This window comes from Marinitoga aeolica (assembly GCF_029910535.1).
Lineage (GTDB): Bacteria > Thermotogota > Thermotogae > Petrotogales > Petrotogaceae > Marinitoga > Marinitoga aeolica.
Map to the genome: position 1 here is coordinate 749,730 of NZ_CP069362.1, position 57,671 is coordinate 807,400.

Here is a 57,671-nt window from a genome sequence, read left to right on the forward strand (position 1 = left end):
GCGTCAAGTTCTTTTAATAGCTTATAGTTCTTTTTTATTGCCTTTTTCGCAGATTCAAAAGTAACATCTATATCCAATATATATTCTTCTCCAATACCGGCTTCTTTTAATGCTTTCCTATATCCCTCTGTTCTTTCTTTAAATTCATAATTAATACTAAGACCCGATAAAGTTAAAATTTTTCTATGTCCTTTTTCAATTAAATATTTAGTTGCTAAATACCCTCCTTTCTTCTGATTTGTTCTGACATAATTTATTTTTGAAGTATTCATAAAATTTTCTGGTATGTAATGTAAAAATATATATGGAAAATTTTTCTCTAAAATAAACTCAACATCTTCTTTTGAAATAAATGGATTCATCAACAATAAACCATCAACGCTTCTACTTTGTATCATTTTTCTAATATATTTTTTTTCTATTTCATATTCAATTCTTACATGATATCCTTCCATTTGAGCTTCTCTGATTAATTTTCCCAATAAATTTGCAAAAAATATTTCTCCCCTCATATCATCAAAAAATTGAGGAATTATTACACCAATAGTATTTGTTTTTTTTCTATTTAGATTTCTCGCTGCTTCATTAAATTCAAAACCCAAATCTTCAGCAATTTTTTTTATTTTTTCTTTAGTTTTTTTAGAAATGTTTGGATAATCATTTAAACTTCTAGAAACTGTTGATGGGCTAACTCCTGCTATTTTAGCAATATCCTTTATTGTAACCATGTTATCAACCACCTCTATACTTTTGCAAACGGTTTATTTATGATATAATTAATAATACTACAACTTTTATTTTTTGTCAATTTACAATAGTCGGAGGTGGGTATTTTGAAAAGGTTATTTGGAACTGATGGTATTAGAGGATTGGTAAATGAAGAATTAACTGTGGATCTTGTATACAAAATAGGCAATGCTTTGGGAAGAATGTACAGTGGAAAATATAACAAACTATTAATTGCAAGAGATACAAGAAATTCTGGAGAAATGATGGAAGCTGCTTTAGCTTCTGGAGCTTTATCTGCAGGATTAAATGTTGAATTCTGTGGAGTAATTACAACTCCCGCATTAGCTTATTTAACAAAAAGTGAAAAAACTTTAGGAGTTATGATTTCTGCTTCTCATAACCCTGCTAATTACAACGGAATAAAAGTCTTAGCTGAAGGGTTTAAAATATCTGATGATGATGAAATAGATATAGAAAATCTAATACTGGAAAAAGAACCAGAATATGTCCCATACGGAGAAATTGGAAAAATGGCATCTTCACATTTAAAAGATAAATATATTGGATATATTGTTTCCGAATATGAATTAAATAATATCCCTTATAAAATAGCTGTCGATGTTGGTCATGGCTCAACAGGAGCTTTAATAGACAAAATATTTGGCGCATTTAATTTAAATTATGATGTATATTTCAACGAACCCGATGGTTTAAACATCAATGAAAAATGTGGGTCAACTCATCCAGAAGTTTTAGCTAATATAATAAAAAATGATGGTTATGATTTAGGTATATTATTTGATGGAGATGGTGATAGATGTTTATTTATCGATAAAAATGGAAATTTAATTGATGGCGATAAATTAATGGCTATTAATGCATTAAAATTAAAAAAGAAAAACAGACTTAATAATAATCTTGTAATTGCTACTATTATGAGTAATCTTGGATTAGAAAAATATCTTGAAAAAAATGGAATTCGGTTATGTAGAACCGCTGTAGGTGATAAATATGTTTTAGAAAAAATGCTATCTTCTGATGCTAGACTAGGCGGCGAACAATCTGGACATATTATTTTTCTAGATAAAGCAACCACTGGTGATGGAATAATTACAGGATTGGAAACTTTGGAAACTTTATTATATTTCAAACAAGATATTAATAGTTTAACAAAGGAAATTCCTGAATATCCACAATTATTAAAAAATATTGCTGTAAAAAATAAAAAATCTGTTATGGAAAATAAAAAATTGAAAAAAACTATCGAAGAATATTCCGCGCTTCCAAATTTTAGATTAGTTGTAAGACCTTCGGGAACAGAACATAAAATTAGGGTTATGGCAGAAGGCGAAGATAAAAAATTAGTCTATAATGTGGTTAATGAATTGTATGAAATGATTGAAGAAATAGACAGATATTAATATTAAACACCAGTCGCTTTTAACGACTGGTTTTATCTTAAATACTTAATTTTATTAAGCCATTAAGTAATTTTACTTATTTAATACTTTAATTATTGATTTTATAACTTTTTCAGAATCAAATGGTTTAACAATATAGTATGAAGCGCCTTTTTCCACCGCTTCCAAAACACGCATTTTATGCCCAAGAGCTGTTACCATAATAATTTTAGCTGAGGAATCATATTTTAATATTTCTGTCAAAGCCTTTATTCCATCCATAATCGGCATAGAAATATCCATCGTTACTAAATCAGGATTTGTTTTTTTATACATTTCTATTGCTTCTTTTCCATCTGAAGCTTCATATATCTCAAAATCCAAAGGCTCTAATATCAACTTTAATTGATTTCTGATAAATGGTGCATCATCTACTATAAGAATTTTAGGCATTATATCACTTCCGGAATGATAATATGAAATTTAGTTCCTTTATTATATTCACTTGTCACTCTTATTATTCCTCCTAACTTTTCTACTTCTTTTTTGACAATACTCAATCCCATTCCTCTACCTGAAAGCTGTGTGGCTTCTTTAGATGTTGTTATATAATCTAAAAATATAATATTCAACAGATCTTCTTCAGAATTATACTCAATATTTTTTATTTTTGCAATCTGTTTTAATTTTTCCACATCAATCCCCTGTCCATCATCCTCAATCATTATATTTATTTTACTTTTTTCCTTGTATATTTCTACTCTAATATTTCCACCTTCATTTTTTTCATTTGCTATTCTTACTTCTGGAATCTCTATACCATGAACAATAATGTTTCTAAAAATATTAATCAGCGATTTTACAAAATCAAAATATTTTTCAGGATCAATTGATATTTCTTCTCTCGAAATAATTTTAGGATCATTTATTACCTTACCAAGTTTTTTGGCTAATTCTTTTGAATACGAAATATATGGATATAATAATTTTTTTAGGCTTTTATATCTTAATTTCTTTATTTCTTTTATTAGTTCACTATTTTCGTTCAATACCTGTTTCATTTTAAACTCTAATTCATATATTTTCGACTTCGGTATTCTTAATATATCTTCTTCTATTTCATGCCCTAATTCTTCTTTTAATTCATGTATCTCTTTTTCAAAAATATTATATAATCCAATAATATCGTCTTCATTTAAATTATTTACTAAAATCTTATTTTCTATGTTATGTAAAGCATTTGATATTTTATTTAAATGGAATTGAGAAAATATTCCTTTAAAATTATGAACATTTCTATATAGTTCATTTTCATCTTCATTTAATATATTTTTTAATTCATCAAGCATTTTTTTAAAGCTTTTTATATTGTAAACAAATGCTTCATAATTTCTTACTATAGTTACTATTTTCTCTAAATTCTCTTTTTCTTCATTAACTTTAATTCTCAATTCTTTTTCAGAGGTTATATCTTTTAAAATAACCATAACAACGTCTTCATGATCTATATATTTATAATCAACCTTATAATAACCATAATTTATTTTAATTTCAGAAGGTAAAAAAGAGATATAAACTTCTTTTTTTATTTTTTCTTTTTCATTAAATAAATCATTCAAAACTCTTTTTATAAAGTCCTTATCATAATTTAAAAACATTAAATCAAGAATATTTGTTCCTTCAATATTTTTTCCAAATATCTTATTACATTCTTTACTATATTCGTTTCCAACTATCAGATTTTTATCAAAGCTTAAAAATCCTTCTCCTGAATTATCCAATAAAACTCTTATATCTTTAGTTCGCTTTGAGACCTCTTTTTCAAGCTCTTTATTCCAATTTTCTAATATTTTATTTTTCACCGATAATTCCAAATTTAATTCTTTGATATTTCTCAAAATCAAGAAAATCATCGAATTAATCAAAATAAATATAGACCATTGTATTAATGGTCTTTCCCATTTTATTACTCTAAAATCTCCTAAAATTTCATATATTGCAAATGCTGATACTATTATTATTGCAACTGATAATATATAAGCTTTGTGATCTTTCAATTTAAATCCAATATATAAATTATATAGCATCACTACTATATCTATCAGTAAAGAAAAATATAGCCCTAACACATAAATTACATAATAATTATATTCATACCCATTCATTACTTGTATACCTGAAACAATAGCAAAATATATAATATGATATATTATCAACCATTTTATTACTTTTTTTGTTGAATAATCAAACACATTATAAAAAAACCCCATTATTCCAATAGGCGAAATATACTTACCCAAATCCATCACATATGACCAGAAAACATTATTCGGAAAAAAATATTTAAAAGTTTGAGTTTGACCTGATATAAATAAACCAATTCCCAAAGAAAAAATACTCAAAAACAAAAATGATTTCCTAACTTCCGAATTTCTTTGATGTAGTAAGAAAAATAAATATATAATTAAAGAGATTGTTAATACAAAAAAACTAAATATAACTAATAATATTTTATCCAGTTCCACTATTATCTGATGAGTTAATAATTCCATTTCATTTCCCAACAAAAACTCTCCAAAAAATCCAACGTCTTTTCTACTTGAAGAAACTCTAATAATTAAATATTTATTTTGAAAATCATTCGGTATTTTAAAAATACTTTTTGGACTAAAAAAACTTTTACCAAAAGTATTATATATTTCTATATCTCCTACATACATACTTGAATTATCAAATATCCCTGTTAAATACACAGCAGGGTTTTCTAATTTTATATCCGGAAGTTTGTGGCGTAAATATAACATTTCACCTTTATTTTCCAGAGGAATACCTGGCGTCTCATATTTATGCCACGTTGTTTCATCTTCCCATTTATATTCCCAACCATCATATAGTTTTATATAAGACAAAGCCATTATTGAAATAATAATATAAAATACAAAAAACATTATTTTTTTCATCATATCACCTCATCAAAATTATACCATATTTCTGTACTTTTTATGATTTATATGTTATAATTAAAATGAATACATAAATTAAATTATTATTAACTATTGAACAAAAATAATTTTACAAAAGTCATAATAATATCTTTTTAAAAATCACAGGGGGTGTAAAAATGGAGAATTTCAAAAAGTATTTTTCTTTATTCATGATTTTAATGATTTTTATTGTTTCGTTTGCTACGGTTAAAAATGTAACCATAAGAACTAAAAATATTGACACATGGGATTTTAATGTTTCTACTGATTATGCAATAATAACACCAGGTATTATATTAAACGGAGATTTATTTAGTGCTACAGTAAAAAACGATACCAATCCCGCTACTATTTTCGCAGATATCACGTTAAGTGTTTTAAGTGGTGAGTGGGAAGGAGATTATTTAATTGTCAGATTTGGACCTATTAATCTTAAATCAGGAGAAACATTTATTTTAAAGAATACTGAAGTCCTGGACTATCTTGATAAAGTATCTTTAAAAGAAAATAATATGACACATATTTCTGATTTAAAAGATACTTCTGATTTTCTTAATTTAGAACTTGCAGAAGGAAAATACTCATTAAATATCAAAATCATAGAATTAGAGAATAATGAAGAGGTTGAAAAAGGTTCTAAAACATCTAATATTGCAATAATAAAACCTGACCCAATTGAATTTATAAAATTACCTGAAGGAGATACTCTTTATCCAACTATTAAATGGAGCTTAAGTCGCGTCCCATGGTATTCAGAAACTAAAAGTATATTGGAAATTGAAGAAAATGGGAAAAAGATATTTTCTAGAACATTTAAACATAATAAACCTGATCAAAACGTTCTTGATTTAGATATAAAAGGTTATCCTACAGGGAATAACATTGAGGATGGTGTATTTACTTATAATATTACAGGAGAAGATAATGATCCAGTCTTTAAACGTGGTAAAACCTATACATTTAGAGTTATAATGAAAGATTCTGGAAACAATGAAATATCAAAAACACTTGATGAAAATGTTACCTTCAACATTTCATATCCAGATATGGTTTTTCCAGTTGGTGAAATAGATAATATTAAACCTATTTTCGAATGGTCCTTTGAATATGATTCAGAAGTTGCTTACTATCTATTAAAAATAGATGGTGTTGGAAATTATAAGGTATATGGTTCTCAAAGTTTTGAATTACCTAAAACTTTAGAATGGGGAAAAAGTTATAAATGGAAAGTTATTCCTTATTATGAAGATAATACGCCTTTCTTTGATGATTCTGAAATAGATTGGGTAGAATTTTCAACACCACAAAATAATCCTCCTGAAGTTTCTATATTAAGTCCGTCTGATGGTGACTATTTATTATATAATGAGGAATACACATTTGAAGGAGAGGCTATTGATAATGATCCTGAAGATGAAATAACAAAAACATGGTGGGAAATAGATGGCAAAACATATGAGGGTAATTCAATTACATTTATCCCTAAAAAAAGATATATGGATAATCCATTAAAAATTAAATTTTTTGCCAAAGATAAATATGATCACATTTCTCAAACAGAAATAAATGTTTTTGTTAAACAGCCGAAATTAAAAATTACCTCTCCTGCAAATAATTCCAAATTTGCTGCAGGAGAAAGTGTTGAGTTTAAAGCTATTTCACAGGATTTAGATGAAGATATTATATGGTATGATAATGGTAATGAAATTGGAAATGGTAATTCATTTGAATATGCTTTTGATGAAACAGGAGAACATTCAATAGAAGCTATTTCCGGCGATTATTCAGACTCTATTACGATTTTTATAGAAGCATTACCTGTATTAAAATCTGAAGAAACTGAATTCGAAACATATATAAATGAATCTATATCATTAACCGTTGATTATGAGAATTTAAACCCAGATGAAATCCAATGGGTTTTAAATGGAAGAACAATTGGTAATGGATCTGCTTTAGAATTTGCATCTGATCAACCTGGTGAATATACTGTTATTGCAAAATACAAAGATTTATCTGTAGAATTTCATATTAAAGTAAAGGCCATTCCTCAAGTACGTATTATAGCACCTTTAGAAAATGCAAAAATAAAAGCTGGTGAAGAAATTACTCTTAAATCGGAAGCTAAAAATATAGAAGAAGATATTATATGGTATTTAGATGACGTAGAAATTGGAAGAGGAAAAGAGATTAAATTTACATTTTCTAATGAACTTGAAGGAACACACATATTAAAGGTTGAATCAGGCATCGCTTCAAATGAAATAACAATTGAAATTTATGTGGAAAGATCTGTAACAATAACTGATCCAGAAAGCAGATTGCTTGTTATTGATATTAACAAAACATATTCATTTAAAGCTAAAAAGGAAAATATAGAAGAAGAAATTCAATGGTTTATAAATGATGAAGTTGTTGGAAGCGGAGATACATTCGAATATACATTCACAAATAGCGGTGAGTATATAGTTAAGGCTGTAGCTGGTGGATTTTCTGATGAAGTTACTGTAAAAGTTGTAGGAGAAAAATATTTAATTATAAAAAGTCCGCTTGATGGTGCAAAATTTGAAGTAGGTGAAAATATAAAATTTAGTGTAGACGCCAAAAATTTAATAGAAGATATTATATGGTATGCTAACGGGGAAGAAATAGGTAAAGGAAATACCATAGAATATGCTTTTAATGAATCTGGAAGTTATGAAATCACAGCTAAGAGTGGTGATTTAGAAAATTCTATAACTATAGAAATACTATTACCTGAAAATATCAAAATCGTTTCTCCTGATGATGGAGCAGAATTCTTTGTTGGAAAAGAAATTGAATTTAATGCTGAAGGCGAAAATTTAAGAAGTAACATTCAATGGTTTGTAAATGGTGTATTAATTGGAAGTGGTGAATCAATTACCTATACCTTTAACACTGCAGGAAATTATGAAATAAAGGCTAAAACAGAAACAGTGGAATCAATAATCAAAATAAAAATTCTGGAATCACAAACATTAAAAATCATTTCCCCTAAAAATGACGATATATACAAATTAGGTGAAACAATTAAATTAAGGGCTAATACTAAATATGAAACAACGATAGAATGGTATGCTAATGGGGAATATTTAGGCGAAGGTAATGAATTTAATTTTACTCCAGAAGAATCTGGAAAATATGAAATAAAAGCTATCGCCGATAATATTGAAAAAACAGTTGAAATATATGTATATAAACCTATAGGAAATCTAACAATTAATGGTCTTGAAAAAGATATCTTCTTTGATGATGAAACAATAGAATTAAATGCCGTATATGACTATGATGAAACAATTGGTATTAAAGAAAGAAAGTGGATCCTTGATGGAAAGAATATTTCTGATACAGATAATATAACTCTTTCAGAACTTAAACCAGGTTTACATGTTGTACAATTTAAAATTTGGGATAATATGAATAATCACGCAGAATCAAAAGTAACAATTAATGTTGTAGAAAGATTAGAAATTGAAATTCTTTCGCCTGAAGAGGATGCTCATTTTAATTTAAATGATTCAATAAGATTAAAAGTCGGATTGAAAAAGGGTAAATGGAATCAAATAAAAGAAATTAATTGGTATTTCAATGACAATAAAATTGCTAATGGAAGGGATGCTCTCGTTTCAAATGTTGGCGAAGGTGATATTATAATTAGAGTTGAAGTCATTGACATTCTTGATGAAGTATATACTAAAGAAATCAATATCAATATCTCTGATAAACCAGTACTTGAAATATTAGAACCAAAAAATAATTCAACATTTAAATACGGTGATGAAATAAAAGCTGTAGGTACTGTATATATTACAACATTAGAAGGAAGAAAAAAACTTGATACAAATGATATTACCTGGTATGTAGATGGTGATGAGATTGAAAATGGTGGTGTCGTATTTATTGAAAATTTAAAACCAGGTGAACACACAATTCAGGCAGAATATAAAGATTTAACATCCGAAATAAATATAAAAATTTTAGAGCCAGCTAAGGCAGAAATATTAGAGCCTGATGAGCTTGCTTTCAATCCCGGAGATAAGCTAACAATAAAGGGTAAAGGTGATGGAATTTTAACCTGGTATCTAAATGAAAACGAAATTGGAAATGGAAGTATTTTAAATTTAGATACTCAAAATATAACTTCAAAATCCAAATTAACTCTAAAAGCCATATTTAATGATATTGAAAGTGAATACTCCATAACATTATTACCAAATTCCAAACCTGTAATAAATTGGGAATCTCCAGATAACGAAGAAAAATTTGTTTCAAATGCAAATATTCCTATCAATGTAAAAGTAGAAGATAAAGAAGATGGATTATTATCATATGAATTATATATTGATGGAAAAAAACTTGGTGAAAATATTGATTCAATATTTGCCGGAACATTAAAAGCAGGTCCTCATACTTTAAAAATTATTTCAAAAGATAAACTTGGTGTTGAAGTTAGCGAAGCAAGAAAAATTATTATTAATCAAAAACCTAATCCAACTATAATTTCTCCACAAAATGGTCAGGAAATAACCGCCGGAATGACACTTACACTTGAAGCTATCGTACAAGATGATGATCAGATAAATGAAGATAAAATCATATGGATGATTGATGGCGAACAAATTGGTAGCGGCCTAAAAATAGGGTATACAAAAATATTATCAACAGGAGAACATTTTATAGATTTATATGTTGAAGATTCAATGGGAGAATACGTACAATTATCTTCAGATATAATAGTTGTTGAAAAACCTAATATACGAATTACTCAACCTATAGACGGCTCAGTAATAAACATTGGAAATACACTTGTATTACAAGCTGAAGCCTTCAAAGGCCCTAACCTCCCATATGAAGATGATAAAGTGACCTGGAAAATAGATGGAGTAATTACTGGAACAGGTAAAAGATTAGAAGTAAACACAAACTCTTTAATTTCAGGCGAACATGCAATTACAGCTATGGTAGAAAATGTTTCCGATACTGTTAGAATAATGATAAATACTCCTCCAAACATAGATATCACACAACCCTTGGACGGAAGCATATTAAGCACAAAAGATCTTATTATATTTAATTCCTCAATAAGTGATTTAGAAAATAATGTAAAACCAGAAAATATTAAATGGATTATTAACGGGGAAGAAAAAGGCTCAGGTATTTCCTATAATGCTGGAAACCTTGGTGTCGGTGACTATAGAGTTACAGCAAAAATTACTGATGATAATGGATTATCAAATGAAAAAACTATTTCTATAAAGGTCATATCACCTTTAAAAACAGACATAACATCACCTGAAAATAATTCAGGCTTCTCACAAACTGATATTATTAACTTAAGCGCAAATATTTCTGGTGGATTAGAACCGTATAATATAACCTGGACAATAAAACAACCAAATACTCCAGATAAAACATTAAATGGAAATAATTTGACTTTAAACGCATTTGACTTAAATCCAGGGAAAGCTTTAATTACCTTTGAAGTTAAAGATTCTTTAGGTAATGTATATACTGAAACTCGTGAAATTACCATTTTTGAAAAAATAAAAGTTAAAATAGTAAAACCAGAAAATGGCCAGGTATTTGTAAAAGGTCAGGAAAATATAAATGCCGTAGCACAATTATTTAATGAAAAAGGGAAAAATGCAACTGTTGAATGGTTACTTAATGATCAAAAAGTCGGTGAAGGAAATGTTTTAAATCTTGATACAAAAGATATGCCAAATGGAAATTATATATTAAAAGTTATTGTCAAATCAAAAAAGGAAGAAGATAGCGATTCAATAAATATAGCTATTAGGGAAAAGTTGAAAGTTAAAATAATATCCATATATGATACTGTTAAATCTGAAAATGAAATTGAATTAAAAGCCTTTGCACTTGACCCATTAGATGGGGAAATTGAAAATATAGAGTGGAATTCCAACCTGCAAGGAACTCTAGGTACTGGAAAAGAAATAAAAATTAAATTAATTCCTGGAAGTCATATAATAACTGCTACTGCAAAAAATTCAAAAGGCAAAACAGCTAAAGATTCTATAAATATTTTAAGTATTGGCGAAACGAAAATGTCTATTGAATCTCCAAATGATGGTGATATATTTACGGGTTCTGTAGAAATACCATTTAAAGCTAAAGTAATGGATGCTGATGGTTCTGAAATATCTCCAGAAAACATTATCTGGATTTCAAGTATCGACGGACAAATAGGAAATGGTACTGAAATAAATAAAAAATTAAGTGCGGGAAAACATGAAATAACATTAAGTGCTATGAGTAAATATAATGGATCTATTACAAAGAAAATATCCATACAGGTATTAGAAGAAGCAAAAGTAGAACAAAAATTAGTAATAGATGTTGAAGATGGCCTTTTAGTAATACAAAATCAGCCAGTTGAATTAAGTGCATATAAAATAGGTGTAGAAGGAGATATAGTATGGACATCAGATATCGATGGAGAATTGGGTACCGGTGATACAATAGAAGCTATCCTTTCAACACCTGGAGAACATGAAATAACTGCCAGTGTTGGAGATATATCAAAATCTGTAAAAGTTAAAGTAATTCCATATAAAGAAAAGAGGGAGGTTATAGCAGTTGTCATCGGGTTGAAAGGGGTTGCCTCAACTAAATATAAAGACAATACAAATGATTTAAAAATATTATCCCCTCTATATAATGGCGACACTTTAATAATTTATAATGAGACAGAAATAAAATTAGCGTTCAAAGATGGATCACAAAAAACTTATACAATAAATACAAATGAAGGTACTAGGTTTGAAGACAGAAGAGAAATTACATTTAATGAGTGAAGGGGGGATAAAAAATGAAAAACAAAATATTAATAATAATTTTTATATTGATAATTTCAATGATAGCATTTTCTCAGGAAGTACTATATAAAAAACAGGTATATGAAGGGCAAAACGTAAAAATAGCTGTAAATTTTAAATCTGGTCAAACATTTAGTGAGGCAAAATTATTCTTTAAAGTATATGATGAAAGAAAATTCAATATATTAAAACTAAGAGTTTTCCAAAGTTCTGCAGAAGCTGTCATTCCGGCAGCTCTGCTTACTACAACAAAATATAGCTTTTATATCCAATTAATAGACGATAAAGGAGTAGTTCAAAGATTTCCAGAAGGTTTTGGTAATTATTATCAATTCGAAGTGTTACCTGATACTTTAAGTCCTAAAATCAAATTTATATCTCCTTTAAATGGACAAAATTTCTTTGATAATGAATTAATACCAATTGCTATATTATTGGATGAAAATGAAACAGGCATAGATCCTAATAGTATTGTTTTTAAAATAAACGATAAACCTATAGAAAATTTTAACCTCGAAGGGAATTTATTGACATATAAACTCACTAATGCTCCTTTCGGAGAATACAACATATTTGTTAAAGTAGCAGATAAAAAGGGAAATACTTCTAAACCAGTTGAAATAAAAGTAACAATGAAAGAAAAAGGACCAACATTAGTAGAGTTTACCTTTAATAAAAGTTATGAATTAGCTTCTGAATTTAAATTTGAAAGTAAAATTTCAACATCAAATGAACTCGTAGAAAAAAATATTCTGGATTCTTTAGATATGAACTTTTCTCAAAATATCGATTTAGGTGCAAATCTCAGATTCTGGATATTTAATTTCGGATTCAGAACTACATTTTCTCAGGAAAGCACAGATATAACTCAATTATTTAAAGATTTTACGGGTCAACTTAATTATGATGTAAAAGATGCTATGAGGCTATTAAATCCAATGAACATGGATGATTATTCCAATTATGAAAAAACCAGAGATATAGATGTAACAAATAATTTAAACGCTTATTTGGATTTAGCATTTTTTAAATATCAATTTTTTGATAACCAAATTAATTTCAATCCATTAACTGTAAATAATTATAATGTCAGAGGTCATTACGCAAAATTAGATCTTTATCTGGCCAATGCAGAAGTTGCTGTAGGAAATAGTGATGTTGGTGTATTTGAAACATCATATCCTCGTTATTTTGCTGGTGTTAAACTTGGAACAAATTTATTCGAATTATTGAAGGCTAACATCGATGTTTCTGTAATTTCAGATTATCAAGGAACACAGGATAATAGATATATAAAATCACTTTTCAACCTTCCTGATACTGTTACACCAAAACAAAATATCTTAATTGGTGCAAATACGGCATTAAATTTATGGTTAATTAAAGTTAATGCAAATCTTGGAGTAGATATATATATTGATGATTCTTCAAATATTATAAGTGTTACAGATATGGCATCAAGTATTGCAGATATGGCTGGGGATCCAACAATAAAGGATACTGTTGAAAGTTATGTAACTCAAATAGAAGATATATTCCCAAAAACATTTGATTATTTCCCAATATCTAATGGTATATTATCAGCTGTTACAGATAAATACCTTTTAGGAACAGCCTTTTCTTTAAATAGTGAAGTACCAATATTAGGTCTAAATTTATATTATTTGAAAGCAGATAAAAATTATAAATCACTTGGTGTTTCCGCGCCATCAAATGTTATGAAATATGGAGCAAAGTTTAAAAAGAAATTATGGATTCTTGATTTAAAAGGAGAATATGAACTTAAGAAAGATAATACATCTTTAATTGGCCTTGATGAAGTATTGGGAATAGCACTTGGATCTTTAGATACCACAAAATTGATTGATAAAATTAATCCTATAAATGATATACTTGGTATTGAAAGCGCTCCCGCTTCATCAACAAAGGATGATCTAAGAAATATTACTGAAAAATATAAATTAAGCGCAGGACTAAAATTGGGTATATTAGGAACATTAGGAGGAGAATATTCTGTTGAACATCAAACAAATAATGCTAAATTTTTAATTGATAATAGTTCAACAACAACTATTACACCAGATGATAAAAAAGACAAAACGATTACTGTATATTCTGCTTCATTAAAGAATTTAGGATTTAAATTAGAGAACTTTTCATTAAAATTATCCTTCGATGCGGGTTTAAAAAATGTAGAAGATAATATTGATAATAGCAATAATGGTGTTTTATTAACTTACGGCGCAAAAGCAAATATGACATTAGGTCCTATAGGAATAAATGGAGCCTATAAACAAAAACAGGAAGAAGACACTACTACGGTAGAAATGAGTGGTGGACTAAAAACAAAACTTTTCCAGATTAACTATTCAAACATAAAGAAAAATGATAATAATACCAATGATCTATTATCTGATACCAATAAAATAAACACTAAAGTTAATTTCAACATCAGTATTATATCAATGCAAGTAGGTGCTCAATTACAATTACCTGATATATATTCTGAACAAGAAGGAAAGGTTAATGCATACATGAAATTTGCCGTTTCATTTTAAATAATATTATTTTCCCCATTGATTAAATTCAATGGGGATTTTTATTATTAGTTTTTTCTATAAAAATATGATATAATTACATTATTAATATGAAATTAATTATATATAAATTAACTAAGGGGTGATCTTATGAAAAAAGCGATTATTATTGGTATTGCTATTTTATTATTATTATCATTGTCATCGTGTGTAAAAAGTATAAAAGTAAAAACAAAACCAAAGATAGGGGTTCCAGTTGCAGCTACAACAGTAGCTTTAAATAATTTTGTTAATATTGAAGATAGTATAAAAAGTGCATTACCTGATGCAAAAGTTGAAAGTGTAAATGGTATTCAAACAATTAAATATGCAACAGGATTAAATTTGGATTTAAGTCAATCATTTGAAAAAATTGATGCTTTTAGTACTTCGGTAAGTCAAAATATTTCTGTCCCAGATATAGGAAATATTGATCCTGTTACAGTAGACGTTCCAAATATTAATGATATTCCAGCAATTACAGTAGATGTTCCTTCATTTGATTTTAATCCGCAAAATATTACAGTAAATGTCCCTCAGATTGATCCTGCTCCTGTTTCTCCTAATATTACAATAGGGGAATTAGATGTTGCTTCAGCTGGAGTAGATTTACCAGCAGTTGATCTTTCTATACCTGTTGCTGGAGATACTGGTGATGGTTCAATAACTTCTACGACATTAAACGCTAATGATTCATTTTCAACTCTCACATTTTCAACAGGTTCTTTAACTTTAGATGTTGTAAATAATGATGATACAGCTACAGTAAAAGTGGATGGAATTATTGAAAATGCTAATAATGGCAATTTAGTAAGTAATGTTTTAACTCTTAATCCTAATTCAACTGGGACTTTAACTTTTGATCTAACAAATAAAAGCATTTCTGATGGGGCTACTATAACTTTGAGAGCCACTATAACAAATACATCCTCAACAAGGATAGGGACTTATTCATTACAGGCTAACAATTTGCAATTCTCAAATGGAACAAAAATTAAAGCAGCTGAAGGGATTACATTTAATACATCAAAAAGTATAACTGAAACTATAGATCCAAATATGGGAAGTACGGAGTTTTCGACAGTTACAATTGATGGAACTTTTAACGTAAATATACAATTACCATCAGAATGGACAAATGTAAAAACAGAATTTGAAGCTACAGTCACATATAATTTTGGAAGTGAAAATATTGTTCTCGTTAATGATACTTTTAATTCTTCTAAAGATTTAACTTTTAATGGAAAAGAATTACCACCAAATGGAAGTTTTGAATTTACAATAGACTCAACATTTACAAATAATGATGGGTCTAAAGCAAATATAGATTTTACAAAATCCCCAACAATAACAGTTACACCAGATATAAAAATTATGAAAATAGATGGTGTGGGTATAAATAATACACAAAATATGAATCTACCTGATAACATAAAACATGTAATTTTAAGTGGTGGAAAGATTTCAATTGATATTACAGATACTAATGTTAGTTCTATAGTTGCTAATTTCACATATTTTGATGGAACAGAAGATAAAACAAAAGAATTTGCAGTTGAGAATAATAAAGCAGTTTTAGATATGGATGGTATTAAATTAACAGGTGAAAATACAAAAGATGCAACAATTATGGTAAAAAATATATCATTAGATTTTGGAAATAATGGTTTAAGTAATTCTGAGTTAAGTGCAAATGTAGTTTTAGACGAGCCAAGTATAAAAGAGGTTAAATTAAGTCTTACAACTAAACAAAAAATAGACATTCCTGATGAGATAGAAGAAGTTAAATTTATGTCAGGTAGTTTAACTTCAGGTTTAAGTAATGGAAGTATTTCAAGTGTTGCAGGTAATTTAGAAACAGGATACGAAGATATATCATTAACTACAGATAATGGAACTTTAACTGTAAATTTGGCTAATAAATTATTATCAGGAACAAAAGATGCAACATTAAATATCAGTGAAATGCTGATAGATTTTTCATCTAATCCATTGAGTTTTGGAAATCAATTATCTGTTTCATCTTCTTTAAATGATTTAAAAATATCAGAGGCTACTATAACTACAAATTTAAGTCAATCAATAAATATTCCAAATACTATAAAAAAAGTTATTTTTGGTTCTGGAAGTATAGAAGTTAATGTTGACAATGTTCAATTCACAAGTTTTGATGGCACATTAACCTATGAATCTACAGATACATCATTTGCAGTTTCTCCAGAAGGTAGCGCTGTTATAGATTTAACAAATCTTCAATTAGGTTTTCCTTCTGCAGAAGTAACCATAGATAAAATAGGATTAAAATCTACAAATGGAATAAGTTTAGGAAGTTCTTTAAATGCAAATATAAACTTAGTTAATCCAAAGATAAAATATGCAGAAATATCTCCAGATAGCGATTTAAAGGTAACAAATTCTCAAGTAGTCGAATTTCCACCAGAAGCAAAAGACTTTTTAAATTCTGTTACTTTTACAGGGACATCTAATATAAGAATTGAATGGAATAATGAATTACCTGTCGTAGTAAATGTTAATTTAAGTGTTCCAGAATTAACTATCAATGAATCTTTCCCAATGAGTGGAGAAAATTATCATGAAGTCGCCTTAGCAAATAAAACAATTGACTTAGATACTCCAATGCACTTTGATTTTGAGGCATCTCCAGCAAATTATGATGATACGAATAACATTCTAAAAATAGATATATCAGATCCTAATAATTATCTTTCATTAGGTAGTGAATACACGTTGGCAGCAACAATTTCTCTTGATTATGAATTAGATGCATCAATAAAACCATTTAGTCAGGAGATTATACCTCAAAGCGACCCGTTAAATTTTGAAATACCTATTTCAGATGATACTACATTAACATTAAATGATATAGAAATTAATGGTTTTATTGCTAAAATAGTCGGAACAATACCTTCAGGATTAGTTAACTCAAATAATAAAATAACATTATATGCAACATACACTATGAATAATACAGAAAAATCCACAAATGTAGAAATACTTCTTGACAATGAACATATTGAAAAAGATATATCAGAATTTTTGAAAGAAATTTTAAAAGGTAAAGATGTATATATGTCAATGAAATCAAATAATATAACAGCATCATTAAACGACTTAAGTAATTTTATATTTGACTTTAAAATTGATTTGACCATACCTCTCAGCTTTGATCTTACAAAAAATGAAAATCTAAATATTATGAACATTAAAGGTGAAGCGGATATATTAGGCAGGGAACCTGGTTCAAATGAAACAGATTTACCTATTGATTTAGTTATAGGTGAAGAGGGTAAATTGATTTTACATCTGAATTATAATAACACAAGCGGTTTAAAACCAGGATTAAAAATTACAGGAAGAAATTCATCTAATCCAACATTATATGAAAGAGATATAATCCTTCAAGATGGAAAACATGATGTAAATATAATATTTGATAAATCTGATATAGACAAAATAATGAATAATAATCCATATTATCTTGATTTTGATGCATATATTCCTGCAAATACAAATCAATCGTTTAGAACAAATGGTCAAATAAGTATAAATGCATGGGTTGAAGTAGTAACAGATGTGAATGTAGATCTTTTAGGGAGAGGTGAATAATTATGAAAAAAATAATTATATCTATGTTAATTCTTTTATCCATTATTTCATTTGCAAATCCTAATGTTAATAAACCATGGAATTATTCATTTAATCCAGCTTTAATGGATTACGGAACAAGAAATTTTATTGATATAGGCGGGGATGTTAATTTAGTTTTTATTCAACCATTTATGAATTTTGGTGATCTATTTAAAGAAAGTGTAGAAATAGATTTCAATAAAATATATGATAATTTAGATGGTAATAACTTAAAAATGCTCTTAAATGCAGATATTATGGCATATGGTAAATTACATATATGGTTTGCAACTTTTGCACAAACAGCCGAAATAAAAACGAATACTAAAATAGAGTTGCCTAATGATTTAATCAAATTAATATCATATGGTAATATAAATAATGGTCTAATAGAAAATTTAGAAGGTGAAGGAGTAATAAATTCTAACATTATCTTTGAGAGTAGTAGCTATATTTCATTACAAGGAAAAAACTCAATTTTTGGATTAGCTTTTACAAATTTTTATCCTATAAGTTTATTAAGAAGTACAATAAGTTTTAAAAATACAAACGATATGGAAAATGCAAAAATGAATATAGGTTATGAAATAAAAGGTCATATGTATAGTTCTTTAAAATCTTTAGAATCATTAATATCTGACGAGTATTACGGTGTTCCAATAGAAGAAGATATATTAAATACTTTAAAAGATAGCGCTGGAATAAAAGTTAATTTAGGTTATATAAATAAAAATGGCAAATGGGGATTATCATTAAATGATATAGTACTAAAACAAGCTGATGTTAAATATGATTACACATTAACTGCAACGGGATCTATAGTAGTTGATAATATGAATGTTACTACAGACAATGGAACACCTGTTATAGAGAAATCTGATGAATTAATAAGTAGAACATATCCTGAAGCATCAGTAGATTTGCCAATGAATATTACTTTCTTTAAAACGTTTAATATATTATTTAATCCCACACCTCATATTCAATATTTCTTTGGAAAGGGATTATCCTGGGGTGTAAATTTTGACGGAAATCTATTATTTATTCCATTCTGGTTGGATTTAAGTAATAAAATTGATTATTGGTCATTAAATACAGGTTTTGGTTTGAATTTACATATTGTGGATATAAATGTTTCAGCTGAAAGTAATTCCATAGATTTTGGAGATGTCTTTAAATTTAACAATTTCTCATTTAAAATTAATTTTGCAGCTGGAATTTAAACGACAAATCCGCCTCAAAGGCGGATTTGTTTTATAAAATCATATATAATTCTTGCGGTTAATCCCCAAATAATTTTATTTTCATATATATAAAAATAAGTTTTGTAATATCCTTTTCTCCAATTATAATTTTTCCCATTAGGAATTAAATGATATGGATAATTTTCAGGTATTTCCATCTTTACATTTACTTTATATTTTAAAGGTTCATTATTTATGAAAAATGATAAAGGAACAGTGAAAATACTTTCAACTTCGTCCTTATTTATACTAACTTTTTTAAAATCAAAGTCATTAATATATATTAAAAAAGGATAAATCACAAAATTAAATGGGGTAGGAAAATAATCTAATTCTGCAATCTTTTCCACAACTTTATATTCAATGCCAACTTCCTCATTTAATTCTCTCAATCCTGCTAAGTAATGATTTTCACCATCTTCAATTGCTCCACCAGGAAAACTAACTTCTCCTGGTTGACTTAAATTTTGAGATCTTATTTCAAATAAAATATGTATATCATTATTTATTTTTACTAATGGAACAACAACAGAAAACTCTTTATAATCAGAAACAAGACGAGAGGTTTTATTAAAAAAATTTTTTTTAATAAATTCTATATTCACATTATCACCTATCATATAAAATTTCTATAATTATTATAACATAAAATAAAGGGTAGGACTTATGCCCTACCCTTATTAATTAAAAGTTATGATCATGGATAAATTCCTCTTAATTTTGTAGCTGTAGCAACTCTTTCGATAGCGATTATATAAGCAGCTGATCTCATATCTGTGTTATATTTTTCCATTGTTCTAATTGTTGACCAGAATGCATCTTTCATTTTTCTGTGTAATGCGTTTCTAACATCTTCTAATTCCCAGAAGTAATATTGTAATCCTTGTACCCATTCAAAGTATGATACAGTAACTCCACCTGAATTTGCAAGGAAATCTGGAACTATCAAAATGCCTTTTTCATTTAAAATTTCGTCTGCTTCAGGAGTAATAGGCCCGTTAGCTCCTTCAACGATTAATTTAGCCCTTACATCTTTTGCATTTTTTTCTGTAATAACATTTTCAATAGCTGCAGGAATTAAGATATCAACATCTAAAGTTAATAATTCATCATTTGTAATGTGTTTGAAGTTACCATCTTTGTAATCAATTAATCTTGCCTTTCTTGCTGAAATGTAATCCATAATATCTCTAATTTCATCTGGTGTAAATCCATCTTCCTTATAAACACCTGTTGAACTATCACTAAATGCTACAACTTTCATTCCTAATTCTTCTGCTGTTAATAATGCAGCATAAGAACCAACATTACCAAAACCGTGAATAGCAACTGTTAACTGATTATTTGGTTTATTAATCTTTCCTTTATCTCTTAAATAGTTTGTTGCTTCTTCAACACAAACTCTAACTCCTCTACCTGTTGCTTCAGTTCTTCCTTTAGAACCTCCAATATCTAATGGTTTTCCAGTTACTATACCGAGAACTGAGTGTCCAACATTCATTGAATATGTATCCATGTACCATGCCATTATTTGTGGATTTGTATTTACATCTGGTGCAGGAATATCTCTGTCTTCACCTATAATAACTTGAATTTCAGAGAAAAATCTTCTTGATAATCTTTCTAATTCTCCATCTGATAATTCTTTAGGATCTACAGTAACTCCACCTTTACCTCCACCATATGGGATATCAGCAACTGCAGATTTCCATGTCATCCAGAAAGCTAATGCTCTAACTTCATCAAGTGTAACATTTGGATGGTATCTGATTCCACCCTTAGCAGGTCCTCTAGCAATATTATGTTGAACTCTGTGTCCTGTAAATACTCTAATTGATCCATCATCCATTTTTACTGGAAAATTAACTGTTAATTCTCTTTTTGGCTTTGATAATACAGCCTGTAAATTTGGGTCTAAATCCATTACTTTACATGCTTTGTCAAATTGTCTCAATGCATTTTCGAATAAGCTCATATCAGCACCCTCCTCAAATAAAATAGCTTCATTTTAATTTTAAAATTTTTTACCAAATAAAACAACCTTGGTATCGGTAACTTCTGGGCATATATTAGTATTTATTTTAGATTAAGCATAAAAATCTCTCTGGATTATATAATATGAAAAATTTTTCACGAAAATTTTTTCTTATCATCAGTGATTTTTTTAACTTAAAATTTCATAAAAATTGAAGAAAATATCAAATTATTGATTTTGAATTAATATAAACAAAAATAACTTGTTTTGTAATTTAAAAATTTATTTGATATAATGAAAGTGACAAAAATTCCAAAAGGAGGAATAAAAATGAAAGTACTTGTTATTAACTCTGGTAGCTCTTCTATTAAGTATCAATTATTAGACATGACATCTGAAAAAGTATTATCAAAAGGTTTAGTAGAAAGAATCGGAATTAACGGTTCAAGAATTGTTCATAGAGTAAACGGAGAAAAACATATTTTAGATCATGAAATTCCGGATCATGAAATAGGTTTAAAACTCGTGTTGGATTTATTAACAGATGAAAAATATGGAGTATTAAAAAATTTAAGTGAAATAGAAGCCGTAGGGCATAGAGTTGTTCATGGTGGTGAAAGATTCGCTTCTTCAGTTAAAATAACTGATGAAGTTTTAAAAACTATTGAAACATTATCTTTCTTAGCTCCTTTGCATAATCCTGCAAATATTATGGGAATCAAATCTGCAATGAAATTGTTACCGGGTGTTCCTCAAGTTGGTGTCTTTGATACAGCCTTTCATCAAAAAATGCCTCCAAAAGCTTATTTATATGCTATTCCATATGAATATTATGAAAAATATAAAATTAGAAGATATGGTTTCCATGGAACAAGTCACAGATATGTATCAAAAAGAGCTGCTGAAATTTTAGGTAAACCTTATGATCAATTAAAAATAATTACTGTACATGTAGGTAACGGCGCTTCTATTGCTGCAGTAAAAAACGGTGTTTCAGTTGATACATCTATGGGTTTCACTCCATTAGAAGGGTTAGTAATGGGAACAAGAAGTGGAGATATTGATCCAGCTATAGTTGAATTTTTAGAAAAAGAAGAAGGTTTATCCGCAAAAGAAGTAGTTAATATTTTAAATAAAAAAAGTGGTGTGTTAGGATTAACTAAAGGATTTAGCAGTGATATGAGAGATATTGAAGATAATGCTATTGAAGGAGATCCTGTATGTAGATTAGCTTTTGATATATACGAATATAGAATTGCAAAATATATTGGAGCATATGCAGCTGCTATGAATGGTGTTGATGCAATAGTATTTACAGCAGGTGTTGGAGAAAATTCACCTATAATGAGAGAAGAAATTATTGAAAATTATCTTGGGTACTTAGGAATTTCTGTAGATAAAGAAGCTAATAAAGTTAGAGGAGAAGAAAAAATAATATCAACTCCTGATTCAAAGGTAACTGCAATGGTTGTTCCTACAAATGAAGAATTGATGATTGCAAGAGATACTAAAGAAATCATTGAAAAAGGATTAGATGAACTAAAATTATAATTATAATATATAAGGGAAGGCTTTTTGCCTTCCTTTTTTGTTTTTAGACAAAGTATAAAATAAAAAATATTGAATTTTTTATTAAATGTATTTATCTTTGTGAAGCATAATTTTGATAAATTTTGTATTTATCTTTGCGAAGCAAATGTTTAGGTGTATAATTAAAATGATAATAAAATCCCTCAATTTTGGAGGTGTTATTATGATAAAAACAATAAATTTAAAAAAGATTTATAAAAATGAAGAAATAGAAGTTCATGCATTAAAAGGAATAAATCTAGAAATAAAAAATGGAGAAATGGTTTCAATTTTGGGTCCATCGGGTTCTGGAAAGTCAACTCTTTTAAATTGCTTATCTGGAATAGACAAACCTACTGAAGGAAAAGTTATAATAAATGATATTGATATAACAACATTAAAAGATGATGATTTAACTAATTTTAGAGCAAAAAATATGGGTTTTATATTTCAATTTTTCAATCTAATTCCTGTTTTAAATGCTGTTGAAAATGTAGAATTACCTCTGCTTATATTAGGTTATGATGAAAAAAAAGCCAGAGAATTAGCAGAGGAAATGTTGATAGAAGTTGGATTAAAAGATAGAATGAAGAGTTTTCCAAATATGCTCAGCGGTGGAGAGGCTCAAAGAGTATCTATTGCCAGGGCCCTTGTAACAAAACCAAAAATTATCTGGGCAGATGAACCAACAGGTGCTCTTGATACAAAAACTGGTATGAGTGTAATGAATTTAATCAGAGAATTAAATGAAAAAAATAATCAAACATTCGTAATTGTTACACATGATCCACGAATAACTGAATACACCCAAAGAATTTTAAGGATGGATAGTGGCTTTTTAACAGAATACGAAAATTTGGGGTGATAATATGTTTATGTGGATTATTTTAATTATTTCAATATTATCAATATTTTATTTTTTTATCAAAGCTTCTTTTCATAAACATGTTTTAAAAATTGCATTTAGAAATATTTTTAGAATAAAAAGAGAATCTTTTTTGATGATCCTTGGATCTATGGTTGGAACCGCTTTTATTATAGGTTCTCTTGGTATGAATGACTCCTTTAAAAATTATATTTACAAAAGTGTTGATATGTTTTTTGGAGAAATAGATGAGGTAATAAATTCAAAAGTGAGTTTAGATTATAATAAAATTGAGCCATTCATAAAAGAATTAAAAGAAAAAGATTTAATAGATGGGGTTATACCTATATTTTTTAAATTATACCCTGTAACCAAGAAAGGCAATATTCAGGGGTTAAAAATTTCCGAATTAGCTCAGGCAAGTATAGTTGGTATGAATTATGAATTAACAAAATCTTTTGGAGAAGAAAAAATAAATATTCCATCAGAATTTTTTAAATTGAAAAATAATGAAGCAATTATAACAAAAAGATTAGCAGACAGATTAAAAATATCTGAAGGAGATTATATAGAAATAATAACAGGAGCTTCTCCAATAAATATATTATTTCCAAAGAGATTTAAAGTCATAAAAATAATAAATTCTAAAGGTGTTTTAAATTATAGAGGATTAGACGCTAATAATGGAATTGGTACAGTATTCATTACATTAAAAGCTGGTCAAAATATGACTAAAATCCCAAACAATAAATATTATCAAATTTTAATTTCTAATAAAGGTGATTTTATTGCAGGTAATAAGTTAACTAATACAATAAAAGATTTATATACTAAATATAACATTGAAGGAGAATTTATCCCTGTAAAAAATAATCAAATTAAAGCAGTAGATAGAGGTGGAGTTTCATATATCTTCTTAGCTTTAAGTTTATTTGCTATAATTTCAGGTGGCGTATTGATTATTAATATGTACTCTATGCTAGTAGCAGAAAGGAAAAAAGAATTAGGAGTGTTAAGAGCAATAGGGTTTAAAAAGAAAGATATTAGAAATATCATTTTTTACGAAAGCATTTTTTATACTATTTTTTCAATTCCTTTTGGAATATTCACAGGTTTATTGATTTCAAGATTTACTTTTTCAAAAGTTACAACTTTATTTAAATCACTATCATCATTTGAAAATATAATAGGTGAAATACCATTAATTGACTCATATTATATTTCTCCAAATTCTATTATTATAGGTATAGCTGTAGGAATATTATTGCCATTAACAATAACATTTTGGTATTCACACTCAATAGGTAAATTAAATATAGTAAATGCCATAAAAGATTTAGAAGAAGAAAAAAAGAAAACTAAATTTGAAAAATATAAGTATGCAATCGAAAACAGCTTTGCTATTATAGTTTTTATTATTGCATTATTTTTAAAGATAGATAGTTTAATAATTTTAGGCGTAAAAAGCTTTTTAATATTGATTTCTGCAATTATGATAACTACTTTTAACCTAAAATATATTGAAATATTCCTATTAAATATTATAAGACTTAAGGGAAAGTTCGTTCCTATATTAAAAATAGCATTTTCTTATCCTATGAGAAACAGAAAAAGAACAGGGGCTATTATTACACTATACGGAATGGTCATATTTATTATTGTTATTTTAACAATACTTCCATATATACAGCAAGAACAATTAAAAAGCTCAAGAGATACATTATTTGCTGGCTTCGATGGAGTAGTTGTTGAAATGCCAACTAATTTATTTCCTGTTAAAATAGATGAAGAAGAATTTAAAAATGTTAATGGAATTAATAGTGTTGGAGAATTTTATTTTTTAAAAGCAAAAAATGAAGAAAAAGAAGACTATGCTTTAGTGTTTGGATCAAAAGAATTTTTCACACAAAACAAATTAAAAATAAAAGAAACTATAAAAGAATTTAAGAATTTATCTAATAAAGAGGTTTGGTTAAAAGTATATAACAATCCAGAATATGCTATTATTCCTGAGCGTTTAACAGATCCAAAATATGGTTATAATTTTGAATTGGGTAAAACGTATACTGCCTATATCCCTAAACAATCATTTGGCCCTAATCAAAATGAGACAATAACTGGTACAATTACATTTAAAATAGTGGCTATTACTTCAAAAATAAGTGAATCTTTAGCAATGGGTCCAGTTATGAGTATAAATAATAATAATATAGAAAAATATAAAAAAGATGCTATACATGGTTTTTTCTTTTCTATGAATTCAAAATTTAAACAAAATATAGAAAAATACTTAAAAAGTAAAAATCAATTTTATATATTTGTAGATGATTTACTCAATTTAGGATTAAAAGCCTCTCAAGGGATGGTGAGTATATTCAATTCATTTTTATACTTTGGATTGATGGTAGGAATAATAGGTATTGCAATAACAATGATGAAATCGGTAAATGAAAGAAGAAGAGTTGTTGGAATGCTAAAAGCTATAGGTTTTACAAAAAATATGGTATTTTTATCTTTCTTTATAGAAGCGACAATAATTATTATATTAGGAATAATTATTGGAGTATCATCTGGAACTTTTACAAGTTATTTGATTTTTACAAGATTATTTGCTGATAGTGGTGCTGTTTTTAAAATTCCATATGGAAGCTTATCTTTAATGTCTCTCACGTTTTATTTGATTTCTGTAATATTTATTTATCTTCCGTCAAAAGCCGCTTCCAAACTATCCCCAAATGAAGCAATGAGGTCATTAGATTAACGAGTTATTTTAATAAAAAACAGGCGAAATCATCGCCTGTTTTTTTATTAATAAGATACAGCAGTATCTATTATTTGTTTTTATTTGTAAAAAACAAATATTTCATTAGAACTTAACTGTAAAAGACAAATAATAATCTGTTGTTATAAATGGGATATTAATGTCTTTAAATGGATCTTCTTCGTTTAATATAGCAGTATATATAGATGTTAAACTAAATGAATTATATATATAATCTGTAGCATTGTATCCTTGTAAAAATTTCAAAAATCCATCAACTAAAGTTATCCTATAACCTAATTCAACACCAAATACATCTCCTGAATAAAATCTTATGCCGCCACGTCCAATAGAATAAAGTGACTCGTCTTTAGCTTTTCTTATAACCTGATTAAAATCTGGGTCATTAGGATCTGGATTTACATTTACTGAAAGTAGATATCCTCCTTCAACACCTCCGAATAACTCCAAATTATCTGCTAAATAATATCCCAATTGAGAAAAACCTTTGATTGTTATAGCATTTAATCCTAAATTAAATGGTTTATTGTTTACATCATTAATTTGCATAGATATTCCATATAGAGATGGTTGAATGTGTGTTTTTAGTGAAAAATTCCCAAAATTAAAATTATTATGATTATACCCATTAAAATAATAAATATATAAATATCCATCAGTTGGTCTGGGCTCTCCAAAATATGATGGCAAAACAAACGGATCTATAATTCCCCCATTTAAATCTAACACTATATTTTTTTCTAAATAATATCTAAATCCAATATTATATACTCCTAAAATATCTAATAATGGGGCAGTTGAAATTTCTATAGAAGAGAGTGAATAACCTATATTCTCAAAATTAACAAAGAAACCTTGTTCATGTTGAGGAACAATATCAGATTTTATTGCGAATCCAAACACACTAATAATAAGTAATGATATAATGATGATTTTTTTCATATTATCGCCTCCTTAATTATATTATACACCTTTAATATGCAAATGGGCTACAATAGCACCTAAATTAATATATCCTCTTTTTCAAAAATTTTTCCTGCAATAATTGTTATTATGACTCCTAACATAATAAAAAGTATAGAATTTCCTATATAAACTTTAGAGTATTTAACAGTATTACCTAAAGGAATGTATTTAAACAATGTTAAATTTCTTATCCATTCATACTTTTCATCAACATTTCCTAACATATCGGCAACAAACATTATTAAAAAAATACCCATTGTAGTCGATATTGTTGTAAAAGAATTTTGGAAAATAACAGAAAACAATATCGTTAAAGCTCCAAAAAGAATTTCTATAACATACAAATATAATGCAAAACCGGCTAATATAGACGAATTATAATCATAATGAACATATATACTAAATAGCCATAATACAGATATACAAAATATTAAAGCAAATAATGTGTAATATATAAAGAGCGTATAAGCTTTTTTCATGAATATTTTATTTCTTGAATATGGTTTTGTTAAAATATATTCTATAGTTTTTGATTCAAATTCTCCAACAAAAATATTAGCAGCCAAAGTCACAGCAAAAATTGCCGCAAAAATTTCAGCCATTATCATAACTTTTGCACTAAAAAAGCCTTCAGGAGTAATAAAATTCTCATTAATATTGAAAAGTTTTAACATGAATTTTGGCATTGATTTAATAAAATCTTGTAAAGATGCAGCATCTTCCATAATCACATCCACAAAAGGAGCAATCATACCAGAAAAAAATAACAATACAATAGTCCATATTAAAAATGGTTTATAATTAAATTTTAATTCTTTTTTTAATAACATATCAGCACCCCCCTATACGCTTATATCTTGTTTCTCAAATAGTTTTTGAGAAGCATAGAATATCATTAAAGAAATTAAAATGATAATGAACGAGTTTAATAAATAAATATTCTCACTTTTTAAAGTTTCTCTAATTGGGATATAATAAAAAACACTAAGTTTTCTTAAAAGTTCGGTATTTTTAACTCCTTCAGTAACAGTATATCCGAAATACATAAAAAATAATAATCCTAATGATATAGAATTGGTCAATTTTCTCGTTTGAATTAATGTTGAAATTAAGGTTGCAATTGCAGCAAAAAAGATTGCAATTACAAAAAGATAGATAGCTAAAGCAAATAAAATGTTGTTACTAAATTCTCTATTCACAAATTGATTAAAAAACCAGAATTCAGTTCCTAAAAAAACTAAAAATAAAATTATTGCATTGATTAAAATAACAGAAAATTTATGTAAAAATATTTTATTTCTGGAATATGGTTTTATTAATAGATATTCAATTGTCTTATTATCATATTCACCTGCAAATAATTTACTAGCTAACATAGATGCATATAATCCAAAAAATATGAACATAAATGTCATACCTTCTGTACCCAACATTCCTTCAGGTCTTAATAATGTCTCTGGATCCATATTAAAAGCATCAAGAAAAGTTTTTGGCATTCTTTTTAATAAATTCATAAAGGCTGAATTTTCTTCGCTTATTATATCAGATAAACTTATAAACATTAAATTAAATAAAGTAATTACAATAATCCAGATAAAAAGATTTTTAAAATTAAACTTAAATTCTTTTTTTATTAAATTCATATCAGCACCCCCTATTTATATAGCTCTAAGAAAATATCTTCTAAAGCAGGGTTTTTGATTTCTATATCAGAAAATTCTGTTTTTACTAAATCTTTCAGAAAAATTTTTAACTCCGCACTTTTAATCTCAAATGTATATGTTGTATTTTTATTTTTCGAATTTTTGTATTTTTTCAAGTCTTCAATAAAGCTCAATCCATACACATTTATTATTTTCTTAGATATATCTTTTAACCCTTCTATAGTTCCTGATTTTACAACAGAGCCATCTTTAATCATTGCAAAAGCATCACATAACTTTTCTACTTCTGATAGTATATGAGATGAAAATAATATCACTGCTCCCATTTCTTTATGTCTTTTAATTAAATCATAGAATTTTTGCTGAACTAATGGATCTAGTCCATTAGTTGGTTCATCTAAAATTAAATATTTCGGCTTATGAACCAATGCTTGTAAAATAGCAACTTTTTTCTTGTTTCCAAGAGACAAAGCTTTAAATTTTTTATTTACTTCTATCCCCAACAACTCAATAATTTCTTTTTCATATTCTCTATCAATATTTTTATAAAATGACCTGTTAAACTCTAAAAATTCAGATATTTTCATATCTCCATAGAAATTTACTTCCCCAGGAATATAACCAATATTTTCTTTAACTAAATCCACATCATATGGCATTTTTTTACCATCTATTAAAGCTTCTCCGTTATCAGGTTTTAAAAAGCCTGTTAATATTCTGATAGTTGTTGTTTTTCCAGCACCATTTGGTCCAATTAATCCTAATATTTCTCCTTCTTTGATTTCAAATGAAACATTTTCAATCCCCCTATGTTTTCCATAATACTTTTTTAAATTATTAATCTTTATCATTTTTACCCCTCCTTATTCCATTTTTAATGATGAACATAAAATCATTAAGAATTTTTTTTATATTTTCATAATCCATACTTTCATTATTTTGCTTTATATAATCTAAAATGAAAATAGATATTTTAGAAATTAAAAAAGAGACCATTTTTAAATCAATATGTTCATATATTTCACCATTATCTTGTGCTTTTTTTAATAATGAAAAAACGAAATTTTCTCCTTGTGAAGAGTATTCTTCTGTAATTTCAGAAACAAACTTTCTATCTTCTAACATAAAATTTTGCCCAATTTTTGCATATAATGGATAATCTAAAGTTAATTTAAAACCAGCTTCGATCATTGCTTCAAACGATTCAAAAAAATCACTTGAATTTCTATTTTTCAAAGAATCTGAGATATATTTTATTTTTAATTGAAATATTTGATCTAAGATATATTTATATAAATCTTTTTTATTTTTAAAATACTGGTAAAAACTTCCTTTAGGGATTTTTGCTTTTTCCACTATTTTATTTATACTGGCTTTTGAAAAAAGGTTTTCACTAAACTCTTCCAATGCAGCATTAATTATTCTTTCTCGCTTTTTTTCCGGTAAATTGAAAAAAGTTTGTTTTGGCAAAACCACCACCTCCTTTACGACTCATCGGTCATATGACCTCTTGGTCATATTATAAACCTAAAATATTACAATAATATTAATAATAAATTTTATGGTAAAATTAATTGAGAAATACTTAGACAATTAAAAGGAGGGAGTTTATGAGAAAAATTATTATTATCATAGTAATTTTATTAAGTACATTATCTTTTTCAGAAGAATTACTAAATCAACTTACCTATGAAGAATATTCTGAAATATCTCAAATTTTATCAAATGACATATTAAACACAGTTAAAGGAAATATTGTTATAAATATTATTACTGAAGCTTCGCCATTAAGGTATTACAGGGATTATAAAAATGAATATTCTGGTTTAACAACATCATTAATAGCTGAGAAAAGTATTCCATTATTAAAATACTCTCCTACTGCTTTTTTATTTTTTACTTTTTCTGCTTTTGATATTATAAAAAACTTAAATTCAGATATTCTTTATTCCTCATTAATGATTCCACTTGGGATAGATTTTTATTTTCTTGCAAATCCTATTTCTATTTCCAGTAAAAACAAATACATTGACCTTATTCTTTTAAAAAATCTTATAGAAGAAAATTTAATTAAGAAGAAAAATTTGATTATTTTGTCGAAAAATTCAGATATAAACGATTATACTATTAACATTTATGTACATAACATAACCCAAAATATTATTACAAATAATTCTGGAATTTCATTTTTAAAAAAATATACCATAAGTTATGTGCTAACAATGGAAATTTTAAATAAAAATCATCAAAAAATATTTCAAAAATCTTATTCAAACCATGAAATAATTAAAAATGAGGAAAAATTTAATGTTCTTGGATTTTTTAGTGATTTAGCTTTATTCGGAACAGGATTAATACTACTATTTAATAAATAAAAGGGAGTGCAAAAACACTCCCTCTATTTTATAGAAATTAATATGTCATCCATGATTTTAGGATCAGTTGGTTTACCTCCACCAAAAGCCCATTGCCCTCCTTCAGGACTTAATGGTCTCAATACCGATTCAATTCCATCATAATCATAGGTAGTCACATAAATACTCCATCCTGTTAAATTATCCGTTTCAAAAACAGACAACGGAATAGTAAAACTCACTGTTGCTAATTGTTTATTAACTTTTATAGTTGGAACTGGAGTTATAGGTTTTCCCATTGTATTTTCGTCAGCACCTTCACTACTGTGTGCAGAAACTACCCATCCTGTTAAATATAATTCATAATCCCAATCCAAACCTTCTGGCATTTTTGCATTTTGATTAGGTAATACTGTAATCCCTTCCTTGTTTGGATTATCAAAAAATATCTGAAAAGTTACATGGTCAAAACCATTTGCAGGTGACCAGCTATCAGTTATCTCTTTCATTATTAAATCTATTTTTAATTGAGTTCCAATCTGTTGCACCCTTACTGCTTTTATATCTTCTTGATTTTTAAATGTTGTATCCAAAGGATACCTATATGTACCAAATGGCCCTTTATCATCACCTAAAACATCTTCAACATAAGCAAGTTCTTTAGATGGAATATCAATAATAATCTCATATGTTTTTGAGTAATTATTAAAAATTGGAGTTTTTCCATATGCTTTTACAAAAACTTTATGCTTCCCAGGAGTAAATGATGCTATTTTTACTGGAATCTCCCAATTTTCAGTTTCTTTCATATTTAATTTAATAGAAGCATACGGTTTTTCTTCACCATCTATTATTAATTTTATACTTTTTGCATTAGAAGCTACACCTTTTATTAAAAAATCTGTTTTAAATTTTTCTTCATCTTTTAAATTTGATATATTTACAAAGACCTTTTTTGACTTGAGAGGTTTCATATTATCCGTAAATTTATAAATAGCTACAGCCTTTCCGTTCATAAGAACATTTAAAACACCGTCATAAGTAATATCTTTTCCTAGCATATTTAAAGCAAAAATATTTTTAAGTACTTTACCTTTTTCTATTTTAAGATCTATCCCTGTTGCATATTTTCTTTTTGCATTTGTATTTATCATAATAAGGTATTTTTCATTCTTATAACTTACTGTATAGGCTAATACTCCTGGTCCCAATTCATCATCAAAAACAACTTCTATACTACCATACCTAAAAGCTTTATTTTCTTTTCTTAATTTTATTAATTCCTGAATAAATTTATATAAATCATTGTTTTCATTAAAATGATCTACTCCATTTGATCCAAATCCTCCTTTAAACATTGTTGCTCTTGTTTCTACAAAACCTTGTTCTGTACCATAATAAATGGTTGGAATCCCTGGAATAGTAAAAATTAAAGTTAAAGCTTGTTTTAAATCATTCTTTGTTGCACCTTTTAAAAATCTATCCATATCATGATTATCAACAAAAGTCACTAATCTTTTAGAATCATAAAATTTTTGTCTTTCTTTTAATCTAAATGCTATATAAGATGTTGGTTTCCCTTCTTTAAAAACACGCTTTATATCTGTCAAAAGAGGAAAATCAAGCATAGAATTATAGCCATCATCGAAATATTCTTTTAAAGTTTTTTCACCAATATTATCAAAAGGTTTTGGTGTAATCCATGCTTCACCAAAAACTATAAAATTCTCTTTTCCATATTTTTTAGCAGTTGAATAAATTCCATCTTTATCATTTAAAAATTTTTTCCAGAATTCATGAGGGACATAGATTGCTGTATCTATTCTAAATCCATCTATTCCAACTTCTTTAATCCAGAAATTATACGATTCTTTTAATGCATTTATAACTATAGGATTTTCTGTATTTAAATCGTCTAAATTAGCAAATTCCATATTTTGTTTATTCGGATCTTTTATATCAGATGGGTAATGATATATATTAAGCTTCCTTTGTTCAGGATCATTGTAATCATTCATATTAAATGGATATTGCGTAGGTTTATTGGTTGGAATACTTTTTTCATTTAAAAAATATTTCCCATCCTTATATATAAAGAAATTTCCCATATGATTCGCTACTATATCTTGAATTACATAAATTCCTCTTTTATGTGCTTCTTCAACTAATTTTTTATATAATTCAATATCTCCAAAATGTTCATCTATTTTTTTAAAATCTCTTGCCCAATATCCATGATATCCTCCATAATTCACGTAACCGTCCCACCATTGATTTGCTACTGGCGGAGTTATCCATATAGCAGTTACTCCTAAATCTTTTATATAATCTAACTTAGAAATAATTCCCTTTAAATCACCACCATTGTATTTTGAGTTTACTGGGCCAGATTCAATCCCATTATCTGTCATAACATCATTACTATAATCTCCATTTGAAAATCTATCAATCATTAAAAAATAAATTACCTGATCTTCCCATTGGATATTATCGGCAAAATATATAGTAAAAACAAAGAAAAAAAGAAAAAATAGTATTTTTTTCATTTTATACACCTCCCAATTTCAAATTCACTCTCATTAATTATACCAAGATATATCCATTTTAAAATTGAAAATTTCGGTAATTAAAGCTATATTTCATGGTTTAATTATCTTTTATTGCTTATAACAAACCAAAACAACTAATAATAAATTACTATTTTTACCTATTTTGTTTAGATTAAATATATCGAAAAAGAAAGTTTTTATTCTCTTAAATAAAAAAGTCTTTTCTTAACTTGACAAATGAAAAAAAATAATATATAATAATACACGGATTGAGCGTGACCCGCTAGCTCAGGCGGTAGAGCACTTGACTTTTAATCAAGGGGCCCTGGGTTCGAGTCCCAGGCGGGTCACCAGTTTTTTATATCTCTGCCATCGCGCGAGTGGCGGAATTGGCAGACGCGCTGGACTTAGAATCCAGTGGGATTTACCCGTGTGGGTTCAAGTCCCACCTCGCGCACCAATTATTATGTATGCGGAAATAGCTCAGTGGTAGAGCACCTGCTTGCCAAGCAGGGGGTCGCGGGTTCGAATCCCGTTTTCCGCTCCATAGAAATTTAAGCTCCCAAGTTAAGGGAGCTTTTTATTTATATTTTCATTATATTTACTTCTTTATCTACCGGATCTATTAAAGCTACAGTAGCCCTTCCAGTAAGCCAACCAGAACCTTCGCCAGGATTTACAATAATAGTTCCATTTTCATTCTTTCTGCTTACTATTTCATGAGTATGACCAAAAAAGACAAAGTCATATAATCCACTTTTTTCAGCAGCATTTAAACTATAAGGTTCATGCATCATTAAAATTCTATATCCATTAATTTTTAATTCTCTGGGGCCCGGCAATATCTTTTTACTTGATCTTTCACTTAACAATAATTTTTCACCATCATTATTGCCAAACACACCATAAAAATCTATTCCCTCTTTTAGAATATATGGTAATACAAATGGCGCCACAAAATCCCCACAATGAAATATCGCTGTAATATTTTCTCTTTCAATAATTTTTTCAATTTCCTTCATTTTATGCATATTATCATGCGTATCAGAAATTAATAACCACATTATCCCACCTCCGTTTTAATTATATCATATAAAAACAAAATAAGGTTTTTATTTTATTTAGATTGTCGATAAAATTTTTTCTAAAAAAATTAATTCATTAATTCATTTATGTTATAATAAATATAATAAAATATTCGCTTAACGAATAAACAAGGAGGTAAATATGGAAAATATAAAAAGAAATTTTTACGCTTTCATATGGCACGCTGTATTTTTAGCCATCGCAAGTTCTTTTATAGAGTTAAATACTGTAATCCCTTCTTTAATCTTAAAAGCTGGAGGAGGAGAAATTATTCTCGGAATTGTCACTGCAATTACAGTCGGAGTTCCATTGTTAGCACAATTATTGTTTGCCAGTTTCCTTGTATCTAAAAAAAGAAAAAAAACATATCTATTAGCTGGAATATACTTAAGAATTTTTTCATTGTTGGCAATTGGTCTTATTTTAATTTCACCTATGCCAAATACAATATTATTAACCTCAATTATAATAATAATATCTATATTTTCATTTAGCGGAGTTTTTGCAGGAGTAAGTTATACCGATCTATTAGGCAAATCTATTCCTAAAGATATCCAAAGAAAATTTATGAGCACAAGACAGATTTCAAGGAGTTCTTTCGCTTTATTAAGTGCATTCTTAGCCAAATATATATTAAATACTTTAAAATACCCAAAAAACTATTCAACTATGTTCTTAATTGCATCTTTTTCCTTATTCATAGCTTCACTTGGGTTTTGGGCTATTAAAGAAAAAGAGATAGAAACAACAAAGAGTTTTCCTTCTTTTTCAGAAATAATCAAAAGCATACCAAAAATATTAACTCATGACAGAAACCTTTTAAACTATGTAATTTTCAGTAATTTAACGGGGTTTGGGCTTATTATCATTCCGTTTTACATTTTATTAGCAAAAAAATCATTCCCTAATGCTTCTAATATGGTAGGAAATTTCTTACTATTACAAATGGTTGGTATAGTATTAGCAAGTTTTTTCTGGGGAAAAATACTTCATAGTAAAGGTTATAAAAGAGTTTTGTTTTATTGCACTATTCTTGGAAGTTTACTACCTTTTGTAGCATTGTATCTTAGTCATACTAATCCTATTATTTATGCTTTGATATTTCTTATTACAGGTTTTACTCTTAGTGCTAGACAAATGTGTTTTGAAGGTGTATTAATTGAAATTAGCAATCATGAAAATAGAGCTTTATATGTAGGAATTTCTGGAGCTCTCAATATAGTTACAGCTATTTTACCTCTAATAATTGGTGCTGTTATTAAAAATATTGGTTTTACAATAGTTTTGTCTTTCGTAAGTATTATGCTAATTAGTAGTATCATATTTTTAAGCAAAATAAAATTAGAACATTAGAAATTTCTAATGTTCTAATTTTATTAATATTATTTTAACTGAATTTATATATCTGTTTTAAAAATATATATGCTTTTTTGTGATATAATATAAACAAGGGATTTTTTGCACATAGTAATGTGAATAATATAACTATATTGGAGGTGTTATTATGAAATATGATATTATTGTTATCGGAGGAAGTGCCGCAGGATTAATTGCAGCAATGACTTCAAGGAAAATCTATAAAGATAAAAAAATATTAGTTGTAAAAAAATTAGAAAAAGAATTAGTTCCTTGTGGAATTCCATATATATTTCACACATTAGGTGCTGTTGAAAAAGACTATATGGGAATAGAGGAGAAATTTAAAGCAAATAATATTGACTTATTAATCGATGAAGTAGTTGATGGGAATGTTCAAGAAAAGAAAATAGTAACAAAAAGTGGAAAAGAATTTGAATATGAAAAATTAGTTATAGCAACAGGCTCAACACCATTTGTTATACCAATTCCTGGTCACGATTTAGAAAATGTTATGACTATTCCTAAAAATTATAAATATTTAGGAAATGTTCAAGAAAAACTTAAAGATGCGGAAAATATAGTTATTATTGGCGGTGGGTTTATAGGAGTTGAAGTCGCCGATGAAATAAAAAAATCTGGAAAAAATGTAACATTGATAGAAGCAAGAGACTACTTATTACCCGCTTCATTTGATGCAGATTTTGGGGAAATAGCAAAAGAAGAAATTGAAAGTGATAATGTAAAGGTATTAGTAAGTACAAAAGTTAAAGAAATTGCAGGAAATGGAAAAGTTGAAAAGGTTATTTTAGAAAATGGTGAAGAATTGCCAGCTGATATAGTAATTATGGCAACTGGTTATAAGCCAAATACAGAATTAGCTAAAAAAATGGGAATAAAAGTTACAGAATGGGGATACATAGAAACAGATGATTATATGAGAACATCAGCACAAGATGTATTTGCTGCCGGCGATTGTGTACAACATAAAGATTATTTTACAGGAAAACCTTCTAGATTAATGCTCGCATCTGCAGCTGTTTTTGATGCAAGAATCGCAGCTTCTAATTTATACAAACTAAAATTACTCAGAACAAATAAAGGCTCATTAAATGCTTATTCAACAATGATTGGAGGAAAAGCATTTGCTGCTGCTGGTATAACCGAAGCAGTCGCTAAAGCAGAAGGATTCGATATTGTAGTTGGTAAAGCAGAAGTAGTTGATAGGCACCCAGGAAAATTTGCTGATGCTTCAAAAATTACCATGAAATTAATTTTCTCGAAAGAATGCGGTTTATTATTAGGTGCTCAAATTGTTGGAGGAAAGAGTGTTGGAGAAATAATAAATATTATCAGTCTTGCTATTCAAAAAGAAGTTAATATAAAAGATTTACTTACAATGCAAATTGGAACACATCCATTATTAACTGCCGCACCAACTGTATATCCTCTTGCAGTAGCTGCAGAGCAAGCTTTAGCACAAATGTAATTAATTATACTAATAATTATAAATACCCCAGTAGATTTTCTACTGGGGTATATTTATTATATTTTTTCTGCCAGTTCTAATGCTTCTTGAGTAGCATCTATAATTTGACCTACTTTCATAGCATCTCCAACTAAATAAACATTGTCAAATTCTTTAGATAATTCTTCATATAATTTATTTTCTGATTTTGTACCTGCTGTTATAACAATATCATCGAATTCTCCTAAAGAACTTTCTTCTCCATCTTTTGCTTTAACAAATACTTCTTTTCCTTTTACTTCTTTTACTAATGTGTTTGTATAAATACTAATTTTGGGGGCATAATTTTTTTGGAACAATTTACTTGCCACTATTTCCATTCCTCTTCCTACCTCGTCTAATGCTTCAATTACTGTAACTTTTTTATTTTCTTTTACCAATGCTTCAGCAACTTCCAATCCTATTAAGCCACCGCCAATAATTAATACCCTCTCCCCTTTGACTTCTTCACCGTCAAAGAAACCAAAACCTGTAATATAACTTTCCAATCCTTTTATAGGAGGAACAAATGGATATGCTCCAGTAGCAACTATTATTGAATCAAATTTTTCATTTTCAAATGTATCTTTTGTTACTTCTGTATTCATTCTTATTTCTAATTCCTTTTCTGCCTTTCTTATTAAATCATCTAATGTATCCTTCATAGATAATTTACCTGGTGATTTATAAGCTAATACCCATTGACCACCTAAATAATTGTTCTTTTCAAATATAGTTACATCATAACCTTTTTTCTTTAAATATAATCCTGCAAATAACCCTGCAGGTCCGCCACCAATAATGGCAACTTTTTTCTTTTCTGATTTTTCTACAACAAATTCTTTATGAACCTCCGGATTTGCAATACAACCTATTGGTTTTCCAGCTTTTACATTACCAAGACATCCTTGCAAACAACTTCCACATCTTAGATAATCATCTGAATTGGATAGTATTTTATTTGGAAAATCAGGATCTATAATTAATTGTCTTCCAAAAACTACACCATCCACAATTTTTCCTTCAACTAAATATTTATATCTTTCATCTTTATGCATTCTACCGGCTGCTATAATCGGCAATGTTGTTAATTCCCTTATTTCTTTTAATTTGTTATCCATAACTTCTAATGGTAATGACATATGATTATAATACCAAGGAGCAGAATCACATGCATTGCCCCATCCAACATGAATTGCTGAAACTCCAAATTCTTCAGCTAATGCAAATATTTTTGATAAATCTTCATTAGTAATACCATTTTCTACAAATTCACTACCTGAAACTCTAATAAATAATGGAATTTCAAGATTTTCTGTCACAGCAGTTAAAAGCTCTCTGGCAAATTTGAATTTATCTTTTCCATATTCATCTATTCTTTGATTTAATTTTTTAGAATAAAATTGATGAACGATATATCCATGGCCAAATTGAATTTCAACTCCATCTACTCCAGCTTTTTGTGCTCTCAATGCATTTTCTTTAAATGCATAAATTAGTTGTTCAATTTGATAATTGGTTAATTCTTTTGGAGTTTGACCTGTTGATGGACATTTAATTGGTGATGGGGCTAATATTTCACCTGATGCTTTAGGATTAGCTGCTCTTCCAGCGTGATTTAGATGTACTACTAACTTTGTATCGTATTGATGTAATGCATCTGCTAATTTTTTTAGCCCTTCAATATGTTCATCAGTGTTTAACATAGTTTGTTTTGGATGCTCTTTTCCAGAAGGTAAAACAGAAATGGGCTCTAAAATAATTGTGCCGACTCCACCTTTCGCTTTTCTTTCATAATACTTAATTTGTTCTTCAGTGATAAATCCTGTTTTTGGTGTAGCTAAAGCCGTTTTCACAGGTGCCATAAAAATATGATTTTTCGTTTCAAATTTTCCAAATTTCAAGAAAAATCACCCCTTTTTTGTTTTTAATATCCCCTATTTCTTCCTAAACCTTTACCCATTCCTCTGCCCATACCATGTCCAAGTCCTCTTCCTCTACCCATACCACGCATTGCTGGATTTTCCGAATTAGGTCTTATTGCATCTTTCGGACATTTTTCCATACATAACCCACATCTTGTACATATATCATTATTTATATATGGATAACCATCATTTTTAAGTGTTATTGCTCCTTCAACAGGACATACATTTACACATATCTTACATTTTACACATTCACTTTCTTTTACCCATGGCATATTCTCACCTCCCAGGAAAGTTATTCTACTTCCCCTGCTAACATAAATCTTACTTCTTCTAAAGCATCATCAATGGTTTTACTTTCAACTATTAAAGGCTTATAGCCTAATTTATCTAATTTAATCATTGAACCTTTTCCCATGGAATTACCTACCCACACTTTACAATGTCCTAAAAATTCTAAAATTTCCTCAACCTTTGCATGCATATGTGTTTCAGCATAAGGATTTTTTATTTCTTCAACTTTAGTGAAATTTTCACCATCATATTCGTATACAACATATATATTTGAATGTCCAAAATGTTCATCATTTATATGTATTCCATCTTTTGTACCAAATGCTATTTTCATAATATCAACTCCTTAATGTGTTGCATTTTCAACCTTTTCTAATTTTCCATTTTTATAATTTTCAATAATATTTGATAATGTGTCTTTTTTTGTTAAATATACTTCAATTCCTGCAGCATTTAATACTTCAAAAGCATTTTTACCTACACTTTCTAAAACTAAGACATTTACACCTTTTTCTGCTAACATTTGGGAAACTTTTGGTCCCATTCCATGAGCATCATTGGCAGTATTTTCTACTACTTCTACAATTTCATTTTTTTCTAAATCATAAATAACAAAAAGTTCTGCTCTTGCAAATCTGTCATTACTTAATGAATCTAATGTTTTTCCTTGTGATGGTATTGCTAATTTCATACTAACACCTCCAAATTTATTTTAATTTTTCCATTACTTTTTCAAATATCTCTTTTATAGCTTTTGCGGCTATACTATCCTCATAATTAACAATTGGGTTTATTTCAAGATTAGATTTTTCAACTGTTTCATCGAAAGGAATTTCGCCTAAAATTTCAATATTATCGCTTATACAATAATTTATTATTTCTTTACTTACAACAGGGTTTAAATCATATTTATTTATAACAACACCAAATGGTCTTTTAAAATATCTAACTGTTTCAATGATTCTTTTTAAATCATGTAATCCAGAAGAAGTAGGTTCCGTTACTATAACAACATAATCTGTTGCAGTTATAGATGATGTAGCAGGACATCCTATTCCAGGAGCTCCATCAATTAATACAATGTCTTTACCTTTTTCCTGAGCTTTATTCATAGCTAGTTTTCTTACTTCTGCAACCAAACCTCCAGATGTTTCTTCGCCAGGATTTAAGTTAGCATGAACAATATCTTTTTCATCATTCACAGAAGAATAATAATATTCTCCAGATAATGCTGTTTCTAATCTAATAGCATCTTGAGGACAAGCAATCACACATGCGTTACAACCTTCACAGGCATAAGGATCTACATCATATATACCATTCTCAAAGGTAATAGCTTCAAATCTACAAATATTTTTACAAATTCCACATTTATCACATTTATTTTGATCGATTATAGCTTTTTTTCCACCATAATAATCATATTTTTCTTTTAATTCACCGTTGAACATAAGATTGAGATTTGCAGCATCAACATCACAATCTGCAAGAACAGCATTATTTAATAATGCACCAAATGAAGAACTTAACGTTGTTTTACCTGTTCCACCTTTTCCGCTAACTATAGCTAATTGCTTCATTTAATCATCCCCTTTATTGTATCGAAGACGTTATTGAATTTTTCTTCCCATTCTGGCAAATGTTCTGCAAATATTTTTCCTTCAGAATACAATTTAGCAATATTTCTATCAAAAGGAATCTTTAATAATATAGGAATATTTTCTTTTTCTGCATATTCATCAATCATATTTGTTTTACCAGTATCTCTATTGACTATAATTCCGGCAGGGATTTTCATTTCTTTTACCAAATCCACTGCTAATGAAAGATCATGTAATCCAAATGTAGTTGGTTCTGTAACCAAAATTGCAAAATCCGTATTTCTTAGACTTTCAACGACAGGACATGATGTTCCTGGTTGAGAATCGATTAATATTACATCAGCATGTTCATCAATATGTGTTTTTAATTGTCTTATTATTCTAACACCGGATGGTTCTCCTATATTTAATAGCCCCATTCCAAATTTTAAATTATCATTTATTTTACCTAAACTTATTTTTCCAAGACTTTTTGGTTTTTCTGTAATAGCATCAACAGGACATACCATAGCACAAGCGCCACAACCATGACATAAACTTTCAAAAACCATAGTTCCCGTTGGAAATACAGAAATAGCACCGAATTGACATGCTTTTGCACATTCCCCACACCTTATACATGCATCATTATCTACTACAGGTAATAGCATATCAACACTTTCTTCTTTTTCAAAATTTATGTCAAAAAATAAATGATCATTAGGTTCTTCAACATCAACATCTAATAATTGAACATTGTATTTTTTAGAAAGAGCATAAGCTAAATTAGTAGAAACAGTTGTTTTGCCTGTTCCACCTTTTCCGCTTAATATCGTAATTCTCATATTCAGCCTCCTATTTTAAATTATCATATATATATATTATATCACTATATATACATAAATTATATATAATTAAAATTGTTGATAATATAAAATATTTAAAATAATATTTGTCATCCGGTGAAAATTCTAATCCTCAAAATTGGAATCAAAATAAAACTCATTCAAACGTTTGATTGCTAATCTGAAAAAATTAATCATTCTCGGTTTCCGTTCAGACTCGCATCCATGCTCGGCTTCACTCAAAATCACATCCATGTGATTTTGGAAACCTTCATTCATAATTTTTTCAGGCAATCTTCGAGTTTTCATTCGTTTTATTTTTGAATTCCAATAATATACATGATTTCATTCACATTTTTCGGGAATTTTCAAGGATTCTCTCATATTATTTTTTCATATTTTATTTTACTTTATCTATAAACTGATTTATATTAAAGAGGGTTGAAAAACAACCCTCTTTAAATATTTATTTACCACCAACCTCTACCGTATCCGGCTCCACGGCCTCTTCCATAACCAAAACCTCTACCAAATCCTCTTCCGTATCCAGCTCCATACCCATAATATCCCCTACCAAAACCTCTTCTTAATCCATAAAAAGCATTTGTAAATGGTCTAAACCAACCATATCTTGGACTAACAGGTGCAGCAGCATAATTTGGGTTAGAACATGGTCCTAGTCTTCTTCCAACTGGCCCTGTACCCATTGGTCCTGTGCCATCAAATCCTGGCATCATCTGTCACCTCCTTGAGAATATTTATCAATATCTCTTAATCGTTCTTCTACAAAATGTAGTTCTTCTTCAAGATATCTCTTGTAATCTAATAGCATAGCTTTTTCTTCTTCTACTGATGGTCTATAATAATCATAGTATTCTGCACCATATCCGAATCCTCTTCCATAGCCTCTACCAAATCCAGCGCGGTAACCAAAACCTCTTCCCATACCTCTACCAAATCCTCTTCCGCGACCCATTCCTCTTCCATAACCGTATCCATAGTCGTCATAATATGCCATTTCACTCACCTCCTATATGTATTTTATATATACCTTCTAATATTATTATATATTTTATACATATATATGTCAACTATTTTTGTTGAATTTAATGTTAAAAATCAGAGAAATTTTATCTGTTATAATACAATTAGATTGTCCAAAAAGTATAAAAGAAACGAAGACTCGAAAATTATTTGATTTTCATAAGAAAATTTATAAAAATAATGTGATGAACCATTGAAAATTCCTGAGAAAATTCGAATGGAGCAGGTCAATTTTGCATGGATGCAAAATTGAGTGAAACCGAACATGGATGTGAGTTTGATACGGCCTGCGAAAATGAGAATTTTCGAGGATTTAGAATTTTCACCTGGTGAAGAACATTATTTTATAATTTTCTTAATTTTTAAAAATAAGCAATCAAGCTGTCTGAGTGATTGTATCTTTTTGGACAACATAATACAATTAAAGAACTATTTTTTGGTATAATAAATATATATTATAAAAGGAGAGATTTTAATGAATAAAAAAGATATACGATGGAAGCAAAGATTTCAAAATTTTGAAAAATCATATAAGTTATTAAAAAAATATATCAATATGGAAGATATGGATGAATTAGATAGAGCAGGAATTATACAGTTTTTTGAAATGTCATTCGAATTATCATGGAAAGTATTAAAAGACTTTTTGGAATATAATGGATATCTTGTAAAAAGCCCAAGAGAAGCTATAAAACTTGCATTTCAGCTTGAATTTATAGATAATGGAGAGCATTGGCTCAAAGCCTTAGAAGATAGAAATTTGACAGTGCATACTTATGATGAAAATACTGCAATGGAAATAGTGAAAAAAATTAAAGAAATATATTTACCAGAATTAGACAAATTTTATGAAAACATGTTAAAGGAGTTAAAGAAATGAAATTTGGTTTAAAAGAAGAACATTTAAAAATTATTATAGATTTTATAAAAACTATTCCAGAAATAGAAGAAGTTTTGATTTTTGGAAGCAGGGCTATGGGAAATTATAAGAAAGGATCTGATATAGATCTTGCTATTAAAGGAAAAGAAATTACACGTGATTTGCTATTAAAAATTAGTTTTTATTTAAATGAAGAGACATATTTGCCTTATTTTTTTGATGTTGTTGATTATAATAAAATAGATAATCCAGATTTAAAAAAACATATTGATACTTATGGAATAGTGTTATATAAAAAGTAGGTAGTCGTCTACCTACTTTTTATAATATTCATATATTGATTTTACAATATATTCTATTTCATCATCTCTTAATTCAGGGAATATGGGTAATGCCAAAGTTGATTTTGTAGCTTTTTCTGTTACTGGTAAATCTCCCTCTTTATATCTCAAATATTCAAAGCACTTTTGTTGATGTAATCCTTTTGGATAATAAATTGAAGTACCTATTTCTTTTTTAGTTAAAAATTCCCTTAATTCATCTCTATTTCCCTTTTTTAATGTAATAACGTATTGATGATATACATGTGATTTATCTTCAAAAACTTCAGGATAATCAATATAATCTGTTAAATTATATTCTTTAAACAATTTATCATATTTTTTTGCGACATTAATTCTATTTTCTATATATTCATTAAGATGTTTTAATTTAATTCTAAGTATTGCAGCTTGAACTTCATCGAGTCTTGAATTAAAACCTACTTCGTCATGATAGTATTTTTTGACAGCTCCGTGTACTCTTAACTTTCTCACTCTATTAGCTAAATCTTCATTATTGGTAAATACCATTCCTCCATCACCATATCCTCCGAGATTTTTTGTTGGAAAGAATGACGTTATACTTAAATCACCAACAGAAAAAGCATTTTTTTCATTCCATTTAGATCCAATGGATTGAGCACCATCTTCTATAATATATACTCCATATTTCTCTTTAAAATATTGAAGTCTATCTAAATCAATGGTTTTTCCAAATAAATGAACAGGTATAATAGCCTTTATTTTTTCTTTTTCTGGATGGTTTTTTAATATTTCTTCAACTTTATCAAGATCAAGATTATAATATTTTTCTTCAACATCAACAAATATTGGAGTTGCACCATTTCTAGTTATACAACTTGCTGTAGCAAAAAATGTATACGGTGTTGTAATTACATAATCTCCTTTTCCTATGTTCAAAGCTCTAACAGATAAAAATAAAGCATCAGAACCATTAGCAACACCAATTGCATATTTTGTTCCAGTATATTCTGCTAATTCATTTTCAAGTGACTTTACGTGAGGTCCTAAAATCACTTTTCCTGTGGAAAATATTTCATCTAATGTGTTTAATACTTCTTCTTTAAATGAATTATATTGCCTTGTCATGTCAAATAAAGGTATTTTCATCATATTTCCCCCTTCTCTAATGAAACATTTCCTGTTTCATCTATATTGAATATATATATATTTGATAATTCATTTTCTCTAGCATTTTTTAATATGTCTTCAGAATGTCTAAAGGAAGCTATAATAATCATGTCATATTCCATGTTTTTTACTTCTTTTGGTGAATATATATTAATTCCATGAATTTTATCTCCTTGTTTTGAAATAGAATCATCAATAAATCCAATGACATTAATATTTTCACTTGTCAAAACTTTTAATACAATGCCTCCAACAACACCAGCACCATATAATAATATATTTTGATATCCCATATCTTCGATTTTATCCAAAACCTTATTAAATGATTTTTTTGTTTCAGCATATATTTTGGATACTTCATTAATAAAAGATACAGTTAAAAACTGTAATCTTTTTTTACCATCTGCAGTAATTTGATAATTCATTTTTCTTCTGTTTTCACCAGTTTTAATTATATACTTTTTATCCTCAAAATCTTTTAAATATCGGTTTACCATAGATGGAACAATACCTACTGTTTTTGCAATAAATTCTTGAGAAACATTTTCATTTTTTGATATTATTTGTAAAATCATCAATTCTCTAAAATTAGGTGATGGATTAAAAAACGTATAATCTTCAAAATTAAACATAATTCCACTCCTTTTTCATTCACTGAGTGAATTATATCATATATTATTTTTTATGTCAATGAAAAAATCTCCCGCACGAAGCAGGAGATTAATTTTTATTTCAAGGAAGATTGTTTGTTTTTTTTATTTTGTATAAGCTTCAAGAAACTCTTCAATTTTTAAATTGTAATATATTATTTTCATTTTTCTTTCTAATTGTATTTTTTCTATTTGATATTCTTTCTCAAATTTATCCCATTCTAATTCTATATTTTTTAGTTCTTCTTTAAGTATTTTTATCTGAATTTCATCCAATAGTAATTCCTCTTCAATTTTTAATATTTCATTTTTTAAATTTTCTCTTGAATTTATAATTTTAGAAATGGTATTCTGAAGATTATCTTCACTTAAATTTTTATAATCATCTTTGTTACTAAAAAGATATGGATTTATAGAACCATTAAAATTCACATATCCTCCATTATAATTTCCATTACTGGATATTTTTAAATATGGAATCTCTTCTGATAGATTAAAGTTCAATGATATTGAAAAGTTGTTGTTTAAAATGTCATATCCTCCGCTTAAATTAACATTAAAATAATTGCTGGATCTTAATTTTTTTTCCATATTATTTTGTTGTTGCGTAATATAAACCATTTTATATTCTAAAAAACTTTCCACAGGTTTATATTGTATATTTTTTATAATTTCTTGGAATTTTTTTAACTTATAATATTTTTCTGAATATTTTAATTTAAATTCTTTCTGCATTTCTAAATTCAAATTTTTTATAAGTATATTTTTGTAATTATATAATGATTCATAATTTCCTTTTAATGATATTTCTAGTTTCTTTTTTGTTAGATATTTTTTTAATTCTTCAATCTTATTAGTTATTGGAATATCGCTTAATTTACTATATTCTTTTTCTAAAAATTCTATATAATTTTGAAGATAATAAGCATTATAAAATAAGTTTTTAAAATATGAAATATTCTTCTCTTTTATGTTTTCTTCACTTAAACTTTCTATTTGCTTATTTAATTTATTCATATGTGCTTTATCGATAAAATCTGATCTAAATATATTCCATGAAAAATTTATCGATGATGTATTTAAATCCACTTTACTTATTTTATCCCCGCCAAAAGAAAAATTATATGATATATATGGTAAAAAATCACTATATTTTTCTAGAATGCTTTCGTTTTTTATTTCATGGTTTGAATTTAAAATTGAGACATAATATTTATATGCATCTTCATAATACAAAAAAGTATTTTTAATGTTATTTTCTCCATATGCAACAATAAATAAATTAAAAACTGTTAATAATAAAACAAAACTTTTTTTCATCTCTGCCTCCTGTTATTCTATTTCTTTAAATATGATAAATCTTTTATAAAATTTATCATATACATAATAATAAAGCATATTATTTATTTTTCTAATCTTCATTTTGGCAGGTATAATTTTATATGATTGAACTGGTTCTTTGCCTTCTAAATTTAAAAATATTTTTGCCTTTTTTTCAATTAAGCCCATATTATTAATTTCATACTTTTTTATAAAACATAAATTTCCTGTATTTGTATATCCAATTTTTGGATTAGTAGTTAATAAATATAAATTATTATCCATAATTTGAGCAGAAGGAATAATTTGTTCATATCTGAAAGAATATCTGGTATCAATAATTTTATTTTTTTCTGTTATTCCATCTTCTGTAATTTTCCATAAAGCTATTCTATCAATTTTCTTATAAAGATTATATTCTTGATTATTTTTATTTTCTTCAAATATCAGTAAATATGGTATTTCATTATTAGTTAGTAAGAATGCTTCCAAGTTATTTGTATTAGATAATTCTTTATCTATCTCTTGTTCTTTTTTTACTCCATATATTGTATATCCAAACAAATCTTCCTTTTTATTTATTGAGGATAATTTTTGATATATAATTTTTGGATTATTATTTTCAATTATATCTATAATATGAATATCTTCGTTTTTATCAATCATCATTTTATCCCCATGTGCGTAAGGAATCCTAATTTCTCCATTTTCATAATTATTATCTATATCATTTGCAACATCCTCAAAAATATAAAAATCCTTTATTTTAAAATTTTCATCAAAAATAGTTATCCCAGCATTTGTAAGAAAGTATACTTTTCCATTTTTTTCTTTTATATCTCTAACCGCAAGTCCTTCTGGAAATGGTTTAGGAGCAAATCTCTCTATATTTCTTTTTTCCATTTCTCCATTTTTTAAATTTATAATATATACAAATGCTTTATTTTCGTTTAGATCTGAAAATTCAATAATTGGAATTGTATATACATTTTCAAAAATATAAAGTTTATTTCCATCTTCGCTAATTATCCAATACATTGATTGAGAAGAAAAAATATCTTCTGGAATAGTTGTATTCTTTTCTTCTGAAATATCTGATCCATCGTAAAACATATATTTTTTATCCGTTGCTATTGTATATAACGGTTTTAAATTTAATGGTTCTACTCCTTTAAAAAAATACTTTAGTTCATGAGAAAATGCTTTTCCTATAAAAAATATTAAAATAATACTTAATACTAATTTTTTCATATTTTCACCCCTTTGTATAATGTTTTTTAATTAATAAATTTGATAGGGTGGACATCCTAAACAAGTTTGAAATTATATTTTATTTACTGAAATTTAATTATAGGAAATTATTTTTTAATCTTCCCATGGAGTCCTCCATACCCTAAATTTTGCATTTTCATGATCTTCTATTGGTGGATGATGTTCAGAAGTAGGATCTGGGGCATATAAAACTTTTAAAAATGTTTTTATAGGTTCATATGCATCATAAGTTTTATATCTATCTTCTCTCCAAGTTTTAACAATTTGATTATTTTGATACTCTTTGCAATCATAAACAATATGGATTTCCCCTGTTTCATTTTTGTAGTGATGTAACACAAAAACAGCTCCTGTCAAATAAGGCTTTAACTTAAAAGTATATACATTTGTATATGATGCCGAAACGCTTCCTCCGACATTTACAGAAACATTAGCTTTTAAAAAATCCTTAACAGGAATTTCAGCACCTACGGACAAACTTCCATATATAGTACCTGTGTAAGTTCTAGAGGTTTTAATTTCTCCAACCGTTGATCCTCCGGATTCCCAGCCTGACATCGCCTGACCTTTAACTGTATAATTATAGAATTTTCTAGAAAGAATAGCGATAGATGTAATTTCTTTTTCAATTCTACTAGTGGTATTTCCCCCACCATTATTGCTACCAGCGCCAATAATATTTTTCATTTCATCGTCAGTCAAAACTTTTACATCAAAAGCTTTTGAATGAGCAAAAATATTTACAGGCACCATGTTTACAAGCATCATCAAGCATATACTACCATCTTTTTCATTCTCCATCCTCCCATCATTTTTTGTTTTTTACAACAAATAGCGCGCTATTTTTGATTAATATTATTATTGTTATTATAAATATAATATAATACATGTTTTCTCCATATACAGAATAAAATGTTTTATTTAATTTTTTTATTGGTATTTCATAATTAATAATTTTTCTTTCATATAGTTTTGATGATTTTAATATTTTTCCATCTGGAGAAATTATCTGTGATATTCCTGAATTTGTTGCTTGAATTATATATATATTATTTTCTACTGCTCGAAATATACCATGTTCTGACATTAAATATGGCACTATACTGTAACCAAACATTCCATTATTGCTTGCTATTATTATTAGTTCTGCATTTTGCCTTTTTAATTTAGTTGTCACTTGTGGAAACATTGCTTCAAAGCATATTTCAAATCCTGTTTTTATTCCCTCTAAATTAATAACTTTTATTTTTTTCCCATTTTCAAAAACTTTTTCATAATATGGCACGAGCTTGTTTTTATAATATTTCCCTATTATTTTTCCATTTTTTGATATAATAAATATGGAATTGTATTCTTTATTTTCAGGAGTTAAATCTGGTGTCCCTATTATTAGATTAATATTATTATTTCTTGCAAAATCTAATATTTCATTTCTATAATCAGGTAGCCGCATCATCCATCTATGGACAGATGTTTCAGGCCAGATGATTATATGTGGCGAATATTCTTTTATACTTTTTAATGAAAGATTTATGTATTTTTTGAATATTTCATAACTCAATTCATTATTACTTTGAGCAAATTTATATTCATTTGTAGATATATTTCCCTGTATTATTGAAATTTTTATTTTATTTTGATTAATTTCTTCTACATCTTTTTGTGAAAAAAAGCTTATATTAGGCAAGAGAAAAATTAATAATGAAATTATCAAAAATGTTTTATATTTTTTATTTTTTAAAAGATAATATAACCAATAATTTATTGCTATTATAATAAAAGATAATCCTATCATTCCAATATATTTTGAAAAAAATAGAAATATTCCTATATTATATAACGCTATACCAGGATGAAGTGTCAATCCATAAAATATTTTACTTGCAAAGTACTCCTCAAATAGCCAGAATGAAGTTATCAAAAATATTTTCTTATATGTTTTATATTTATAATTTTCTATTTTTTTACAAATATACCAAAAAAATAAAAAAGTATTGTTATTATTAAAACAAGCGATGAGAACCCAGCCAGTTTATACTTTAACTCTATTTGCGCCGTTAAAATAAAGAATGAATTTATTATTGATATTATTAAAGAAAATAATAATATTTTTCTTTTTTGAATTTGATGATTTATATAATAAAAAAATGGAATAAATGCATAAAAAATAATGAAAGACATTTTAAATGGTGGATTTGAAAAGTAAAAGAGCAATCCTGTAACAAGAGATAACATTTTTATTCTCCTTCTAATTTCATCATTTTAATTTTAAAATATATCAGGATTAGGAACGTTATTATTATTTAAATTAGAAATATAAAAAGTAGTTAAAGTATTCAACAGCAACATTATTAATAAAATCACAGATATAATAAAAATTTTTCTCATATTTTCACCTTAAGTTTTATATCTTGATAATTCGCTGTTAATTTTATATTTCTAAAATTCGATAAATTTACTTAATTATCATATCATATGATATATTAATTGAGTTAAAAGATTATTATATATAAATAACAAAAAATCTCCTGCGCGAAGCAGGAGATTGATTTGTATTTTCATCTCTGCTCTGCTCCTTTCGCTGGTATTAACCAGATCAAGTGAAAAGAGAAGCTTCTTTTAACTTCATTCACTGAGTGAATTATATCATATAGTGTTTTTTATGTCAATTGTTGAAATAATATAATGAGGTGCTATAAGCACCTCAAGAAAAAAATCCTCTTCCTGTATAAAAATCCATATAAATTATGGATTTGTCAATATTTAACATATACGCTTGCAAAATTCCCGTTAATATAACAATTGAAGGTACTATACCATTTACACTATCATCATTGTTATATTTACTTACATATTTGTCAAAATCAAAATTTTTTAATATCATCCCTTTTTGACCTTCTACTCCAGCACTTATTATTTTTTTCCCTTTTTTTAAAGCATAATTTGAAATTAATAATCTACTTTCAATATTATCTACACAAAGATAAATAGTTTCGTATTCATCCAAAATATTTAAATTTTTCTCGGTCACTTTTTCTATAATCCCTTTTTTGCAATATTTTAATTTTTTTTCAATTGCATTCACTTTATATTTTCCAATATCTTTTTTAGTAAATAAGAATTGCCTTGCGATATTAGTTTTATCAACTACATCATCATCTATGATTACAAATGGTATTTTGTTTTTATTAAGCATATATGAAACGGGATTCCCCAACCCTCCAGCACCAATAATAATACTTTTTTTTGATTTTATTTTTTTGTTAAATTGAATTGGTATTTTGATTGAATCAATCCCAAATAAGTATTCAGAAATAACTAATTGAGCTATTAATGCTCCTGCTAAATCTTCAGGTATAGATTTGTTTTCTTGAAAATTCTCAACTAATTTAATTGTGCAATCATTATATATTTTTATGTCCTTTATTCTACCCTTTCTATTTATGTTTACACCACAATTTTTTAAAATTTTATTAGCTAGAGGGTTTTTAGTATATACAGTATAATTAATTAGCTTTCTTGTGTTTTCTATACCTATACATTTTATTTGCCTATCAAAAAAAACACTATCAATCAGACAAAACCACATCCCTTACCTTTTTTATAACCTCCTGTGGGTTTCTTCCAAAAACCCTATCATAGCTTCTTTTCCATAAAAACCATCATCCCAGACAAAGTCTATGGGCTCTTTAGCAATATCATATATATTTGACAAGCCATATGGAATAGAATGTCCTTCTTTAGTTTGAATTTCAATAGGTTCTTGAGTTCTATCTAAATAAAAAGTTTTGTACCCCTTTTCTTTTGCTTTCTCTATATATTTCTTTTCATATTTTATGTTCATTGCAGATCTTATCCATGGAAAATACTTCATTGTGGCAATAACAGCTCTGGCCATATGACTTTTTCCGAAAAATGCAGGTTCATGAATAAAATTTATTTCATCACCAAGTTTATGTATTCTACCTGGAAATTTCCCAACATCATATTCATTTTCTGCCTCTGGCAACGCAAATACTATATTTTGACCAACTTCAGGTATGGTATATTTCCCTAATTTATTTATTTCAGATTTTATTTTCCAAAGCTCCTCTAAAATATAATTTTTATGATATTCATATACCATATTTTCTGTTTCTACAGAAAATTCTGAATTTTTAACCATTTTATCCATATAATATAACGAAGCATTAATGGATTCTTCAATAGTATAACCCATATAAATATGTGCTGTTATTAGTGAAGAGAAAATACAACCTGTCCCATGTAATTGTTTTTCATATCTTTGTGAATAGAATTTTTTATTTTTATATAATATTTCTATTTTTTCAGTATTTTTATGCCCACCTGTAATTATTACATCACATTTTATATCTGTTATTTCATATTCTTCTGAGTTCATTATCATTAAATCTACGTATTTTGAACCTTCATTTACATCATTAGGTGAAATTATCGTATATCCTGTAGAGGTTTTTATTATAGGGTTCCATATAATTTTTGCTTCATTATATCTTTTTCTCAAAATTTTAATCTGTTTTGAATTTGCCATTCCCACCTTTATTAAAGAGAATTTATCAAATAAGTCGAATTCTTCAAAGTTTTCTCTGAACTCCACACTTTTAAATTCTTTTTCATTCTGTACTGTGTATGCCGATATAATGGCTTTTGGACTTATTTTAAACATTTTCATTATTGATATATCCTGTAATATACCTGCTCCACCAGATGGATCAAATCCTGAAAATACAAGCATCATAATTCCTCCTATTCTATTAACAATATTTCTGATTTTTCGAGGTATTCCTCTGTAATTCTCATTGCACATAATGGTCCACACATAGAACACATATTGCTTTCTTTTCCTTTTCTTGCGGTATAGAATTTTTTAGCTTTTTCCTGATCCAGTGCAAGCTCAAACTGTTTTTTCCAGTCGAACTGTTTTCTTGCTTTGCTCATTTCATTATCAATATCCATATTTTTTCTATTTTTAGCTATGTCAGCTGAGTGGGCTGCTATCTTTGTTGATATTACCCCTTCTTTTATATCTTCTATAGTTGGCAATCTGAGATGTTCCGCAGGTGTTACTGCACAAAGAAAATCTGCTCCTTTGGCTGCAGCAATAGCTCCACCTATTGCAGAGGTTATATGGTCGTATCCTGGGGCAATATCCGTTGTAATTGGACCAAGTACATAGAAAGGTGCTCCATCACAGATTTTCTTTTGTAATATCACATTGGCCTCAATTTCATCGATTGGCATATGTCCCGGACCTTCAACCATTACCTGAACACCAGCATTACGAGCCATTTTTACCAGTTCACCTAATCTCAATAATTCTTCAAATTGAAGATCATCTGTAGCATCATGTAATGATCCTGGTCTCATCCCATCCCCAAGGCTTATTGTTATATCATATTCTTTACATATTTTCAGTATTTCGTCATAAAATTCGTAAAATGGATTTTCCTTGTGATTTTTTATCATCCATCCAACAATTATTGAACCACCACGTGAAACTATTTTTGTTATTCTTTTTGAGTTTCTCAATTTTTCAATGGTTGTTCTAGTGATACCTGCATGTATTGTCATAAAATCAACACCATCTTCGGCATGGTCTTTTACCATTTGAATGAAATCCTCAGCTTCAAAATCAATTACCCTTTTTTTCTGTTGTATGGCTTTTGTTGCAGCATCATATACAGGTACCGTCCCAACCATGATATTTGAATTTTTGATTATTTCATTTCTTATATAACTTAAATCTCCCCATGTTGAAAGGTCCATTATTGAATCTGCACCATATTTTTCTGCAATTTCAAGTTTTTTCAACTCTTCATTCAAATCTGTATATCCCTGAGAAGTACCAATATTAATATTTACCTTTGTTTTTAATCCTTCACCAATAGCTCTGATATTTTTAAAATTATGATTTTTATTTTTGGGCAATACAGCTCTTCCAGAGGTTATTTTTTCTCTCAATAATTCCGGAGATATATTTTCATGCTTTGCTGCAATTATCATCTCTTCCGTAATAACTCCCATTTTTGCGAATTCCAATTGTGTCATTTTCTTTCCTCCTTAAAACCAGTTTACTGTTGTAGGATTATATCCTCTACTTTTTATATAGTTAATAAACTCCTGAAAGTTTCGTTTATCTTCTGTTTCAAATTGCTTTATTGATTTTTTATATATAGTATAGCCACCAACATTTGTTGTTGAACCTGCTGACATCTTTGTTGCAATTCCTATGAGTGCATTTCTAAAATCCGCATTTTCACGCGTTGAAATATTTATATGAACTCTTGGAAAAATTAATTTTAAAGCAATAATGTAATGTATAAGCTGTTTATCAGGAATAATATAAAAATTGTTTTTTACATTGTATGCAGATTTTATTCTTGGAAAGGATATTGCATATTCTATCTCAGGATAATTTTTTAACAGATAATCCATATGATACGCAAGCATTATTATTTCAAATTCTGGTTCATATAATCCAAGCAATGCTCCAATATTTATTTCCCTAACTCCAGATTTTATTGCATATTCGATTGTATCTAATCGTTTTTTATAATCGCTTTTTGGACCAAAAAGATGAACTTCTTTATATTTCTTTATACAATATGTCTCCTGATACATTGTAACACCTATTAATCCTGCTGATATTAGCTTTTTATATTCGTCTTCTTTTAAAGAATAGGTTTCTATAGAAACTTCTTTGAAAAATCTTTTCAATAATTTTATTGTATTATATAGATAATCTAAATCTGTAGTTACAGGGTCTTCACCTGTTAATATGAGGACATGGTCTATGCCTGCGTTTTTTAAATATAAAGACTCTTTTTCTATTTTTTCGTAGGTTAATTTTTTTCTCTGGATCTTGTTTGTTGCCTTGAATCCGCAGTATGTACATCCATTTATGCAATAATTTGATATGTATAATGGGGCGTATAAAAATATAACATCACCAAAGAACTTTCTGTTATTTTTCATTACTTTCTTCGCCATTGTTCGAAGATTTGTGTTTTCAAGCAAACCGAATATTTCATTTACAGCAAAAAAATCTTTTTTTAAGTTGATATGGTGTTCTTTTTTTCTTTCTTTTTCTATATATTTGATAATTTTTTCAACATTCTCAGAAAACATGTCAATCTCTTCCTATATAATCGAACAATGGCGAAGATGCTTCTGCCACCTCTTTTTCTTCGGGCATTCCTGATAGATATGCAAGTCTCCCAGCTTCAGCAGCAAGAGAAAAAGCCTTTACCATCTTGACAGGATCATCTGCTATCGAAACTGCTGTGTTTGCAAGAACAGCATGACATCCTGTTTCCATAGCCTCTGCTACATGTGATGGTTTCCCTATTCCTGCATCTATTATTACCTTCACATCAAATTCGTTTAAAAGAATCTTCACAAGCTCCTTTGTTGCGAATCCCTTATTTGTGCCTATAGGTGATCCCAGTGGCATTAATACCTCTGCACCATTTTCTATCATTTTTCGTGCATCATATAAATCAGGATACATATAAGGAAATACTTTAAAACCATTTTCAGTTAATAATTTACATGCTTTTACAGTTTCCTGATTATCCGGCATTAGATACTTTGAATCGTTTATGATTTCTATTTTTACCCAATCTGTATTCATTAATTCTTTTCCAGCTTTTGCAATTAATAATGCTTCTTCTGCATTTCTTGCTCCAGATGTGTTTACCATTATTTTTTTTACATTAATATAATCCAGGATACTTTCATTCATATTACTATATGATGCTCTTCTCATTGCAACGGTAACAACTTCAATATTTGCTTCTTCTATAGCTTTTTTCATAATATTATAATCTCGAAATTTTCCAGTACCCATAAAAAATAGATTATTGATTTCTTCACCGTAAAAATTGATATTAACCACCTCCCACTACAGTAATAATCTCAATTTTATCGTTTTTAGATAAATATTGTTCAGAATAATTTTTTATGGGGATAATTTCTCCGTTTTTTACTACAACAATAGGTTTATCGTTGAAAGAAAATTCTTCAAGTAATTCCTTTAAAGTATTACTTTTACACTCTTTTGCTTTACCGTTTATATATACTCTCAAGAAATCACCTCCTACTATAAAAAAATCTCCTGCACGAAGCAGGAGATTGATTTTTATTTTTATCTCTGCTCCGCTCCTTTCGCTGGTATTAACCAGATCAAGTTGTAAGGGTCAGAGGCTTCCACCTCACTCTCAGCTACGGATTAGTAGCTCCCCTGCGGCTC

General features: G+C 27.7%; 45 protein-coding genes, 3 tRNA genes and 1 riboswitch (2 of these 49 cut by a window edge). Of the genes, 16 read left to right on the plus strand and 32 right to left on the minus strand.

Features of this window, described 5'->3' with window-relative positions:
- Positions 1-728, minus strand: partial view of a LacI family DNA-binding transcriptional regulator gene (locus tag JRV97_RS03565; protein ID WP_281000240.1) — the 5' portion only. The gene continues 265 nt to the left of window position 1, outside the view; the window shows 728 of its 993 coding nt (coding positions 1-728); it begins with the start codon at positions 726-728; its stop codon lies beyond the left edge, outside the window.
- Between the two features lie 96 nt (positions 729-824).
- Here JRV97_RS03565 and glmM point away from each other — a divergent pair, with 96 nt between their 5' ends.
- Positions 825-2,150 carry a phosphoglucosamine mutase gene (glmM, locus tag JRV97_RS03570; RefSeq protein WP_281000242.1) on the plus strand — a complete coding sequence of 442 codons (1,326 nt, stop codon included), beginning with the start codon at positions 825-827 and terminating at the stop codon, positions 2,148-2,150.
- A gap of 72 nt (positions 2,151-2,222) precedes the next feature.
- Here glmM and JRV97_RS03575 read toward each other — a convergent pair whose 3' ends face one another.
- Together JRV97_RS03575 and JRV97_RS03580 are read right to left on the minus strand one after the other, a co-directional pair.
- A complete protein-coding gene (locus tag JRV97_RS03575) occupies positions 2,223-2,582 on the minus strand; it encodes a response regulator (RefSeq protein WP_281000245.1) in 360 nt (119 codons plus the stop codon).
- On the minus strand, positions 2,582-5,089 hold the full coding sequence (locus JRV97_RS03580; RefSeq protein ID WP_281000247.1) for an ATP-binding protein: 2,508 nt from the start codon (positions 5,087-5,089) through the stop codon (positions 2,582-2,584). The genes JRV97_RS03575 and JRV97_RS03580 overlap by 1 nt, the downstream gene beginning before the upstream one ends.
- A 161-nt stretch (positions 5,090-5,250) precedes the next feature.
- On the opposite strand from JRV97_RS03580, the gene JRV97_RS03585 reads away from it, so the two are divergent.
- The 4 genes from JRV97_RS03585 (at position 5,251) to JRV97_RS03600 (ending at position 19,420) form a co-directional block, all read left to right on the plus strand.
- Complete coding sequence (locus tag JRV97_RS03585; RefSeq protein WP_281000249.1) at positions 5,251-11,952, plus strand: Ig-like domain-containing protein; 6,702 nt, start codon at positions 5,251-5,253, stop codon at positions 11,950-11,952.
- Positions 11,953-11,966: 14 nt separating this feature from the next.
- Complete coding sequence (locus JRV97_RS03590; RefSeq protein WP_281000251.1) at positions 11,967-14,531, plus strand: hypothetical protein; 2,565 nt, start codon at positions 11,967-11,969, stop codon at positions 14,529-14,531.
- Between the two features lie 129 nt (positions 14,532-14,660).
- Positions 14,661-18,176 carry an autotransporter outer membrane beta-barrel domain-containing protein gene (locus JRV97_RS03595; RefSeq protein WP_281000253.1) on the plus strand — a complete coding sequence of 1,172 codons (3,516 nt, stop codon included), beginning with the start codon at positions 14,661-14,663 and terminating at the stop codon, positions 18,174-18,176.
- 2 nt (positions 18,177-18,178) lie between these two features.
- A complete protein-coding gene (locus JRV97_RS03600; protein ID WP_281000255.1) occupies positions 18,179-19,420 on the plus strand; it encodes a hypothetical protein in 1,242 nt (413 codons plus the stop codon).
- 14 nt (positions 19,421-19,434) lie between these two features.
- Here the strand turns inward: JRV97_RS03600 and JRV97_RS03605 are convergent, their stop codons facing one another.
- Both JRV97_RS03605 and JRV97_RS03610 read right to left on the minus strand, forming a co-directional pair.
- Positions 19,435-20,046, minus strand: coding sequence for an NUDIX hydrolase (locus JRV97_RS03605; RefSeq protein WP_281000257.1), 612 nt, complete (start codon positions 20,044-20,046; stop codon positions 19,435-19,437).
- 92 nt (positions 20,047-20,138) lie between these two features.
- On the minus strand, positions 20,139-21,416 hold the full coding sequence (locus JRV97_RS03610) for a Glu/Leu/Phe/Val family dehydrogenase (protein WP_281000259.1): 1,278 nt from the start codon (positions 21,414-21,416) through the stop codon (positions 20,139-20,141).
- 330 nt (positions 21,417-21,746) lie between these two features.
- Here JRV97_RS03610 and ackA point away from each other — a divergent pair, with 330 nt between their 5' ends.
- The 3 genes from ackA to JRV97_RS03625 all read left to right on the plus strand — a co-directional run bounded on the left by ackA (position 21,747) and on the right by JRV97_RS03625 (position 26,611).
- Complete coding sequence (gene ackA, locus JRV97_RS03615) at positions 21,747-22,967, plus strand: acetate kinase (protein ID WP_281000261.1); 1,221 nt, start codon at positions 21,747-21,749, stop codon at positions 22,965-22,967.
- Positions 22,968-23,169: 202 nt separating this feature from the next.
- Entirely contained in the window at positions 23,170-23,850 is a 681-nt protein-coding gene (locus JRV97_RS03620; RefSeq protein ID WP_281000263.1) for an ABC transporter ATP-binding protein, read from the plus strand.
- 4 nt (positions 23,851-23,854) lie between these two features.
- Positions 23,855-26,611, plus strand: a complete 2,757-nt coding sequence (locus JRV97_RS03625; protein ID WP_281000265.1) for an ABC transporter permease — start codon at positions 23,855-23,857, stop codon at positions 26,609-26,611.
- A gap of 105 nt (positions 26,612-26,716) precedes the next feature.
- Here the strand turns inward: JRV97_RS03625 and JRV97_RS03630 are convergent, their stop codons facing one another.
- Genes JRV97_RS03630 through JRV97_RS03650 form a run of 5 tightly spaced genes read right to left on the minus strand, consistent with a single transcriptional unit; the run spans position 26,717 to position 30,732 of the window.
- On the minus strand, positions 26,717-27,574 hold the full coding sequence (locus JRV97_RS03630) for a hypothetical protein (RefSeq protein WP_281000267.1): 858 nt from the start codon (positions 27,572-27,574) through the stop codon (positions 26,717-26,719).
- A gap of 59 nt (positions 27,575-27,633) precedes the next feature.
- Positions 27,634-28,428: an ABC transporter permease gene (locus JRV97_RS03635; protein ID WP_281000269.1), complete on the minus strand. Its 795-nt coding sequence runs from the start codon at positions 28,426-28,428 to the stop codon at positions 27,634-27,636.
- Positions 28,429-28,440: 12 nt separating this feature from the next.
- Positions 28,441-29,241, minus strand: a complete 801-nt coding sequence (locus JRV97_RS03640) for an ABC transporter permease subunit (protein WP_281000271.1) — start codon at positions 29,239-29,241, stop codon at positions 28,441-28,443.
- A gap of 11 nt (positions 29,242-29,252) precedes the next feature.
- Entirely contained in the window at positions 29,253-30,113 is an 861-nt protein-coding gene (locus JRV97_RS03645) for an ABC transporter ATP-binding protein (RefSeq protein ID WP_281000273.1), read from the minus strand.
- Entirely contained in the window at positions 30,100-30,732 is a 633-nt protein-coding gene (locus JRV97_RS03650; protein WP_281000275.1) for a TetR/AcrR family transcriptional regulator, read from the minus strand. The genes JRV97_RS03645 and JRV97_RS03650 overlap by 14 nt, the downstream gene beginning before the upstream one ends.
- A 140-nt stretch (positions 30,733-30,872) precedes the next feature.
- On the opposite strand from JRV97_RS03650, the gene JRV97_RS03655 reads away from it, so the two are divergent.
- A complete protein-coding gene (locus JRV97_RS03655; RefSeq protein ID WP_281000277.1) occupies positions 30,873-31,637 on the plus strand; it encodes a hypothetical protein in 765 nt (254 codons plus the stop codon).
- Between the two features lie 23 nt (positions 31,638-31,660).
- Here the strand turns inward: JRV97_RS03655 and JRV97_RS03660 are convergent, their stop codons facing one another.
- Positions 31,661-34,162 (minus strand): alpha-amylase family glycosyl hydrolase, encoded by a 2,502-nt coding sequence (locus tag JRV97_RS03660; protein WP_281000279.1) that lies wholly within the window; start codon positions 34,160-34,162, stop codon positions 31,661-31,663.
- Between the two features lie 280 nt (positions 34,163-34,442).
- Here JRV97_RS03660 and JRV97_RS03665 point away from each other — a divergent pair.
- The 3 genes from JRV97_RS03665 to JRV97_RS03675 all read left to right on the plus strand — a co-directional run bounded on the left by JRV97_RS03665 (position 34,443) and on the right by JRV97_RS03675 (position 34,712).
- Positions 34,443-34,518: transfer RNA gene (locus JRV97_RS03665), tRNA-Lys, on the plus strand.
- Positions 34,519-34,539: 21 nt separating this feature from the next.
- A tRNA-Leu gene (locus JRV97_RS03670) sits at positions 34,540-34,625 on the plus strand.
- Between the two features lie 12 nt (positions 34,626-34,637).
- A tRNA-Gly gene (locus tag JRV97_RS03675) sits at positions 34,638-34,712 on the plus strand.
- Between the two features lie 37 nt (positions 34,713-34,749).
- On the opposite strand, the gene JRV97_RS03680 is transcribed toward JRV97_RS03675, so the two are convergent.
- On the minus strand, positions 34,750-35,229 hold the full coding sequence (locus JRV97_RS03680) for a metallophosphoesterase (protein ID WP_281000281.1): 480 nt from the start codon (positions 35,227-35,229) through the stop codon (positions 34,750-34,752).
- Between the two features lie 163 nt (positions 35,230-35,392).
- Between JRV97_RS03680 and JRV97_RS03685 the strand changes: the two genes are divergently transcribed.
- Positions 35,393-36,604, plus strand: a complete 1,212-nt coding sequence (locus JRV97_RS03685; protein WP_281000283.1) for an MFS transporter — start codon at positions 35,393-35,395, stop codon at positions 36,602-36,604.
- A gap of 151 nt (positions 36,605-36,755) precedes the next feature.
- A complete protein-coding gene (locus JRV97_RS03690; RefSeq protein ID WP_281000285.1) occupies positions 36,756-38,096 on the plus strand; it encodes an FAD-dependent oxidoreductase in 1,341 nt (446 codons plus the stop codon).
- A 56-nt stretch (positions 38,097-38,152) separates the two neighbouring features.
- Here the strand turns inward: JRV97_RS03690 and JRV97_RS03695 are convergent, their stop codons facing one another.
- The 8 genes from JRV97_RS03695 to JRV97_RS03730 all read right to left on the minus strand — a co-directional run bounded on the left by JRV97_RS03695 (position 38,153) and on the right by JRV97_RS03730 (position 43,779).
- On the minus strand, positions 38,153-40,018 hold the full coding sequence (locus tag JRV97_RS03695) for an NAD(P)/FAD-dependent oxidoreductase (protein ID WP_281000287.1): 1,866 nt from the start codon (positions 40,016-40,018) through the stop codon (positions 38,153-38,155).
- Between the two features lie 23 nt (positions 40,019-40,041).
- The gene (locus tag JRV97_RS03700) at positions 40,042-40,317 is read right to left on the minus strand and encodes a 4Fe-4S binding protein (RefSeq protein ID WP_281000288.1); all 276 of its coding nucleotides are present in this window, start codon (positions 40,315-40,317) and stop codon (positions 40,042-40,044) included.
- 20 nt (positions 40,318-40,337) lie between these two features.
- Positions 40,338-40,670, minus strand: a complete 333-nt coding sequence (locus JRV97_RS03705; protein ID WP_281000289.1) for a NifB/NifX family molybdenum-iron cluster-binding protein — start codon at positions 40,668-40,670, stop codon at positions 40,338-40,340.
- A 12-nt stretch (positions 40,671-40,682) separates the two neighbouring features.
- On the minus strand, positions 40,683-41,027 hold the full coding sequence (locus tag JRV97_RS03710; RefSeq protein ID WP_281000290.1) for a NifB/NifX family molybdenum-iron cluster-binding protein: 345 nt from the start codon (positions 41,025-41,027) through the stop codon (positions 40,683-40,685).
- A 16-nt stretch (positions 41,028-41,043) separates the two neighbouring features.
- Positions 41,044-41,916 carry an ATP-binding protein gene (locus JRV97_RS03715; RefSeq protein ID WP_281000291.1) on the minus strand — a complete coding sequence of 291 codons (873 nt, stop codon included), beginning with the start codon at positions 41,914-41,916 and terminating at the stop codon, positions 41,044-41,046.
- Positions 41,913-42,761 (minus strand): ATP-binding protein, encoded by an 849-nt coding sequence (locus JRV97_RS03720; protein ID WP_281000293.1) that lies wholly within the window; start codon positions 42,759-42,761, stop codon positions 41,913-41,915. The genes JRV97_RS03715 and JRV97_RS03720 overlap by 4 nt, the downstream gene beginning before the upstream one ends.
- Positions 42,762-43,231: 470 nt before the next feature.
- Positions 43,232-43,498 (minus strand): DUF5320 domain-containing protein, encoded by a 267-nt coding sequence (locus JRV97_RS03725; protein WP_281000295.1) that lies wholly within the window; start codon positions 43,496-43,498, stop codon positions 43,232-43,234.
- Positions 43,495-43,779: a DUF5320 family protein gene (locus JRV97_RS03730; protein ID WP_281000297.1), complete on the minus strand. Its 285-nt coding sequence runs from the start codon at positions 43,777-43,779 to the stop codon at positions 43,495-43,497. The genes JRV97_RS03725 and JRV97_RS03730 overlap by 4 nt, the downstream gene beginning before the upstream one ends.
- Before the next feature lie 501 nt (positions 43,780-44,280).
- Between JRV97_RS03730 and JRV97_RS03735 the strand changes: the two genes are divergently transcribed.
- Positions 44,281-44,685, plus strand: coding sequence for a nucleotidyltransferase substrate binding protein (locus JRV97_RS03735; RefSeq protein WP_281000299.1), 405 nt, complete (start codon positions 44,281-44,283; stop codon positions 44,683-44,685).
- On the plus strand, positions 44,682-44,987 hold the full coding sequence (locus tag JRV97_RS03740; RefSeq protein ID WP_281000301.1) for a nucleotidyltransferase family protein: 306 nt from the start codon (positions 44,682-44,684) through the stop codon (positions 44,985-44,987). The genes JRV97_RS03735 and JRV97_RS03740 overlap by 4 nt, the downstream gene beginning before the upstream one ends.
- A gap of 12 nt (positions 44,988-44,999) precedes the next feature.
- Here JRV97_RS03740 and JRV97_RS03745 read toward each other — a convergent pair whose 3' ends face one another.
- From JRV97_RS03745 to thiS, 12 genes are all read right to left on the minus strand, one after another.
- Positions 45,000-46,136 carry a DegT/DnrJ/EryC1/StrS family aminotransferase gene (locus tag JRV97_RS03745; protein WP_281000303.1) on the minus strand — a complete coding sequence of 379 codons (1,137 nt, stop codon included), beginning with the start codon at positions 46,134-46,136 and terminating at the stop codon, positions 45,000-45,002.
- Positions 46,136-46,789, minus strand: coding sequence for a winged helix-turn-helix transcriptional regulator (locus JRV97_RS03750; protein WP_281000305.1), 654 nt, complete (start codon positions 46,787-46,789; stop codon positions 46,136-46,138). Before JRV97_RS03750 ends, JRV97_RS03745 begins: the two co-directional genes overlap by 1 nt.
- A 123-nt stretch (positions 46,790-46,912) precedes the next feature.
- Positions 46,913-48,127: a TolC family protein gene (locus JRV97_RS03755; protein ID WP_281000307.1), complete on the minus strand. Its 1,215-nt coding sequence runs from the start codon at positions 48,125-48,127 to the stop codon at positions 46,913-46,915.
- A gap of 12 nt (positions 48,128-48,139) precedes the next feature.
- Positions 48,140-49,378, minus strand: coding sequence for a hypothetical protein (locus JRV97_RS03760; RefSeq protein ID WP_281000309.1), 1,239 nt, complete (start codon positions 49,376-49,378; stop codon positions 48,140-48,142).
- A gap of 114 nt (positions 49,379-49,492) precedes the next feature.
- Positions 49,493-50,200 (minus strand): hypothetical protein, encoded by a 708-nt coding sequence (locus JRV97_RS03765; protein ID WP_281000311.1) that lies wholly within the window; start codon positions 50,198-50,200, stop codon positions 49,493-49,495.
- 7 nt (positions 50,201-50,207) lie between these two features.
- Complete coding sequence (locus JRV97_RS03770) at positions 50,208-51,320, minus strand: apolipoprotein N-acyltransferase (RefSeq protein WP_281000313.1); 1,113 nt, start codon at positions 51,318-51,320, stop codon at positions 50,208-50,210.
- Positions 51,321-52,103: 783 nt separating this feature from the next.
- Positions 52,104-52,988, minus strand: coding sequence for a ThiF family adenylyltransferase (locus JRV97_RS03775; protein ID WP_281000315.1), 885 nt, complete (start codon positions 52,986-52,988; stop codon positions 52,104-52,106).
- 12 nt (positions 52,989-53,000) lie between these two features.
- Complete coding sequence (locus tag JRV97_RS03780) at positions 53,001-54,155, minus strand: thiamine-phosphate synthase family protein (RefSeq protein WP_281000317.1); 1,155 nt, start codon at positions 54,153-54,155, stop codon at positions 53,001-53,003.
- A gap of 11 nt (positions 54,156-54,166) precedes the next feature.
- On the minus strand, positions 54,167-55,468 hold the full coding sequence (gene thiC / locus JRV97_RS03785; RefSeq protein ID WP_281000319.1) for a phosphomethylpyrimidine synthase ThiC: 1,302 nt from the start codon (positions 55,466-55,468) through the stop codon (positions 54,167-54,169).
- Positions 55,469-55,480: 12 nt separating this feature from the next.
- Entirely contained in the window at positions 55,481-56,548 is a 1,068-nt protein-coding gene (locus JRV97_RS03790; protein WP_281000322.1) for a radical SAM protein, read from the minus strand.
- Between the two features lies 1 nt (position 56,549).
- Entirely contained in the window at positions 56,550-57,317 is a 768-nt protein-coding gene (locus JRV97_RS03795; RefSeq protein ID WP_281000324.1) for a thiazole synthase, read from the minus strand.
- On the minus strand, positions 57,310-57,507 hold the full coding sequence (gene thiS / locus JRV97_RS03800; RefSeq protein ID WP_281000326.1) for a sulfur carrier protein ThiS: 198 nt from the start codon (positions 57,505-57,507) through the stop codon (positions 57,310-57,312). The genes JRV97_RS03795 and thiS overlap by 8 nt, the downstream gene beginning before the upstream one ends.
- Positions 57,508-57,564: 57 nt before the next feature.
- A riboswitch (TPP riboswitch) is annotated at positions 57,565-57,671 on the minus strand (it continues 3 nt past the right edge of the window).

What these genes read in the sequence shown, in the direction of transcription:
- JRV97_RS03575 (WP_281000245.1), bottom strand. Translation starts at nt 2,582, where the DNA reads ATGCCTAAAATTCTTATAGTAGATGATGCACCATTTATCAGAAATCAA.
- JRV97_RS03580 (WP_281000247.1), bottom strand. Translation starts at nt 5,089, where the DNA reads ATGAAAAAAATAATGTTTTTTGTATTTTATATTATTATTTCAATAATG.
- JRV97_RS03585 (WP_281000249.1), top strand. Translation starts at nt 5,251, where the DNA reads ATGGAGAATTTCAAAAAGTATTTTTCTTTATTCATGATTTTAATGATT.
- JRV97_RS03590 (WP_281000251.1), top strand. Translation starts at nt 11,967, where the DNA reads ATGAAAAACAAAATATTAATAATAATTTTTATATTGATAATTTCAATG.
- JRV97_RS03595 (WP_281000253.1), top strand. Translation starts at nt 14,661, where the DNA reads ATGAAAAAAGCGATTATTATTGGTATTGCTATTTTATTATTATTATCA.
- JRV97_RS03600 (WP_281000255.1), top strand. Translation starts at nt 18,179, where the DNA reads ATGAAAAAAATAATTATATCTATGTTAATTCTTTTATCCATTATTTCA.
- JRV97_RS03610 (WP_281000259.1), bottom strand. Translation starts at nt 21,416, where the DNA reads ATGAGCTTATTCGAAAATGCATTGAGACAATTTGACAAAGCATGTAAA.
- ackA (WP_281000261.1), top strand. Translation starts at nt 21,747, where the DNA reads ATGAAAGTACTTGTTATTAACTCTGGTAGCTCTTCTATTAAGTATCAA.
- JRV97_RS03620 (WP_281000263.1), top strand. Translation starts at nt 23,170, where the DNA reads ATGATAAAAACAATAAATTTAAAAAAGATTTATAAAAATGAAGAAATA.
- JRV97_RS03625 (WP_281000265.1), top strand. Translation starts at nt 23,855, where the DNA reads ATGTTTATGTGGATTATTTTAATTATTTCAATATTATCAATATTTTAT.
- JRV97_RS03630 (WP_281000267.1), bottom strand. Translation starts at nt 27,574, where the DNA reads ATGAAAAAAATCATCATTATATCATTACTTATTATTAGTGTGTTTGGA.
- JRV97_RS03635 (WP_281000269.1), bottom strand. Translation starts at nt 28,428, where the DNA reads ATGTTATTAAAAAAAGAATTAAAATTTAATTATAAACCATTTTTAATA.
- JRV97_RS03640 (WP_281000271.1), bottom strand. Translation starts at nt 29,241, where the DNA reads ATGAATTTAATAAAAAAAGAATTTAAGTTTAATTTTAAAAATCTTTTT.
- JRV97_RS03645 (WP_281000273.1), bottom strand. Translation starts at nt 30,113, where the DNA reads ATGATAAAGATTAATAATTTAAAAAAGTATTATGGAAAACATAGGGGG.
- JRV97_RS03655 (WP_281000277.1), top strand. Translation starts at nt 30,873, where the DNA reads ATGAGAAAAATTATTATTATCATAGTAATTTTATTAAGTACATTATCT.
- JRV97_RS03660 (WP_281000279.1), bottom strand. Translation starts at nt 34,162, where the DNA reads ATGAAAAAAATACTATTTTTTCTTTTTTTCTTTGTTTTTACTATATAT.
- JRV97_RS03680 (WP_281000281.1), bottom strand. Translation starts at nt 35,229, where the DNA reads ATGTGGTTATTAATTTCTGATACGCATGATAATATGCATAAAATGAAG.
- JRV97_RS03685 (WP_281000283.1), top strand. Translation starts at nt 35,393, where the DNA reads ATGGAAAATATAAAAAGAAATTTTTACGCTTTCATATGGCACGCTGTA.
- JRV97_RS03690 (WP_281000285.1), top strand. Translation starts at nt 36,756, where the DNA reads ATGAAATATGATATTATTGTTATCGGAGGAAGTGCCGCAGGATTAATT.
- JRV97_RS03700 (WP_281000288.1), bottom strand. Translation starts at nt 40,317, where the DNA reads ATGCCATGGGTAAAAGAAAGTGAATGTGTAAAATGTAAGATATGTGTA.
- JRV97_RS03705 (WP_281000289.1), bottom strand. Translation starts at nt 40,670, where the DNA reads ATGAAAATAGCATTTGGTACAAAAGATGGAATACATATAAATGATGAA.
- JRV97_RS03710 (WP_281000290.1), bottom strand. Translation starts at nt 41,027, where the DNA reads ATGAAATTAGCAATACCATCACAAGGAAAAACATTAGATTCATTAAGT.
- JRV97_RS03715 (WP_281000291.1), bottom strand. Translation starts at nt 41,916, where the DNA reads ATGAAGCAATTAGCTATAGTTAGCGGAAAAGGTGGAACAGGTAAAACA.
- JRV97_RS03720 (WP_281000293.1), bottom strand. Translation starts at nt 42,761, where the DNA reads ATGAGAATTACGATATTAAGCGGAAAAGGTGGAACAGGCAAAACAACT.
- JRV97_RS03725 (WP_281000295.1), bottom strand. Translation starts at nt 43,498, where the DNA reads ATGATGCCAGGATTTGATGGCACAGGACCAATGGGTACAGGGCCAGTT.
- JRV97_RS03730 (WP_281000297.1), bottom strand. Translation starts at nt 43,779, where the DNA reads ATGGCATATTATGACGACTATGGATACGGTTATGGAAGAGGAATGGGT.
- JRV97_RS03735 (WP_281000299.1), top strand. Translation starts at nt 44,281, where the DNA reads ATGAATAAAAAAGATATACGATGGAAGCAAAGATTTCAAAATTTTGAA.
- JRV97_RS03740 (WP_281000301.1), top strand. Translation starts at nt 44,682, where the DNA reads ATGAAATTTGGTTTAAAAGAAGAACATTTAAAAATTATTATAGATTTT.
- JRV97_RS03745 (WP_281000303.1), bottom strand. Translation starts at nt 46,136, where the DNA reads ATGAAAATACCTTTATTTGACATGACAAGGCAATATAATTCATTTAAA.
- JRV97_RS03750 (WP_281000305.1), bottom strand. Translation starts at nt 46,789, where the DNA reads ATGTTTAATTTTGAAGATTATACGTTTTTTAATCCATCACCTAATTTT.
- JRV97_RS03755 (WP_281000307.1), bottom strand. Translation starts at nt 48,127, where the DNA reads ATGAAAAAAAGTTTTGTTTTATTATTAACAGTTTTTAATTTATTTATT.
- JRV97_RS03760 (WP_281000309.1), bottom strand. Translation starts at nt 49,378, where the DNA reads ATGAAAAAATTAGTATTAAGTATTATTTTAATATTTTTTATAGGAAAA.
- JRV97_RS03765 (WP_281000311.1), bottom strand. Translation starts at nt 50,200, where the DNA reads ATGGAGAATGAAAAAGATGGTAGTATATGCTTGATGATGCTTGTAAAC.
- JRV97_RS03775 (WP_281000315.1), bottom strand. Translation starts at nt 52,988, where the DNA reads ATGTGGTTTTGTCTGATTGATAGTGTTTTTTTTGATAGGCAAATAAAA.
- JRV97_RS03780 (WP_281000317.1), bottom strand. Translation starts at nt 54,155, where the DNA reads ATGCTTGTATTTTCAGGATTTGATCCATCTGGTGGAGCAGGTATATTA.
- thiC (WP_281000319.1), bottom strand. Translation starts at nt 55,468, where the DNA reads ATGACACAATTGGAATTCGCAAAAATGGGAGTTATTACGGAAGAGATG.
- JRV97_RS03790 (WP_281000322.1), bottom strand. Translation starts at nt 56,548, where the DNA reads ATGTTTTCTGAGAATGTTGAAAAAATTATCAAATATATAGAAAAAGAA.